The organism is Bradyrhizobium sp. Pa8 (assembly GCF_052588265.1).
Genome location: NZ_CP176767.1, coordinates 2,924,706 through 2,982,376 on the forward strand (window position 1 = coordinate 2,924,706; position 57,671 = coordinate 2,982,376).

General features: G+C 64.5%; 44 protein-coding genes (2 of these 44 cut by a window edge). 23 read left to right on the forward strand and 21 right to left on the reverse strand.

Features of this window, described 5'->3' with window-relative positions; all coding sequences use genetic code 11:
* On the reverse strand, nt 1–1,730 hold the 5' portion of the coding sequence (locus tag ACKWRH_RS13260) for a methyl-accepting chemotaxis protein (RefSeq protein WP_445220903.1). It extends 10 nt beyond the left edge of the window; only the first 1,730 of its 1,740 coding nucleotides appear in the window; it begins with the start codon at nt 1,728–1,730; its stop codon lies off the left edge, out of view.
* Between the two features lie 222 nt (nt 1,731–1,952).
* Here ACKWRH_RS13260 and ACKWRH_RS13265 point away from each other — a divergent pair, with 222 nt between their 5' ends.
* The 4 genes from ACKWRH_RS13265 to ACKWRH_RS13280 all read left to right on the forward strand — a co-directional run bounded on the left by ACKWRH_RS13265 (nt 1,953) and on the right by ACKWRH_RS13280 (nt 8,436).
* Entirely contained in the window at nt 1,953–3,335 is a 1,383-nt protein-coding gene (locus ACKWRH_RS13265; protein ID WP_445220904.1) for an ethanolamine ammonia-lyase subunit EutB, read from the forward strand.
* A gap of 150 nt (nt 3,336–3,485) precedes the next feature.
* The gene (locus ACKWRH_RS13270; protein ID WP_445220905.1) at nt 3,486–5,072 is read left to right on the forward strand and encodes a B12-binding domain-containing radical SAM protein; all 1,587 of its coding nucleotides are present in this window, start codon (nt 3,486–3,488) and stop codon (nt 5,070–5,072) included.
* Nucleotides 5,073–5,078: 6 nt separating this feature from the next.
* Nucleotides 5,079–5,861 carry an ethanolamine ammonia-lyase subunit EutC gene (gene eutC / locus ACKWRH_RS13275; RefSeq protein ID WP_445220906.1) on the forward strand — a complete coding sequence of 261 codons (783 nt, stop codon included), beginning with the start codon at nt 5,079–5,081 and terminating at the stop codon, nt 5,859–5,861.
* Nucleotides 5,862–6,069: 208 nt separating this feature from the next.
* On the forward strand, nt 6,070–8,436 hold the full coding sequence (locus ACKWRH_RS13280; RefSeq protein WP_445220907.1) for an efflux RND transporter permease subunit: 2,367 nt from the start codon (nt 6,070–6,072) through the stop codon (nt 8,434–8,436).
* Nucleotides 8,437–8,464: 28 nt separating this feature from the next.
* Here the strand turns inward: ACKWRH_RS13280 and ACKWRH_RS13285 are convergent, their stop codons facing one another.
* Together ACKWRH_RS13285 and ACKWRH_RS13290 are read right to left on the reverse strand one after the other, a co-directional pair.
* Nucleotides 8,465–9,298, reverse strand: a complete 834-nt coding sequence (locus ACKWRH_RS13285; protein ID WP_445220908.1) for a hypothetical protein — start codon at nt 9,296–9,298, stop codon at nt 8,465–8,467.
* A gap of 69 nt (nt 9,299–9,367) precedes the next feature.
* A complete protein-coding gene (locus tag ACKWRH_RS13290; protein WP_014496825.1) occupies nt 9,368–9,865 on the reverse strand; it encodes a hypothetical protein in 498 nt (165 codons plus the stop codon).
* Between the two features lie 458 nt (nt 9,866–10,323).
* Here ACKWRH_RS13290 and ACKWRH_RS13295 point away from each other — a divergent pair, with 458 nt between their 5' ends.
* From ACKWRH_RS13295 to ACKWRH_RS13320, 6 genes are all read left to right on the forward strand, one after another.
* Nucleotides 10,324–10,557 (forward strand): hypothetical protein, encoded by a 234-nt coding sequence (locus ACKWRH_RS13295; protein WP_028143219.1) that lies wholly within the window; start codon nt 10,324–10,326, stop codon nt 10,555–10,557.
* A 190-nt stretch (nt 10,558–10,747) separates the two neighbouring features.
* Entirely contained in the window at nt 10,748–11,632 is an 885-nt protein-coding gene (gene hpnC, locus ACKWRH_RS13300; RefSeq protein WP_445220909.1) for a squalene synthase HpnC, read from the forward strand.
* Nucleotides 11,622–12,461: a presqualene diphosphate synthase HpnD gene (gene hpnD / locus ACKWRH_RS13305; RefSeq protein ID WP_014496821.1), complete on the forward strand. Its 840-nt coding sequence runs from the start codon at nt 11,622–11,624 to the stop codon at nt 12,459–12,461. The genes hpnC and hpnD overlap by 11 nt, the downstream gene beginning before the upstream one ends.
* Nucleotides 12,461–13,717, forward strand: a complete 1,257-nt coding sequence (gene hpnE, locus ACKWRH_RS13310) for a hydroxysqualene dehydroxylase HpnE (RefSeq protein ID WP_445220910.1) — start codon at nt 12,461–12,463, stop codon at nt 13,715–13,717. Before hpnD ends, hpnE begins: the two co-directional genes overlap by 1 nt.
* Nucleotides 13,718–13,768: 51 nt before the next feature.
* A complete protein-coding gene (gene shc / locus ACKWRH_RS13315) occupies nt 13,769–15,751 on the forward strand; it encodes a squalene--hopene cyclase (protein WP_445220911.1) in 1,983 nt (660 codons plus the stop codon).
* Complete coding sequence (locus tag ACKWRH_RS13320) at nt 15,748–16,497, forward strand: phosphorylase (protein WP_445220912.1); 750 nt, start codon at nt 15,748–15,750, stop codon at nt 16,495–16,497. Before shc ends, ACKWRH_RS13320 begins: the two co-directional genes overlap by 4 nt.
* Nucleotides 16,498–16,567: 70 nt before the next feature.
* Here the strand turns inward: ACKWRH_RS13320 and ACKWRH_RS13325 are convergent, their stop codons facing one another.
* Nucleotides 16,568–17,836, reverse strand: a complete 1,269-nt coding sequence (locus tag ACKWRH_RS13325; protein WP_445220913.1) for an ROK family protein — start codon at nt 17,834–17,836, stop codon at nt 16,568–16,570.
* A 254-nt stretch (nt 17,837–18,090) separates the two neighbouring features.
* Between ACKWRH_RS13325 and ACKWRH_RS13330 the strand changes: the two genes are divergently transcribed.
* From ACKWRH_RS13330 to ACKWRH_RS13345, 4 genes are all read left to right on the forward strand, one after another.
* On the forward strand, nt 18,091–19,053 hold the full coding sequence (locus ACKWRH_RS13330) for a sugar-binding protein (protein WP_445220914.1): 963 nt from the start codon (nt 18,091–18,093) through the stop codon (nt 19,051–19,053).
* 58 nt (nt 19,054–19,111) lie between these two features.
* Nucleotides 19,112–20,638: a sugar ABC transporter ATP-binding protein gene (locus tag ACKWRH_RS13335; RefSeq protein ID WP_445220915.1), complete on the forward strand. Its 1,527-nt coding sequence runs from the start codon at nt 19,112–19,114 to the stop codon at nt 20,636–20,638.
* The gene (locus ACKWRH_RS13340; RefSeq protein WP_445220916.1) at nt 20,635–21,693 is read left to right on the forward strand and encodes an ABC transporter permease; all 1,059 of its coding nucleotides are present in this window, start codon (nt 20,635–20,637) and stop codon (nt 21,691–21,693) included. Before ACKWRH_RS13335 ends, ACKWRH_RS13340 begins: the two co-directional genes overlap by 4 nt.
* Nucleotides 21,694–21,845: 152 nt before the next feature.
* Nucleotides 21,846–23,195 (forward strand): carbohydrate porin, encoded by a 1,350-nt coding sequence (locus tag ACKWRH_RS13345; RefSeq protein WP_445220917.1) that lies wholly within the window; start codon nt 21,846–21,848, stop codon nt 23,193–23,195.
* Nucleotides 23,196–23,340: 145 nt separating this feature from the next.
* Here ACKWRH_RS13345 and hpnH read toward each other — a convergent pair whose 3' ends face one another.
* On the reverse strand, nt 23,341–24,501 hold the full coding sequence (gene hpnH / locus ACKWRH_RS13350) for an adenosyl-hopene transferase HpnH (protein WP_014496816.1): 1,161 nt from the start codon (nt 24,499–24,501) through the stop codon (nt 23,341–23,343).
* 35 nt (nt 24,502–24,536) lie between these two features.
* The gene (ispH, locus tag ACKWRH_RS13355; protein ID WP_445222388.1) at nt 24,537–25,463 is read right to left on the reverse strand and encodes a 4-hydroxy-3-methylbut-2-enyl diphosphate reductase; all 927 of its coding nucleotides are present in this window, start codon (nt 25,461–25,463) and stop codon (nt 24,537–24,539) included.
* A 463-nt stretch (nt 25,464–25,926) separates the two neighbouring features.
* On the opposite strand from ispH, the gene ACKWRH_RS13360 reads away from it, so the two are divergent.
* Nucleotides 25,927–28,515 carry an MMPL family transporter gene (locus tag ACKWRH_RS13360; protein WP_445220918.1) on the forward strand — a complete coding sequence of 863 codons (2,589 nt, stop codon included), beginning with the start codon at nt 25,927–25,929 and terminating at the stop codon, nt 28,513–28,515.
* Here the strand turns inward: ACKWRH_RS13360 and ACKWRH_RS13365 are convergent.
* Nucleotides 28,483–29,136: a DUF2147 domain-containing protein gene (locus ACKWRH_RS13365; RefSeq protein ID WP_445220919.1), complete on the reverse strand. Its 654-nt coding sequence runs from the start codon at nt 29,134–29,136 to the stop codon at nt 28,483–28,485. The two genes, ACKWRH_RS13360 and ACKWRH_RS13365, sit on opposite strands and share 33 nt — an antisense overlap.
* Nucleotides 29,137–29,277: 141 nt before the next feature.
* On the opposite strand from ACKWRH_RS13365, the gene hpnO reads away from it, so the two are divergent.
* The gene (gene hpnO / locus ACKWRH_RS13370) at nt 29,278–30,669 is read left to right on the forward strand and encodes an aminobacteriohopanetriol synthase HpnO (protein WP_014496812.1); all 1,392 of its coding nucleotides are present in this window, start codon (nt 29,278–29,280) and stop codon (nt 30,667–30,669) included.
* A 113-nt stretch (nt 30,670–30,782) separates the two neighbouring features.
* Here hpnO and ACKWRH_RS13375 read toward each other — a convergent pair whose 3' ends face one another.
* The 6 genes from ACKWRH_RS13375 to ACKWRH_RS13400 form a co-directional block, all read right to left on the reverse strand.
* Nucleotides 30,783–31,550: an anti-sigma factor family protein gene (locus ACKWRH_RS13375; RefSeq protein ID WP_445220920.1), complete on the reverse strand. Its 768-nt coding sequence runs from the start codon at nt 31,548–31,550 to the stop codon at nt 30,783–30,785.
* Nucleotides 31,547–32,095 carry a sigma-70 family RNA polymerase sigma factor gene (locus tag ACKWRH_RS13380; RefSeq protein ID WP_445220921.1) on the reverse strand — a complete coding sequence of 183 codons (549 nt, stop codon included), beginning with the start codon at nt 32,093–32,095 and terminating at the stop codon, nt 31,547–31,549. Before ACKWRH_RS13380 ends, ACKWRH_RS13375 begins: the two co-directional genes overlap by 4 nt.
* A 142-nt stretch (nt 32,096–32,237) precedes the next feature.
* On the reverse strand, nt 32,238–32,573 hold the full coding sequence (locus ACKWRH_RS13385; RefSeq protein ID WP_445220922.1) for a cupredoxin domain-containing protein: 336 nt from the start codon (nt 32,571–32,573) through the stop codon (nt 32,238–32,240).
* Nucleotides 32,574–32,597: 24 nt separating this feature from the next.
* Nucleotides 32,598–33,539, reverse strand: a complete 942-nt coding sequence (locus tag ACKWRH_RS13390; protein WP_445220923.1) for a metallophosphoesterase family protein — start codon at nt 33,537–33,539, stop codon at nt 32,598–32,600.
* A 239-nt stretch (nt 33,540–33,778) separates the two neighbouring features.
* Nucleotides 33,779–34,660, reverse strand: a complete 882-nt coding sequence (locus tag ACKWRH_RS13395; RefSeq protein ID WP_445220924.1) for an alpha/beta fold hydrolase — start codon at nt 34,658–34,660, stop codon at nt 33,779–33,781.
* Between the two features lie 10 nt (nt 34,661–34,670).
* Nucleotides 34,671–36,290, reverse strand: a complete 1,620-nt coding sequence (locus ACKWRH_RS13400) for a GMC family oxidoreductase (protein ID WP_445220925.1) — start codon at nt 36,288–36,290, stop codon at nt 34,671–34,673.
* Between the two features lie 211 nt (nt 36,291–36,501).
* Here ACKWRH_RS13400 and ACKWRH_RS13405 point away from each other — a divergent pair, with 211 nt between their 5' ends.
* Nucleotides 36,502–37,674, forward strand: coding sequence for a M20 aminoacylase family protein (locus tag ACKWRH_RS13405; protein WP_085403878.1), 1,173 nt, complete (start codon nt 36,502–36,504; stop codon nt 37,672–37,674).
* Nucleotides 37,675–37,780: 106 nt separating this feature from the next.
* Here the strand turns inward: ACKWRH_RS13405 and ACKWRH_RS13410 are convergent, their stop codons facing one another.
* From ACKWRH_RS13410 to ACKWRH_RS13420, 3 genes are all read right to left on the reverse strand, one after another.
* Nucleotides 37,781–39,409 carry an inorganic phosphate transporter gene (locus tag ACKWRH_RS13410; protein WP_445220926.1) on the reverse strand — a complete coding sequence of 543 codons (1,629 nt, stop codon included), beginning with the start codon at nt 39,407–39,409 and terminating at the stop codon, nt 37,781–37,783.
* Nucleotides 39,410–39,516: 107 nt separating this feature from the next.
* On the reverse strand, nt 39,517–40,959 hold the full coding sequence (locus tag ACKWRH_RS13415) for a UdgX family uracil-DNA binding protein (protein ID WP_445220927.1): 1,443 nt from the start codon (nt 40,957–40,959) through the stop codon (nt 39,517–39,519).
* A complete protein-coding gene (locus ACKWRH_RS13420) occupies nt 40,959–42,194 on the reverse strand; it encodes a putative DNA modification/repair radical SAM protein (RefSeq protein WP_445220928.1) in 1,236 nt (411 codons plus the stop codon). Before ACKWRH_RS13420 ends, ACKWRH_RS13415 begins: the two co-directional genes overlap by 1 nt.
* A gap of 163 nt (nt 42,195–42,357) precedes the next feature.
* Here ACKWRH_RS13420 and ACKWRH_RS13425 point away from each other — a divergent pair, with 163 nt between their 5' ends.
* The 3 genes from ACKWRH_RS13425 to ACKWRH_RS13435 are packed head-to-tail and all read left to right on the forward strand — an operon-like array spanning nt 42,358 to nt 48,078.
* Nucleotides 42,358–43,140 (forward strand): ImuA family protein, encoded by a 783-nt coding sequence (locus ACKWRH_RS13425; RefSeq protein ID WP_445220929.1) that lies wholly within the window; start codon nt 42,358–42,360, stop codon nt 43,138–43,140.
* Nucleotides 43,043–44,629 carry a Y-family DNA polymerase gene (locus ACKWRH_RS13430; RefSeq protein WP_445220930.1) on the forward strand — a complete coding sequence of 529 codons (1,587 nt, stop codon included), beginning with the start codon at nt 43,043–43,045 and terminating at the stop codon, nt 44,627–44,629. Before ACKWRH_RS13425 ends, ACKWRH_RS13430 begins: the two co-directional genes overlap by 98 nt.
* Entirely contained in the window at nt 44,626–48,078 is a 3,453-nt protein-coding gene (locus ACKWRH_RS13435) for an error-prone DNA polymerase (protein ID WP_445220931.1), read from the forward strand. The genes ACKWRH_RS13430 and ACKWRH_RS13435 overlap by 4 nt, the downstream gene beginning before the upstream one ends.
* A 256-nt stretch (nt 48,079–48,334) precedes the next feature.
* Here the strand turns inward: ACKWRH_RS13435 and ACKWRH_RS13440 are convergent, their stop codons facing one another.
* Together ACKWRH_RS13440 and ACKWRH_RS13445 are read right to left on the reverse strand one after the other, a co-directional pair.
* Nucleotides 48,335–49,105, reverse strand: coding sequence for an SDR family NAD(P)-dependent oxidoreductase (locus ACKWRH_RS13440; RefSeq protein ID WP_445220932.1), 771 nt, complete (start codon nt 49,103–49,105; stop codon nt 48,335–48,337).
* A gap of 177 nt (nt 49,106–49,282) precedes the next feature.
* Nucleotides 49,283–49,570 (reverse strand): hypothetical protein, encoded by a 288-nt coding sequence (locus ACKWRH_RS13445; RefSeq protein WP_212251384.1) that lies wholly within the window; start codon nt 49,568–49,570, stop codon nt 49,283–49,285.
* A gap of 114 nt (nt 49,571–49,684) precedes the next feature.
* On the opposite strand from ACKWRH_RS13445, the gene ACKWRH_RS13450 reads away from it, so the two are divergent.
* From ACKWRH_RS13450 to ACKWRH_RS13460, 3 genes are all read left to right on the forward strand, one after another.
* A complete protein-coding gene (locus ACKWRH_RS13450) occupies nt 49,685–51,097 on the forward strand; it encodes a CoA transferase (protein WP_445220933.1) in 1,413 nt (470 codons plus the stop codon).
* 145 nt (nt 51,098–51,242) lie between these two features.
* The gene (locus ACKWRH_RS13455) at nt 51,243–52,487 is read left to right on the forward strand and encodes an efflux RND transporter periplasmic adaptor subunit (protein ID WP_445220934.1); all 1,245 of its coding nucleotides are present in this window, start codon (nt 51,243–51,245) and stop codon (nt 52,485–52,487) included.
* 29 nt (nt 52,488–52,516) lie between these two features.
* Entirely contained in the window at nt 52,517–55,633 is a 3,117-nt protein-coding gene (locus ACKWRH_RS13460; protein ID WP_445220935.1) for an efflux RND transporter permease subunit, read from the forward strand.
* Between the two features lie 20 nt (nt 55,634–55,653).
* Here ACKWRH_RS13460 and ACKWRH_RS13465 read toward each other — a convergent pair whose 3' ends face one another.
* The 3 genes in view from ACKWRH_RS13465 to ACKWRH_RS13475 are tightly spaced (at most 45 nt apart) and all read right to left on the reverse strand, a layout consistent with a single transcriptional unit that may run on beyond the window.
* Nucleotides 55,654–56,616 (reverse strand): amidohydrolase family protein, encoded by a 963-nt coding sequence (locus ACKWRH_RS13465; RefSeq protein WP_445220936.1) that lies wholly within the window; start codon nt 56,614–56,616, stop codon nt 55,654–55,656.
* Between the two features lie 45 nt (nt 56,617–56,661).
* Nucleotides 56,662–57,225: a hypothetical protein gene (locus ACKWRH_RS13470; RefSeq protein ID WP_445222389.1), complete on the reverse strand. Its 564-nt coding sequence runs from the start codon at nt 57,223–57,225 to the stop codon at nt 56,662–56,664.
* 25 nt (nt 57,226–57,250) lie between these two features.
* On the reverse strand, nt 57,251–57,671 hold the 3' end of the coding sequence (locus ACKWRH_RS13475) for a TolC family outer membrane protein (protein WP_445220937.1). It continues 977 nt past the right edge of the window; 421 of the gene's 1,398 nt are visible here — the last part of the coding sequence; its start codon lies off the right edge, out of view — the gene reads right to left on this strand; its stop codon occupies nt 57,251–57,253.

The following is a 57,671-nucleotide window of genomic DNA, read 5'->3' on the forward strand; positions in this document are numbered from 1 at the left end:
TTGGCGATACGGTTGTCCGCCGCTCCCGAACGCAGGTTCTGGAAGAACTTTTCCACCTCCCGCGACAGCGTGTCCGCCGTCTCCGTCAGGCTGCTCGCCGCCGTCAGCACGGAGGTTGCCGCCGTGTCGGTCTCGCCGATGGCGTCGCGCAGCGAGGTGATGTTGGCGACCAGGGTCTCGTTGCCCTGCGCGGCGCTTTGCGCGTTCGACGAGATCTCGCGCGTGGCGGCGTCCTGCTGGCCGATGGCGCCGGCGATCGCCGAGGTGACATCGTTGATCTCGCGCACGGCGCCGCCGATCTCGCGCACGGCATCGACCGCATTGCGGGTGGACGCCTGGATCATCGAGATGTTCTCGCCGATCTCGGCGGTCGCCTTGGCGGTCTGACCCGCCAGCGCCTTCACTTCGTGCGCGACGACGGCAAAGCCGCGGCCGGCGTCACCGGCGCGCGCGGCTTCGATGGTGGCGTTGAGCGCGAGCAGATTGGTCTGCTCGGCGATGGCCTGGATGAGACTGAGCACGCCGTCGATGCGCTGGGTGGCGGCCGCGAGGCTTTCGATCTCGGAGATCGATTTCTCGGTGCGCTGGCCGGTCTGCTCGACCGCGCCTGCGGACTGCCGGACCTGGCGGCCGATCTCCACCACCGACGCGGACAGCTCCTCGGCAGCGCCTGCCACCGCCGTGACGTTGTGCGAGGCCTGTTCGGTAGCGTTCGCCGCGGTGCCGGCGCGGCTGCTGGCATCCGCCGTGACGCGGGTGATGGTCTGTGCCGTCTCGCGCATGACGGAGGCGTTGTCGCTGAGGCCGCGCATGATCGCGCCGATCGCCTCGCGAAACGCCTCGACGGATTGCTCGATGTGGCGGGCGCGCTGCTCGCGCGCCGCGGAGTCCTGCGAGACCTGCGAGGCGAGATTGCGGTTGCGGCCCATCGCGTCCTGAAAGATCTGGATGGCGCGTGCCAGCGCGCCGATCTCGTCGGCGCGGCCGGAGTGCGGCACCACGACATTCTCGGCGCCGTCCGCGACCTGCTCGATGGTCGCGGTGATGGCGGAGAGGGGACGTGCGATCGAGCGGGCGATGATGACGATGCCGATCACGACGAGGGCCAGCGCCACGCCGCCGAGGCAGGTCAGCACGAAGGAGAGGGTGCGATTGGTCTCGGTCTCGTGCGCGATTTGCCTGGCGCGCTCGGCATAGACCTTGGACAGCGCCTCGAGATCCTTGTTCAGCGCCGAGCGCACGGCGCGATTGGCGTCGTTGTCGCCCCATTCGCGGCCCGCGGCCGCATTGATCTCGACGCCGCGGCGCACCAGCTCCTTGCGGAACTCGACGAACTGCTCGATGCGCTTCTTGAACGTGGCGAACTGCTCGGCATCGTCGGCTTTGACGATGGTCTCCCAGCGCTTCACGACGTCGAGGATCTGGGCGTTGAACTTGAGCAGGCCTTCGCCGTATTTCTTCACGACGGCCGGCTCGGTCGACATGTAGACGCCGCGCGATTCCATCACGACCGCGTAGACCAGCGAGTTGACCCGCTCGACATTGAGTGCTGCGGCATTCGCCGTCTCGATCGCGCTCGTCAACTCGGCGCTGCGGCGGCTGTTGTAGTCGGACAGCATGGCGATCGCCGCCGTGAGCAGCGCGAACAGCGCGAAGATCGCATAGAGCTTGGTCGCAAGCGTGAAACGGCCTGCCAGCCCCGTGGCATTCCCAGAACGGTCGGTTGTCATGCTTTTCAGAGGCCCCAATGGCCGGCAGTGGCCGGAGAGCGCGGTCGTATAAAATTGATGCAAAACTATGCAGAATGAAGATGGACGCCGTCTTAACGCCGTGGCCCAACCCCTTCGTCCTTAGTCGAAAGAAAGGTAAGATATTTCAGCGTCTTGATCTGAGGGTATAGTCTTGGGATCGCGCTGGAGTCGGCCACTGGCCGATGAACCCCGGAGGGGCCTTTGGTCTACCGCCACACCATCGACGCCACGACCTATACATTCCCGGACCTGCGCGACCTGCTCGCCAAGGCGACGCCGCCGCGCTCCGGCGACCGGCTGGCCGGGATTGCCGCAGCCAGCGCCGAGCAGATGATCGCGGCGCGGATGGCGCTCGCCGACGTCCCGCTCGGGCAGTTCTTGCAGGAAGCGGTCATCCCGTACGAAGCCGACGAGGTCACCCGCCTCGTCATCGACGGCCACGATGCCAGCGCATTCGCGCCGGTGGCTTCGCTGACGGTCGGTGCCTTTCGCGACTGGCTGCTGTCGGACGTGGCGACATCAGAGGTTTTGCGCGGGCTGGCGGGCGGCATTACCCCGGAGATGGCGGCCGCGGTCTCAAAGCTGATGCGCAACCAGGACCTGATCCTGGCGGCGCGGAAATGCGAGGTCACCACCGCCTTTCGCAACACCATCGGCCTGAAGGGGCGGATGAGCACGCGGCTTCAGCCCAACCATCCCTTCGACGATGCCAGGGGCATCACCGCCTCGATCCTCGACGGCATCCTGTTGGGGGCCGGCGATGCCTGCATCGGCATCAATCCGGCCAGCGACGATCCCGCTGTCATCGCGCAATTGCTGCGGCTGCTGGACGAAATCATCGCCCGGCTGAAGATCCCGACGCAAGCTTGCGTGCTGACCCATGTCACGACGACTCTGTCGCTGATCGGGCAAGGCGTGCCGGTCGACCTCGTCTTCCAGTCGGTCGCCGGTACCGAGGCCGCCAACCGCAGCTTTGGCGTCGACCTCGCGCTCCTGAAGGAGGTGCAGCAGGCCGGCCTGTCGCAGAAGCGCGGCACGGTCGGCGAGAACGTGATGTATTTCGAGACCGGCCAGGGCTCGGCGCTGTCGGCGGGCGCCCATCACGGCGTCGACCAGCAGACCTGCGAGGCGCGGGCCTATGCGGTCGCCCGTGCCTTTGCGCCATTGCTGGTCAACAGCGTGGTCGGCTTCATCGGCCCGGAATATCTCTACGACGGCAAGGAAATCATCCGCGCCGGGCTGGAGGACCATTTTTGCGGCAAGCTGCTCGGCCTGCCGCTCGGGATCGACATCTGCTACACCAACCACGCCGAAGCGGACCAGGACGACATGGACAATCTGCTGACGCTGCTGGCGGCCGCCGGCGTCACCTTCATCATGGGTGTCCCCGGGGCCGACGACGTCATGCTGAACTACCAGTCGACGTCTTTTCACGACGCGCTCTATGTCCGCGACGTCTTCGGCCTGCGCCGCGCGCCGGAATTCGACGACTGGCTGGTGCAGTCGGGGATCGCGGGCGCCGATTTCCGTCTTGCCGGCGACGCAGGCCTGCTGCCCGATTTTGCCTCACGGCTGATCGCGTGACGTGGCGGGGGCGCCCGGCCGCTTGAGGAAACCATTGGTGCCTCTCGGAATTATGGTCCTGCCACAATATTGAGAAATTCCGGCGACAGCATTACGCTATGTGTCTGGCTGGCAATTTCCGCAGCTATGTCGAGTGGCGGGGGAGCTTTGATGCGAGCTGAAAGTAACGGTACGGCCCGGCGGATTCTGTGCGTGTTTCCGCGGTACACCTCGTCGTTCGGGACGTTCGAGCATTCCTATCCATTGACCGACGGCGTCTGCGCCTTCATGCCCCCGCAGGGGCTTTTGCTGCTCGCGGCCTATCTCCCCGAGGACTGGGAGGTTAAATTCGTCGACGAGAATCTCCGTCGCGCGACCGACGAAGAGTTCGCGTGGGCGGAGGCGGTCTTCGTCAGCGGCATGCACATCCAGCGCCAGCAGATGAACGACATCTGCCGCCGCGCCCATGAATTCGATCTTCCGGTCGCGCTCGGCGGTCCCTCCGTCAGCGCCTGCCCGGATTATTATCCCTCGTTCGACTATCTCCATGTCGGCGAGCTCGGCGACGCCACCAATCAGCTGCTCGAGATGTTGGCGCGCGACACGTCGCGTCCCGGCGAGCAGGTGGTGCTCACCACCAAGGACCGCGTGCCGATGACGGAGTTTCCGATCCCGGCCTACGAACTCGCCGACGTGAAGAAATACTTTCTCGGCAGCATCCAGTATTCCAGCGGCTGCCCCTATCAGTGCGAGTTCTGCGACATTCCCGGCCTCTACGGCCGCAATCCGCGCCTCAAGTCGCCCGAGCAGATCATCGCCGAGCTCGACCGCCTGCGCGAATGCGGCATGACCGACACGGTCTATTTCGTCGACGACAATTTCATCGGCAACCGCAAGGCGGCGATGGACCTGCTGCCGCACCTGATCGAATGGCAGAAGCGGACCGGCTATGTGGTGCGGCTCGCCTGCGAGGCGACGCTCAACATCGCCAAGCGGCCCGAGATCCTCGAAAAGATGCGCGAGGCCTATTTCATCACCATCTTCTGCGGCATCGAGACGCCCGATCCCGACGCGCTCAAGGCGATGCACAAGGACCACAACATGATGGTCCCGATCCTCGAGGGCGTGCAAACGATCAACTCCTACGGCATGGAGGTCGTGTCCGGCATCATCATGGGGCTCGACACCGACAAGCCGAACACCTCGGAGGCGTTGCTGGCCTTCGTCGAGGAGTCCCGGATTCCGCTGCTCACGATCAACCTGCTCCAGGCGCTGCCGAAGACGCCGCTGTGGGACCGTCTGGAGCGCGAGGGACGCCTGATCGAGGATGACGGCCGCGATTCCAACGTCGACTTCCTGTTGCCCTATGACGAGGTCGTCGCATCCTGGAAGCACGCCATGGGCGTCGCCTACGAGCCCGAGAAGGTCTACGCGCGCTTCCAGTATCAATGCGACAACGTTTATGTGCACCGCCTGAAGATGCCAACGCCGGACGAGATGAAGACCTGGCCCAACATCCGGCGCGGTCTCGTCATGCTGCGCAACATCTTCTGGAAGGTCGGTGTGCTCGGCGACTACAGGCGCGTGTTCTGGAAGTTTGCGCTCGGGCGCATCAAGCGCGGCGACCTCGAAGGGCTGATCGGCTGCACCTTGATCGCGCACCATCTGATTACGTTTGCGCGCGCGGCGTCCAGCGGCAGGCAAAACGCCTCGAACTATTCGATCCGGCTGCGCGAGGCCTCCGTACCCGCCGAATGATGCGACATGTCTGATCCGGCCGTCCCGCGCCGCCCGACCCTCGATCTGCGGTCGCTGACGCCTGCGCGCGTGGCGCTCGGCCGCAGCGGCGCGAGCGTGCCGACAAGGGCCTTGCTCGATTTCACGCTGGACCATGCCCGCGCCCGCGATGCCGTGCATGCAGTGTTCGACGCGCCGCGTCTGGTCGCCGATCTCCGCGCGCTTGGCCTCGTCGTCACCGAGGCGCGGAGCCAGGCGGTCAAGCGCAGGGACTATTTGCGGCGGCCGGATCTGGGGCGACAGCTCGAGACCGGCTCGGTCGAACTGTTGGCACGACATGCCTCGGAGCCGTGCCAGCTCGCGGTCGTGATCGGCGACGGCCTGTCGGCGGCGGCGGTCCATGCCCATGCGGTGGCGCTGGTGTCTCACCTGCTGCCGCTGCTCGCGGAAGGCGACGACGTCGCGATCGGACATGTCGTTGTCGCCTCAGGCGCGCGCGTCGCGCTCGGCGACGAGATCGGCGCGATTCTCGGCGCGCGCATGGTGGTGACGCTGATCGGCGAGCGGCCGGGCCTGTCCGCGCCCGACAGCCTCGGCGCCTATCTGACCTTCGCACCGAAGCCGGGCCGTACCGATGCCGAGCGCAATTGCGTCTCGAACATCCACAAGGCCGGGTTGAGCCATGACGAGGCGGCCTTCAAGATCGCCTGGCTGGTCCGTGAGGGGATGACCCGGAAGGTCACCGGCGTGGCGCTGAAGGACGAGAGCGGCGATCCTTCCGCTCGAATCGGGACGATCCGGCCGGAATGAGCGATATCAAGGGTCGAAATCGCCGCATGTTGATCCAATTTGTGCGCTTGCGCGCGCTTGCGAGAGGGCGTTTGGACCTGCTAAACCCCTCGCGGCGATTTTCCGCGCATTTTCAAAGGGCAAGCCTCCCATCTGTATGGCATTTTCAAGCCGTTCGCGGGGCGCAATAAGCTCACAGACCCGAGCCGATTTAGGAACTGGACAAGGCATGCTCGAAAAGCACCGCGAGAATGAGGTTCATGTCGACAAGGTCGAGCAGGGACCGACGTCCTCGATCGCCTTCGGGCTCGAGCGCATCGGGCTGATCGCCGTCCGGGCGCCGATCGTCTCCTGCATCGCTCTGCTCGCCCTGATCGTCGGTGCTGTGTTCGGCATTCACCGGATCAAGATCGACGATTCGCTATCGCAGCTGTTCCGGTCCAACACGCCGGAATTCCGCCAGTATGAAGCGGTGACAAAGAAGTTCCCGGCCGAGGAATTCGACGTCCTCGTCGTGGTCGAGGGCAAGACCCTGCTGGCACGGAATAACCTCGAGAAGCTGCGCGACTTCGTCACCGATATGCAACTGGTCGAAGGCACGCGTGGCCTAGTCTCGCTGTTCTCGGCGCGCCAAGCGCCGGCGCCGGGCAAGCTGCCGGCGGCGCTGTTCCCGCCCGAACTGCCCGAGGGCGCGGCCTATGACAAGTTCATCGAGACCGTCAAGAACAACGAGATCATCCGCGGCAAGCTGTTGTCGGAGGACGGAACGCTGGCGCTGATCGTGCTGTCGCTCGATCCGGAGGTGGTCGCCTCCAGCAAGCTGACCAAGACCGTCGGCGACATCCGTGCGCTGATGAAGGAAGACCTCGGCGATACCGGCCTCAACGTGCAGCTCTCCGGCGTGCCGGTGATGCAGCTCGAGATCCGCAACGCGGTCGAGCGTGACGGGCTGACCTATAACATCCTCGGCATCCTCGCCGGCTGCGTTATCGCCATCATCTTCTTCCGCAAGATCTCGTTCATGGTCGCGGCGGCGTTCCCGCCGATGATTGCGATCCTGCTGGCGCTCGGTGCGCTCGGCTGGGCCAATTTCAATCTCAACATGTTCCTGAACGTGATGACGCCGCTCATCATGGTGATCAGCTTCTCGGACTCGATGCAGTTGACGTTCGCTGCGCGCGACCGGCTGATCGCAGGCCAGGACAAGTTCACCGCGTTCAAGAACGCCGTGCTGGTCGTGGGCCCGGCCTGCGTGCTGACGCACGGCACCGCCGGCATTTCCTTCATCGCGCTCCAGTTCTCCGACTCCGACCTGATCCGCAAGTTCGGCGAGGCGGGCTTGGCCGCCACCATCATCGCGCTGGTCGCGGTGCTTTCGCTGGTGCCGGTATTCGGCGTGCTGCTGGTGCGCAACGAGAAAGTCTTTGCTTCCAAGTTCCAGAGCGCGGATGCCGGCGTGCAGGCGCTGCGCAATTTTTGCTACTGGATCGCGGTCCGCATGGTAGGTCGTCCCGGCCTGTTCAGCCTGATCGCGGTGTTGTTCGTCGCGGGCCTCGGCGTCATCTATGCCAATCTCGAGCCGCGCTACCGGCTCGCCGATCAGGTGCCGGACAAGCGCCAGGCGGTTGCCGCCAGCGACCGGCTCGATGCCAAGCTCACCGGCGCCAACCCCGTCAACGTGCTGGTCCAGTTCCCCAAGGGTGAAACGCTCTATTCGCCGGAGACGCTCCAGACCATCGCGGATGTGCATGCGACCGTCGAGAAAGCGGCCGGTGTCGGCAACGTCTGGTCGCTCGAGACCCTGCGCCGCTGGCTTGCGGAAAAGGCCGGCAGCGCCGACGTCGCGACGCTGAAGGAATATGTCAACGTCATCCCCGAGCATCTGGTCCGACGCTTCATCGATGCCGAGCAGGATGCCGTCGTAGTCGCAGGCCGCGTGCCGGACAAGGATTCCAGCCAGCTGCTACCGATCGTCGACAAGCTCGATTCCGAACTTGACGCCGTCCGCAAGAAGCATCCCGGCTACGAGATCGCCGTAACGGGTCTTGCCGCGATTGCCGCGCGCAATTCGGCCGGCATGATCGAGAAGCTCAACCGCGGCCTCACCGTCGAATTCGCGCTGGTCGCGATCTTCATCGGCCTGGCCTTCCGCTCCTGGGTCGTGATGTTCGCCTGCATCCTGCCGGGCATCTTCCCCGTGGTGATGTCGGGAACGGTGCTGTGGGCGATGGGCGAGGGCCTGCAATTCGCCAGCGTCGTGGCGCTCACCGTCTCGTTCGGCCTTGGCTTAAGCGCCACCATCCACTTCCTCAATCGCCTCAGGCTGGAGAGCAAGCCGGGCGTCGGCTCGGCGCTCGCGGTCGAGCGGGCGACCGTGCTGGTCGGCCCGGCGCTGATCCTGACCACGCTGGTGCTGGCCTGCGGCCTCGTCGTCACCGTGTTCTCCGATCTGCCGTCGCTGCGGCTGTTCGGCTGGCTCAGCGCCTTCTCGATGGTGATGGCGCTCGTCGCCGACCTCTTCATCCTGCGGCCGACGGCGATGTGGCTGATCAACCTGCACGCCAAGCTGCAGGGCCCGGACAAGCCGGCGATCTGAGCGGGCGGCGGCATACGCCGCCCTTTGATCACGCCTCGACGCGGATGACGCCGTACGGATTGAATTTGAAATCGTCCTCGGCGTAGTCCTGCTCCCGCGAGAGCGTAAGCTTGCGATCGCGTAGCGTCACTTCGATGCCGCGCTCGGCCATGGTGTTGGCAATCTCCTCCATGAGCATCACCGCCGTCCATTCGTTGCCGCGCGATTTCACGACATAGATCTCCGGCAAGCCGACGAGGTGATAGCCGACGGTCTCGTAATAGCGATCGCCGCCGAGCGGACGCTTGGCGAAAGCAAGACGACACGCCTTGGCGACGGCGAGGGTCATGCCAAGGCCCTGACTGGTCTTTGCGCCCTTGCGTGCCTGATCGCCGAGACTGCGCCATCGCTCGAGGCCGTGGGCAACGCCGGCGCTTTCACCCTTCACGGCGGTGGCACCGGCCTCGATCATCTCCTCGACGATGCGCAAGGCCGCCGCCGAAAAGGCGACTGCCTTCTGCTGCTCCAGCGGCGGGCTCAGCAAATAGAGCACAGCCTTGTGGTTGACCACGGCCGCTTCGTCCGCGGCAGACCAGGCTTTCGGGAAGACGCGATCCCAGCACACGCCGAACGACCGCTCCATGTGCGGATCGGGCTTGGCCTGCGAATAGGTGCGGTCGATCTCGAAGTTGAAATCCGCGATTGTCTTGGCCACCGCCTTCGGCGGATGCAGCAGGCTCTCGTCCTTGCCGAGGAAGCAGAGCACGTGACGCGGTTTCACCGACGAAGGTTGCATGCTCGTACCCTGCTGGTCATTGGCGAAGGCGCGACTGGCTACGAAGAGCCCGGCGGCCTTGAGCAGATGTCTGCGAATTGGGTCCATGTCCGTGTCAGCAAAAAGCCCCCGGCTCGCGAGAACCGGGGGCGTGTTCCTTATCCGCTGGGATGGGCGTCAGCCCTTCGTCATCGTGATGTTGACGCCGCGGATCTCGCCCTTCGAGCTGATCTGCACCGTCTGCTTGGTGCCGTTGGTGCGCAGCGACAGGTTGGCGGCGAAGCCGTTGGCCTCGACGAACACCTCGATCTGGCCGCCGCCGGCGGTGCCCTGGAGATTGCCGAAGATGTTGCGGTTGGTCTCGCTCCAGTTGCCGGAGATTCGCTCGCCCTGGCTCGTCACGTCGCTGGTGAGGTCGAACTTGTAGCTGTCGGACGCGCAGTGCAGGGCCTGCTTGAGGCTGAGACCGGTGCCTGCGACCTTGTAGTCGGCCTTGCAGCGGATGCGCTCGGTGCTGCCATCGGACAGCGACACCGTGCCGGTGCCGGTCCACGCACCGTCGAAACCTGCAAACGGTCCGGACGACTGAGCATGGCTTGCCGAGACTGAGAAGAGCAGCGCAGCCCCGATGCCGGCCGCCTTGATTGCCTGTCCAGATCGCCCAAAGAATTGCATTTTGAATATCCCGTTTTCGAACGACGTTCGCTTGGGATGAACGTCTCGCCACATCGAAAGTTTAGTGTTCCGAGCCTGTGTCTGGTTCAAAGCCGGACAGCCAGGGACGGCGGTTCACGACGCCCTCGCGCCAGGTCAGCCTGGGCGATTCTCTCTGTTTCGGTGTGTTTCTGGCGGGAAAAGCAGGGCGGAGAGATGCAGCTCTGCAACAGGTACGCATCAAAACGCGGTGTGCCAGAATTATGACGTAGTATCAATCTCTTACATCTGCCAATGAAGTGTGAGGGAAGACCTGATTTGGTGGATGTGGCGCCAATTTGGCCGCATTTGCCAGTGCTTGTGCCTTCTCCGAGGCCGCATGTTCCGCGGCGACTTGCCATCAGAACAATCCGTTCCGGTCGTCCGCCCTGTGCTGTCCGGGAATAGGTGCGGTTCTGCCGTCAGAATGAAGGAATACAATGCGTAAGCTTCTCGTCGCTCTCACCCTGTTGTCGGCCTCCCTTTCGACGGCGGCATTCGCCCAGGCAGGACGCGGCACGGACGCCGAACAGAAGGCCTGCACGCGCGATGTGCAGAAGTTCTGCCGCCCGGTCATCGACCAGGGCGATTTCACCATCCTGGCCTGCCTCAAGGAGAACCGGGCCAAGATCTCGCAGGCCTGCGACCAGGTCCTGAAGACCCACAACCAGTAAGCTCGGCCATTGGCCCACAAGGGCGGCCCCGGGGCCGCCTTTCGGGCCGGATCCGGAAGGGCAGCCATCGAGAGACAGGATTGGTTTTGCGGCCGTATTCCCCTATATGGGGGCCGCGGCGGCATCGCCGGCATGAGCCCGCGCGAGCGAAAAAGCCCTTCCTGTCCAAACGATTGTAAACCAGCCCTCGATGACCTCTGCGAGCGAATTGCGATCCGGCAAGGGTGACCGCGACGAGAATTTTCCCGTCGCGTCCTGGATCATTCATCCGCGCCATCGCGCACTGATCCTGGCGTACTACAATTTCGTCCGCACCGCCGACGACATCGCCGATCACGCGACGCTGCCGCCCGACCAGAAGCTCGCTTATCTCGACCTGCTCGAGGCGGAACTGCTCGGCGAGGGCGACACCCAGGCCGAAGCCGTCATTCTGCGGCGGGCGCTGGCCGAGCGAGGCATGGCACCACGCCACGCGCTCGACGTGCTCGTCGCGTTCCGCATGGACGTGACCAAGCTCCGCTACGAAAACTGGGACGAGGTCATCCACTATTGCCGCTACTCGGCGATGCCGGTCGGCCGTTTCATGCTCGACGTCCACGGCGAGAGCACGTCAACCTGGGCGGCCTCGGACGCGCTCTGCGCAGGCCTCCAGATCAACAACCACCTCCAGGATTGCGGCAAGGATTTTCGCGAGCTCAATCGCGTCTATCTGCCGCGCGACGCGCTGGCCGCGAGTGGCGCCTCGGTCGAGCAGCTCGGGTTGACTCAGTCGCCGCCGGCGATGCTGGCCTGCCTTCAGGCGCTCGCGGTGCGCAACGCAGCCCTGCTCGACGAGGGCAGGTCGCTGAGCGCGGAGATCCGCGATTTCCGCCTCGGCGTCGATGTCGCGGTGATCAAGGCTTATGCCGATCGCATCGTGCGCCTGTTGAAGGTGCGCGATCCCCTGCGCGAACGCGTGCATCTGAACAAGTTCGAGCTTCTCACTTTCAGCCTCGCCGGCATGATCGGCGAAGTCGGCCGCCGCGCGATCGGGCGCAAGGCCATTTCCAGACCGGGGACTGCACATGACGCTTGAGGCGACCTCGCCCAGCGCCAATTACGGCTCGACCGCATCGAACAGCTCCTTCTACGCTGCGATGCGCATCCTGCCGCATGACCAGCGCGAAGCGATGTTCCAGATCTACAGCTTCTGCCGACAGGTCGACGACATCGCCGATTCCGACGGCCCGCGCGACGAGCGGCTCGCCGCGCTTCAGGAGTGGCGCAACGACATCGACGCGCTCTATCAGGGCCATCCGCCGCCGCGGCTGAAGGACTACGTCGCCTCGGTGAAGACCTTCGGCCTCAAGCGCGAGGATTTCCTTGCGATCGTCGACGGCATGGAGATGGACGTGCCGCAGGACATCCGTGCGCCCGACATGGCGACGCTCGATCTCTACTGCGATCGCGTCGCCAGCGCCGTGGGACGGCTGTCGGTGCGGGTGTTCGGCCTGCCCGAGGAAGACGGCATTCAGCTCGCCTACCATCTCGGCCGCGCGCTCCAGCTCACCAACATCCTGCGCGACATCGACGAGGACGCTGGCCTCGGCCGGCTCTATCTGCCGCGCGAGGCGCTGCTGCACGCCGGCATCACCTCCAACGACCCGAACCGCGTGATCACCGAGCGCGCGCTGCCGAAGGTCTGCCAGCCGCTGACGCAGCGTGCGAAGGCGCATTTCGAGAAGTCTGACGAGATCATGAACCGCAACAAGCGCCGCGCCGTCCGCGCGCCGCGGATCATGTCGAAATACTACCATTCCATCCTGGACCTCCTGATCGCGCGCGGCTTCAACGCGCCGCGCGAGCCGGTGCGTGTGTCGAAGGTTACACGCATCCTGATCCTGCTCCGTTACGCTTTCATCTGATGCAAAAGACAGCTCACATCATCGGTGCTGGAATTTCCGGCCTCTCCGCCGCCGTGCGGCTCGCCAATGCCGGCTTCAAGGTCGCCGTGCACGAGGCGACGCACCAGGCCGGCGGCCGCTGCCGTTCCTATTTCGACGGCGCCACCAATCTCACCATCGACAACGGCAATCATCTGCTGCTGTCGGGCAACAGCCATGCGCGCGCCTATGCCCGCTCGATCGGCACCGAGGCGGGCCTCGTCGGCCCCGAACGCGCGCAGTTTCCGTTCGTCGACATCAAGACCGGGCAGCGCTGGCAGATCGATCTCGGCGATGGCCGGCTGCCGACCTGGGTGCTCGACGAGAGCCGCCGCGTTCCCGACACCGGGCTCAGCGATTATCTCAAGCTGGCGCCGCTGATCTGGGCGTCGGAGGAGACGCTGGTCGGCAAGTCCATTCCCTGCGAAGGCATCCTGTATCAACGGCTGGTGCAGCCGCTGCTGCTTGCGGCACTCAACGTCGATCCGCCCGAGGGCTCGGCCGGGCTTGCCGGCGCGATCGTGCGCGAGACGCTGCTTGCCGGCGGACAGGCGTGCCGGCCGCTGATCGCGCGCGACGGCCTGAGCGCCGTGCTGATCGAGCCTGCCGTCAAGTTCTTGCAGGAGCGCGGTCACACCGTTCAGCTCGGCCATGAGCTGCGTTCGTTTACGACCGGTGACGGCAAGGCCAGCGCGCTGAATTTCGGCGGCGAGGATGTGATCCAGCTCGGTGAGGGCGATGTCGTCGTGATGGCGGTGCCGCCGCGTGCCGCCGCGAGCCTGCTGCCCGGCCTGAAGACGCCGACCGAATTCCGCGCCATCGTGAACGCGCATTTCCGGTTCGAGCCGCCGCCGGGCTCGGCGCCGATCCTCGGCGTGATCGGCGGCGTCGTGGAATGGCTGTTCGCGTTCGCGAACCGGCTCTCCGTGACCATCAGCAATGGCGACCGCCTGGTCGACATGCCGCGCGAGGAACTCGCGCAGGCGATCTGGAACGACGTCTGCAAGGCGGGCGGGGTGTCCGGCGAGCTGCCCCCCTGGCAGATCGTTCGCGAGCGCCGTGCCACATTTGCGGCCACACCGGCCCAGAATGCCCTGCGTCCGGGGCCGGCGACTGCGCTGAAAAACCTGTTTCTTGCCGGCGACTGGACTGCTACGGGATTGCCTGCAACCATCGAGGGATCGGTACGGTCCGGTGATCGCGCCGCCGATCTGGTTTTGGCCGCAAAGCGGCCCTGACGGGCATTGTCCCGGTCAAATTTCAATCGACTATCGGAGCAATCGAGCGACATGGATGCCGTGAACGCGACCAGCCGCGAAGCCCAAGAATCCAGGGCCTTGGAATCGGGCGTCTTGGAATCGAGCATTGCGTCGGCGACGGAAGGCGTTCTCGGCTTCCAGCAATCCGACGGTCATTGGGTGTTCGAGCTCGAGGCCGACTGCACGATTCCGGCCGAATACGTCCTGCTGCGCCATTATCTCGCAGAGCCCGTGGACGCCGTGCTCGAGGCCAAGATCGGCAATTATCTCCGCCGCGTGCAGGGCGCCCATGGCGGCTGGCCGCTCGTGCATGACGGCGAGTTCGACATGAGCGCGAGCGTGAAGTCCTACTTCGCGCTCAAGATGATCGGCGATTCCGTCGACGCCCCGCACATGGTGCGTGCGCGCGAGGCGATCCATGCCCGCGGCGGCGCGATCAACAGCAACGTCTTCACGCGCTTCCTGCTTGCGATGTTCGGCGTGATGACCTGGCGCGCGGTGCCGGTGCTGCCGATCGAGATCGTGCTGCTGCCGTTCTGGTCGCCGTTCCACATCAACAAGATCTCCTACTGGGCGCGCACCACCATGGTGCCGCTGATGGTTCTTGCCGCGCTGAAGCCGCTGGCGAAGAATCCGAAGGGTGTTGGGATCGACGAGCTGTTTCTTCAGGATCCGCGCTCGATCGGCATGACCGCGAAGGCGCCGCACCAGAGCATGGCCTGGTTCGCGCTCTTCCGTGCGCTCGACGGCATTTTACGCGTCATCGAGCCGATGTTTCCGAAGAGCCTGCGGCAGCGCGCGATCGATGCGGCGCTCGCCTTCACCGAGGAGCGTCTCAACGGCGAGGACGGCATGGGCGCGATCTATCCGCCGATGGCCAACATCGTCATGATGTATGACGCGCTCGGCAAGGACGAGAATTATCCGCCGCGTGCGGTCACGCGCCGGGGCATCGACAAGCTGCTCGTGTTCAACGGCGACGAGGCCTATTGCCAGCCCTGCGTCTCCCCGGTGTGGGACACGACGCTGACCGCCCACGCGCTGCTGGAAGCCGGCGGTGACACGGCCGTGCCTGCGGCCAAGCAGGGGCTCGACTGGCTGATCCCGAAGCAGGAGCTCGAGGTGAAGGGCGACTGGGCGGTGAAGCGGCCCGACGTGCGCCCGGGCGGCTGGGCCTTCCAGTACAACAATGCCTATTATCCCGATCTCGACGACACCGCGGTGGTGGTGATGTCGATGGACCGCATGCGACGCGAGCACGGTGCGACCGGCTATGACACCGCGATCGACCGCGCCCGGGAGTGGATCGAGGGCATGCAGAGCGACGACGGCGGCTGGGCCGCCTTCGACGTGAACAACCTCGAATACTATCTGAACAACATCCCGTTCTCGGACCATGGCGCGCTGCTCGATCCGCCGACCGAGGACGTCACCGCGCGCTGCATCTCCATGCTGGCCCAGCTCGGCGAGACCGAGAAGACCAGCAAGCATGTGGCCGACGGGGTTGCCTACCTCAGGAAGACCCAGCACCCGGAAGGGTCCTGGTACGGCCGCTGGGGCATGAATTTCATCTACGGAACCTGGTCGGTGCTCTGTGCCCTCAACATGGCCGGCGTCCGCCATGACGACCCGATGATTCGGAAAGCCGCCGACTGGCTGGCCTCGATCCAGAACAAGGACGGCGGCTGGGGCGAGGACGCCGTCAGCTACCGCCTCGACTACAAGGGCTGGGAGGCCGCCCCCTCGACCGCCTCGCAAACGGCATGGGCCTTGCTTGCCCTGATGGCTGCTGGCGAGGTTGATCACCCGGCCGTCGCCCGCGGGGTGGAGTACCTGATTGCAACACAGAACAAAAAAGGACTGTGGGACGAGCAGCGGTACACCGCCACAGGCTTTCCTCGTGTATTCTATCTGCGTTATCACGGTTACCCGAAGTTCTTCCCGCTGTGGGCGTTGGCGCGGTATCGGAACTTGCGGAACACCAACAGCAGGGTGGTAGGGGTCGGGATGTGACTTTGGGGACGGGGGACTATCTTGCCGTGGGTAATGCCATCGACCCGCGGCCAATATTGATTGTGACTGGACTGGTTCAGGAGGCCCGTATCGCGGCTGGGCCCGGAATGGCGGTCATTTGCTCGTCGAGCAGCCCGACCCAGTTGCGGGCGCTGCTGACGGTGGTGGATCCTCAGACGATTCGCGGCGTGATCTCGTTCGGCGTGGCCGGCGGGCTCGACCCGACGCTGCGCTCCGGCGACGTCGTGCTGGCGACCGAGGTGCTCTCCGGCGATACCCGCTGGGCCGCGGGCCTGTCGCTCGGCGACGACCTGATCGACCGCCTGACGTCGGGCCGCCGCCGCGTGGTGCGCGGCAGCCTTGCCGGCGCCGAGGAGGTGGTCACGAAGCGGTCCTGCAAGGCGGCGCTGCATTCGGAAACCGGCGCCTCTGCCGTCGACATGGAGAGCCACATCGCGGCCGCCTACGCCGCCGAGGCCGGGCTGCCCTTTGCCGCGGTCCGCGTCATCAGCGATCCCGCCCATCGCGCGCTGCCGGCGCTCGCCCGCGCCGCCATCAAGCCGAACGGCCAGATCGATCTCGCCGCCGTGCTCCGTGGCATCGTGCGCAATCCGACCACGCTGCATGCGCTGGTCTCGACCGGCATCGACTTCAACCGCGCGCTGCGTTCGCTGCGCGGCTGCCGCGACTATCTGATCGGCACCGAGCTCGTCGACAGCGAGGCCCTGGTCTCCAAGGCGGCCTGACCTCCTGATGCGATAAAGCAAAGGGCCCGGTCGCCATTGGCGACCGGGCCCTTTGCGTTTTGGTGCCTGCTCACTCGGTCGCCTCCATGCGGTTTCGATCCACGACCCACAGTGTCCGTCGCATCATGCCCTCGACGATTGCCGCCGATTCGCTTGGACGCAGATAGATCGCCGTGGACTTGAGCAGCCATGGCAACACCGCTTGCTCGAGCCGCTCCTCATAGGCGCGGCGCATCATGTCGAATGCCTGCAGGCCGGGTCCCGCCAGGATCACATGGTGTGGGCGCAGCACGGATATCGTTGCCGCGACCGCCTCGGCAAGCGCACGACCTGCCTGCTGGAATACGTGCTCGAGACGGGGATCGCCGCCCCGCGCCCGCTCGCGCAGGAGGGCCATCTGCGCCTCGGAAGGCTGCTGCGACGCCGCCGGCGGCAAGTCGAGAAAGGTGCGGGCGTCGCGGTAGAGCGCGTAGTCGGCGAGATGGGCCTCGATGCAGCCGCGCTGGCCGCAGCGGCATTGCGGCCCGTTCGATCCCAATTTGATATGGCCAATCTCGCTGCCGGCGCCGGCGCCCCAGCGCGCTTCACCGTCGACAACGACGCCCATGCCGACGCCGTGGCCGACCATGATGGTGGCCGAAAGGCCCTGCGCCAGTGACGGCTCCGCGGCGGAGAGGGCGAGCGCGACCGCGACGGCATCATTCGCCATCACGACTTCGGCGTCGAAGGCCTCGCGCACCGGCTTCACCAGATCGATATCGGTGACGGACAGCGCCGGACTCCACAGATGCCGGCCGGTGTCCGCGTTCACGATGCCTTGGAGTGCAATCCCTATTCCCAACAGGCGATGGCGCGGCGTGGCCGTCGCCTCAAGCATTGCATCGATCTGCGCAATCACGAGATCGCACAGCGCGCTTGCATCGAGAGCCCGCGTCGCGATTTCGAGCCGCGATTGCGCCAGGCTGGAGCCGCTGAAATCCGCGATCAGCGTTTCAATCAGATTCATGCGCAGCGAGACCGCAATGATGCGGCCGAACTCCGGGTTCAGGGTCAGCAGCACGGCGGGCCGGCCTCGGCGGCGGCTGTTCAGCCCGTCCGCATCGTCTTCGTCCGGGTCGTCGGGCCAGGAGGTTGCCGGTGTCTCGGTCTCGCACAGCAACTCTTCCGCGATCAGTCGCGACGTCAGGCCGGAAACGGCGGGGAAGCTCAATCCCGTACTCCGGGCGAGCTCCACTCGCGGCAGCGGCCCCTGGCGTCGCAAGACTTCGACGAGACGGCCGCGGTTCGAGCCGCGGGCGATGCTTGAGATGCGTCTCGGAGGCACAGTTTGGTCAACCATGTTGTCTCTTTAATTTATTACGTGAAGTTAATGAATGGGCAGTAGGGTGATGTGATCGAAAAAGCACAGCCGAATGGCGTCGTCGCGGGCGATATTTACTATTATCATACCTCATGTACTATCTCCGCTTGAAGAAAGAGCCATTACATCCCGATTTCGATGTTTTGCTCTGCGACATTTCTTCGCTACGTAAATAAAATAAGGCGCAAAAGCGCCCTGAAGGCCCCATCCGGGGTGACCAAAGGGAGGTGAACATGAACGGATCGATGAAGAAATTGCTAGTGCCGCTGCTCGCGACCGCCGTGCTCGCGATGGCGACGGGGATGGCGCAGGCCCAGCAGAAAAAGACCATCGCGCTGGTCACCAATGTTGCGGCCGACTTCTGGACCATCGCCGGCCGCGGGCTCGAAAAGGCGCAGAAGGAACACCCGGAATACAAGATCGAATTGATCGTCACCAACGAAGGCACGGCGGCGGGCCAGCGGCGCGAGCTGGACGACCTGCTGGTGCGCGGCGTCGCCGGCATCTCCATCTCGGTCGACGATGCGCCGCACGCGACCGAACAGCTCAACAAGGTTGCGGCCAAGACCGTGTTGATCACGACGGACAGCGACGCGCCGCAGAGCAATCGTCTCGCCTATATCGGCACCGACAACGTCGCGGCCGGCAGGCAGGCAGGCGAAGAGATCAAGAAGGCGCTGCCGAACGGCGGCAAGATCGCACTGTTCGTCGGCACGATGGACGCGGATAATGCCCGCGAGCGGGTGCAGGGGATCAAGGACGCGATCGCCGGCACCAAGGTCGAGCTGGTCGACGTGTTCACCGACCAGGTGGACTTCGCCAAGGCGAAGGCGAACATGGAGAACGTGCTCGTCAAATATCCCGACATCGCGCTGTTGTCCGGCCTTTGGAGCTACGAGACACCGCTGATCTATGACGCGGTCAAGGCGGCGGGCAAGGCCGGCAAGGTGAAGATCGTTGGCTTCGACGAGGACCAGCGCACGCTGCGGGGAATATCCGACGGCACTATCGAATCCACTGTCGTGCAGCAGCCGTACGAATTTGGGTATCTCTCCGCCACCAACATCATCAAGACGCTGAACGGCGACAAGTCTTGGATTCCGGCTGACAGCAAGCTGATCGTGCCAACCCAAGTGATCAGCAAGTCGAACGTCGCGGAATTCACCGCAAATCTGAAGGGACTGCTGAAGAAGTGACTTTCAGCGCCTTTCGACGCCCGGCTGGCACAGTCGGGCGTCGTGCGGGAGGGAATGAATGGCGGAAATCCTGTTCGAACTCGCCGGGATCAGCAAGTCCTATCCCGGGGTCATGGCCCTCGACGACGTCAGCCTGCGTGTGTACCGCGGCGAGGTGTTGGGCCTGATCGGCGAGAACGGCGCCGGCAAATCGACGCTGATGCGCGTGCTGGGTGGCGTGATCGCGCCGAGCGAGGGCGTGATCCGCATCGGCGGCACCGACCATGCCCGTATGACGGTGAACGAGGCGACGCAGGCCGGCATCGCCTTCGTGCATCAGGAACTGAACCTTTTCGAAAATCTCGACGTCGCCGCGAACGTCTTCATTGGACGCGAGAGGCTTGTCGGCGGCCCGCTCAAGCTGGTGGACAACGCGGAGATGCGCGCCCGCGTGACGCCGCTGCTGGAGCGGCTGGGCGCCGATTTCACCCCGGACACGCTGGTCGACAATTTGTCGATCGCCGAGCGTCAGTTGGTGGAGATCGCCAAGGCGCTCTCGATCGATGCTCGCGTGATCATCATGGACGAGCCGACCTCCAGCCTGACGATTTCGGAGACCGAGCGGCTGCTGGAGGTGATTGCCGATCTGAAGGCGCACGGCATCTCGGTGATCTATATCTCTCACCGGCTCTGCGAGATCATGACCTGCGCCGACCGCGTCGTGGTGCTCCGCGACGGGCGCACGGTGGGAGAGCTGGCGCGTGACAGGCTGAGCCATGCCGCGATGATCCGGCTGATGATCGGTCGCGACCTGAAAGCGCTGCATACGCCGCCGAAGCGGCCGCCGCAGCCGGGCGGCTGCGACATCGTCGGCCTCGTGACATCGGCCTTTCCCGACCGGCCGATCGATCTTTCCGTGCGGCATGGCGAGATACTCGGACTGGCAGGGCTCGTGGGCGCCGGCCGCACCTCCTTGGCTCGCGCGGCTTTCGGCATTGACCCGCTGCTGGGCGGCGAGATCAGGATCGACAACGCGCCGGTCGATGTCGCATCGCCGCAGGACGCGATCAGGCAAGGCATCTATCTGATGCCGGAGGACCGCAAGAAATCCGGGCTCGTGCTGGAGCTGCCGATCCGGGAGAACGTGACGCTGGCCAGCCTGCTGAATTATGCGCGGATGTGGCTGGTCAGCGGCCCGGCCGAGCGCAAGGTCGCGAAAGAGCAGGTGAGGCGCCTCTCCATCAAGGTGCCGAGCATCGATATGGAGGCCGTGACGCTCTCCGGCGGCAACCAGCAAAAGGTCGTGCTGGGCAAGTGGCTCTCGATGCAGCCGCGCGTGATGTTCTTCGACGAGCCGACCCGTGGCGTCGATGTCGGTGCCAAGAGCGAGATCTACGCGCTGATGCGCGAGCTCGCCGACCAGGGCGTCGCGATCGTGATGATTTCTTCGGACATGGAGGAGGTCATTGGCGTCTCCGACCGAATCGCGGTGATGCATGAAGGGAGCGTCAGCGGCGTGCTGGAGCGCCCGCAGTTCAGCGAATACAACGTGTTGCAGCTTGCAATCGGCCAGACGGCGGAAACCGTGGAAGCGGCTGCGCCATGAACAAGAAAGAACTCGGCCTCGGTTTGCTGCTCGTGGTGATCTCCGCCGTCACGGGCGCGATCAATCCGGCCTTCCTGTCGCTGGTGAACCTGCTGAACATGGCCAATCTGATCGGCCTGTTCGGTGTGTTTGCGCTTGGCGAGGGGCTGGTGATCATCACCGGCGGCATCGACCTCTCGCTCGGCTCGATGTTCGCGCTGCTCGGCGTCGTGTTCATCGACCTTCTGACGACTTATCAGGTCCCCTGGCCCCTGGCGCTGCTGGCGGTGTTGCTCGGCGGGCTGGCGCTGGGAGCAATTCAGGGTTTCCTCGTCACCCGGCTGAAGATGCAGCCCTTCATCGTGACCCTGTGCGGGTTGCTGATCTATCGCGGCGCCGCCCGCTACTATACGAGCGACTCGACACGCGGCTTCGGCTACGGCGACGAGGCCGGGACGCTGAGCAGCATTGCCTCCGGCAATGTGGCGGGCATCCCGAACACCTTCATCCTTCTGATCATCCTTGCGCTCGTCCTCGGCGTGCTGCTGCACCGTTCGGTCTACGGGCGCTGGCTTTATGCCGTCGGCAAGAACGAGGAAGCGGCGCGCTTCTCGGGCATCAACACGAATATCGTGATCGCAACCGCCTATATCATCAGCGGTGGGCTCGCCGGAGTTTCGACAGTCTTGTTCGTGTTCTACACGAACTCGGTATCTCCGAGCTCCTTCGGCAATTTCTATGAGCTCTACGCGATCGCGGCTGCCGTCCTGGGCGGGTGCAGCCTGCGCGGCGGCGAAGGCTCCATTCTCGGCATTGTGCTGGGGACTGCGCTGCTGCAGGTGCTGCAGAACCTCGTGAATATCCTGGGCATCCCCAATTCCCTGAACTTTGCGGTGATGGGGACGGTGATTTTGATCGGCGTGTTGGCGGATCATCAGTTGCAGGCCCGACGGCGGCGCAAGATGGCGCTGGCTGGCCTCGCCCGCACCGCGCCGAGATCGACGTTTGAAGGACAGCACGGCGCAGCACCGCGCGGCGTGGACGCGCTGCCGATGAGAACGGGCGACCAGGCATGACGGATCCAGGCTCCAGTTGACACAAGGCAGCTTCGTGGGCGCGCGGCTGTGACGGTGTGTGTGCTGGGGAAGGAGCGCGTTCCAGGCTCGAAGGCTTGGCAGGAACGCGAGGCAAGAATGACAAAGCCTGAGACGGCGGGAGGACGATAAGAATGTTGCGCAGGTTTGTGAACACCGTACGCGCGTGCGGTGTGGGGATTGCTTTGTCATCGCTGTTGGGCGGTGCGGTACATGCGGCCGATTTTTCAACGAAAGCTGCGCCTTTGCCTTATGCGCAGGCCGACGACTTCTGGACGAGACCCTATCTGTTCGGCGATCTCGGCAGGACGCAGCTGAAGGAACGGGGCATCGAGCTGGGCCTGACGCTGGGTAACGAATCTGTCGGCAACGTCACGGGTGGAAGCAGGAACACCGCAGCCAACGCGGGTCAGCTGTGGTTCGGCGCGAAGCTCGATATGGGGAAGCTTGCCGGCATCCAGGGCGGCACCGTCGGCCTCACGTTGGTCGACCGCTTCGGCAAAAACCTGAATACCGAGGCGGACATTCCCGCCTTGCAGCTGACCAACGAAGTGTTCGGCCGCGGCAATATTCTGCGCCTGACACAACTCTACTACTCGCAGAAACTTTTCGATGATCGCCTCGAACTCAAGGGCGGCCGTCTTCCGGTCGGCTCCGACTTCTTCTTCGGTCTGTGCGAGTTCATCAACCTGACCTTCTGCGGCGGTCAGCCCGGCAACATCCAGGGTGGGTACATCTATAACTGGCCGGTGAGCCAGTGGGCCGGTGTCGTCCACTACAAGCTGGCCCCGGAATTCACGATTTCGGTCGGCGTCTACGACGCCAATCCGAATTATCTGACGACGTCGGACTCGACCGTCTACTTCTTGCCGGGGATCCCCGCCTCAACCCCCGCCAGCGGCGTGATGGTGCCGGTGGAGTTGGTCTGGGCGCCGAAGGGGCCCTTGAACGGGACCTGGAGATTCGGCGGCTGGTACGACAGCGCTTCGACGATTGATGGTGGCCTTCCCGGTGTCATCTCCACCATCCCCGGCATTGGAGGCGTCCCCGATCAAAATCTCGGGGATCAACGCGGCCGCTACGGCGTCTATGAGTCGATCCTGCAACGGTTGACCGTTGACGGACCCGACGCGCAGGGTTGGTACACCTTCCTCAATACGACCGTTGCCGATCACCGCACGTCGTACCAGGATTACCAGATCGCCCTGGGCTTCCGGCATACCGGAACGTTCAGCTGGCGTCCCCAGGACGAAGTCGGCTTCGCGGTGGGCACGACCCACGTGAACTCGGCGGCCCTCAGCCCCAACGCCGGCGGCAACGAAGTTCCGCTCGAAGTCTGGTACGGATGGCAGGCGACCGGCTGGCTGAACCTCAAGTTCGACGCGCAATATGTGATCAATCCCGGCGGGCGCGGCTATAACGCCGTGGGCGTGAAGACCGACAATGCCGTGGTTCTTGGCATGCGCACCGAGGTCCACTTCTGATGTGACGCCAACCCGACTGATGCATGAGGGCGGAGCGTAGTCCCGCGCATCGCTCCGCTCTTCCTCCTGGCGCGTGAGCTGAACAAAAGAAAAAGCCCGGTCGCGATGGCGACCGGGCCTTTTTCGTTCGTGCCGACGCGCGTGCTTACGCGGCGGTCGAAGCCTTGCGAGCGGCCTTCTCCTGCGCAGCGGCGGCCTCGTCCTTGCGGATCTCAGACAGGCGCTTCTGCACTTCCGCCGAGAAGATGTACTGCGCGGGACGCTGCTTGCTCATGTCGATTTCCGGCGCCATCGGACCGGAGGTCCTGATGCCGCGCAGCGACACCCACATCGCCTTCAGCGGGTTGTTGAGAGCTGCGGTCGCCGCCGTCGGCTCGTAGCCGCAATGCGCCATGCAGTCGGCGCACTTCTCGTACTTGCCGGTGCCGTAGGTCTCCCAGTCGGTGGTGTCCATCAGCTCCTTGAAGGTCTTGGCATAGCCTTCACCGAGCAGATAGCAGGGCTTCTGCCAGCCGAAGATGTTGCGCGCGGGCATGCCCCACGGCGTGCACTCGTATTCCTGGTTGCCGGCGAGGAAGTCCAGGAACAGGCCGGAATGCATGAAGTTCCACTTCTTGCCCTTGCCCATCGCAAAGACGTCGCGGAACAGCTTCTTGGTCTTGGTGCGGTTGAGGAAGTGCTCCTGGTCCGGCGCACGCTCATAGGCATAGCCCGGCGACATCGAGACGCCGACACCGAGCTCGACGGTGAGGTCGAGGAATTTTGCGATCTCCTCGGCCGGATGGCCGTCGAAGATGGTGGCGTTGACGTTGACGGTGAAGCCGCGCGCCTTGGCCGCCTTGATCGCGGAGACGGCGCGGTCGAACACGCCCTTCTGCGACACGGCCTTGTCGTGATGGTCCTTCAGGCCGTCGAGATGCACCGAGAAGAACAGGTACGGGGAGGGCGTGAACAGGTCGAGCTTCTTCTCGAGCAGCAGCGCGTTGGTGCAGAGCGAGACGAACTTCTTGCGTTCGACGAGGCCACGCACGATCTCGCCGATCTCCTTGTGGATCAGCGGCTCGCCGCCGGGAATCGCGACCATCGGCGCGCCGCACTCGTCGGCCGCATCCCAGCACTCCTGCGCGGTCATGCGGCGGTTGAGGATCGCATCCGGATAATCAATCTTGCCGCAGCCGACGCAGGCGAGGTTGCAGCGGAACAGCGGCTCCAGCATCAGCACGAGCGGATAGCGTTTGCGGCCAAGCAGTTTCTGCTTGAGCAAATAGCCGCCGATACGCATTTCCTTGAAGAAGGGGATAGCCATTACAAGTTTCTTTCTGGGCTTGGAATTCGGGTGGGTCAGCTCGCAGCCAGTTCGGCCGGAAGCCGGAATTCAATGTTTTCCTCGCGACCCGGCAGCACCGAGACCTTGACCGGTCCGATCCGCCGCATCGCTTCGATCACGTCATCCACAAGTACCTCAGGCGCCGAAGCGCCGGCCGTGACGCCGACGGTCTTGGCATCTTTCAACCACTCCGGATTGAGCGCGCTGCCGTCGGCAATCAAATAACTCGCGACGCCGGCCTCGGTGCCGATTTCGCGGAGGCGGTTCGAGTTCGAGCTATTGGCGGCGCCCACCACCAAGATCACGTCGACCAGCTTGCTCAAGTCCCTTACCGCAGATTGGCGGTTCTGTGTCGCATAGCAGATATCCCGGATATCCGGACCTTGAATATCTGTAAAGCGGGCCTGGAGGGCCGCAATAATGTCCTTGGTGTCGTCGACCGACAGGGTGGTCTGGGTGATGTAGGCCACTGGCGTATCCGCCTGCAGCGTCAAGGCCTTAACCTCTGCAACGCTTTGGACGAGCAGCACCGGGGCGGGAACCTGGCCCATCGTGCCCTCGACCTCGGGGTGGCCGGCATGGCCGATCAGCATCAGGGTGCGGCCCCTGGCGATGTAGCGCTTCCCCTGATTGTGAACTTTCGTGACCAGCGGGCAGGTGGCATTGAGCACCGGAAGGTCGCGCGCGGCGGCCTCTTCCTCGACGCTGCGGGCGACGCCATGGGCACTGAAAACGGTCACGGCTTTCGGCGGCACCTCGGACAGTTCCTCGACGAAGATCGCGCCCTTGTTCTTCAGGCTCTCGACCACATACTTGTTGTGCACGATCTCGTGGCGCACGTAGACGGGCGGGCCGTACTTCTCCAGCGCCCGTTCCACGATCTCGATCGCACGCACCACGCCGGCGCAAAAGCCGCGCGGCTGCGCTAGATAAACTTCCATCGGACGCCCATCACGCAAGTTGCACCAATCCGCTTCTCAAGTCCCCGGCGGCACCTCGGTACTGCCCAATGAGTTGCAATAACCGCACCATTGGTTTCGCGCACGCGGTAACCGCCCACCCTAGCTGGGCCCCCGGCGCATGGAGGCACAGCACTTTGTGTCAAAAAATCGGCAAAAAGGAAAGACCGGATGAAACCCTGGTACCGTGACCGTGCGCATGCAAGGTATTATAATAGGGCATTCGCACTGAGCAAGATGGCGACATTTGTGCTCATCTCTTCGCCACTTTCCCGCCTCAAGTCACCGGCTATACCGACGGCCCCGCACGAGTTTGCCACGGTCTGTCGCCGTTTACCTCGAACCTTCGCGCGGCGAGAACCACTCAAAACAGCAATAGGTTTCGCCGGGGAACTCCGATAAACAGCGGGCGTTTCCGGCAAGCTGTTAACCGCAGAAAGAAAAGATGCTGCAAAGCGTAGTCGTTGCCATCGTCAGGGCCTGCACCCGGTTTGCCTCCCTCGTCGTCGTTCTCGGGCTCCTGCTGGCAGTGGGGGCGGGCTATTACGCTGCGCGCCATTTCGCCATCAACACCGACATCAATTCGCTGATTTCTCAAAATCTCGACTGGCGCAAGCGTGACCAGCAATTCGACAAGGCGTTCGATCAAAACGAAACGATTCTCGCTGTGGTCGAGGCCCGGACGCCGGAGATGGCGAGCGCGGCGGCAGACGCGCTCTATGCCAGGCTAAAGGACGACAAGACCAACTTCCAGTCGATGCAGCAGCTCGGCACTGGCGAGTTCTTCGAGAAGAACGGCCTCTTGTTCCTGCCGACCGAAGAAGTCGCCAAGATCACCAGCCAGTTCGAATCCGCAGCGCCCCTGGTCGAGATCATGGCGGGCGACCCCTCGATCCGCGGCCTGACCGGCGCGCTGGAGACGGGACTTGCCGGCGTCAAGCGCGGCCAGGTCAAGCTCGACAGCACCGCGCGGCCCTTCAACCTGATCGCGCAGACCATCGAGACCGTGCTCAACAAGGGCAACGCCAGCTTCTCCTGGCGCGAGCTCGTTAGCGACGAGCCGTTGAAGGATTCGGACAAGCGCGCTTTCATCGAGTTCAAGCCAATCCTCGACTACAACGCGTTGGAGCCTGGTAAGGATGCCACCGACGCGATCCGCAAGGCCGCGGCCGATCTCGATTTTCCCACCAAATACCAGGCGCGGGTGCGGCTCACCGGCCCGATCCCGATCGCCAACGAGGAATACGCGACCGTTCAGGAAGGCGCCGTCGTCAACGGCATCGGCACTGTGCTGGTCGTGCTGCTCATCCTGTGGCTGGCGCTGCATTCGGCGAAGATCATCTTCGCCGTGTTCGTCAATCTCTTCGTCGGGCTAGCGCTCACGACCGCCGCCGGTCTGATGATGGTTGGCTCGTTCAATTTGCTGTCGATCGCGTTCGCGGTGCTGTTCGTCGGCCTCGGCGTCGATTTCGGCATCCAGTACAGCGTTCGCTACCGCTCGGAGCGCTACAAGCACAACGACCTTTCGGCTGCGCTGGTGCGGGCAGCGAAACGCTCGGCGGTGCCGCTCTCGCTCGCGGCGATGGCGACCGCGGCCGGCTTCCTCTGCTTCATGCCGACCGACTACAAGGGCATCGCGGAGCTCGGCCAGATCGCCGGTGTCGGCATGCTGGTCGCGTTCCTCTCCTCGATCACCATCCTGCCGGCAATGCTGAAGCTGCTGAACCCGCCCGGCGAGAAGGAGCCGGTCGGCTACGCCTTCCTGGCGCCGCTCGATCATTTCCTGGAGAAGCACCGTGTGCTGGTCGTAGGCGGCACGCTGCTGCTGGCGCTCGCAGGCCTGCCGCTGCTCTACTTCATGAAGTTCGATTTCAACCCGATGAACCTGCGCAACCCGCACGCGGAGTCGATCGCGACCTTCCTCGATTTGCGCAAGGATCCGAACACCGGCGCCAATGCCATCAACGTGATGACCACGTCCGAGGAGCAGGCGCGGCAGGTCGAGGCGAGGCTGGAGAAGGTGCCTGAGGTGCTGCGCGTGATGTCGCTCGACAGCTTCGTGCCGCAAGACCAGCCGCCGAAGCTGAAGCTGCTCGCGCAGGGCGCCAAGGTGCTGAATCCCGCGCTCAATCCCGACCAGGTCGACGCGGCGCCGACCGACAAGGAGAACGTCGATTCGCTGAAATCCTCGGTCGACAATCTGCGCCGGACCGCGGGTGACGCGAAGGGCCCGGGTGCGGTCGCCTCGCGCCGGCTTGCGGACGCGCTCGAGAAGCTCGCCAATGGCGACGAGGCCACGCGGAACAAGGCGCAGGACGTGTTCGTCACGCCGCTGAAGATCGCGTTCGACCAGCTCAGGAACGCGATGCAGGCCGGGCCGGTCACCCTGAACTCACTGCCGCCCGATCTCGTCAACGCCTGGAAGAGCAAGGACGGCATCATCCGCGTCGAGGCGTTGCCGAAAGGCGATCCCAATGACAACGAAACGCTGCGCAAATTTGCAGCGGCGGTGCTTGCGGCCGAGCCGACCGCGATCGGCGGGCCGGTCTCGATCCTGAAATCCGGTGACACCGTGGTGAAGGCGTTCATCCACGCCGGCATCTACGCGCTGCTGGTGATCGGCCTGTTGCTTTGGATCACGCTGCGGCGGTTCGTCGACGTGCTGATGACGCTGGTGCCGCTGCTGGTCGCCGGCGCGGTTACGCTCGAAATCTGCGTGTTGATCGGCCTGCCGCTCAACTTCGCCAACATCGTCGCGTTCCCGCTGCTGCTCGGCGTCGGCGTCGCCTTCAAGATCTATTATGTCGTGGCCTGGCGCTCTGGCAGGACAAACCTGCTCCAGACCAGCCTGACGCGCGCGATCTTTTTCAGCGCGCTGACGACGGCGACCGCATTCGGCAGCTTGTGGCTGTCGAGCCACCCCGGAACATCCAGCATGGGCAAGCTGCTCGCACTCTCGCTGGTGACGACGCTTGCCGCAGTGCTGCTGTTCCAGCCGGCCCTAATGGGCAAACCCCGCAATCTCAGGGAGTAGGCAGATGTCGCCGACCAGGTCGGCGGCGTTCTTCTGACCGGGCTTGGCGGTGGTGGCGGCGGTCTTCGGGGCCGCGGCGGGGGCAGGGGCCGGCGCTGTGGCGACGGTCGTGCCGCTTGTTGTGGTGCCCTGGGCTTTCGGCGCCGCGCTAGTGGGCTTCGGCGCGCCCTTGGCCATGGCGTTGGCGGTGCTCAAAGGAATCGGTGGGGCGACGCGGGTCCAGGTCTCGCCGCCGCAGAGGAAGCCCATCACGCAGCCCTTGATTTCGAGCTGGTCGGTGCCGACGGGCGTGATGGTTGCGCTGTAGAGCTGGCCGTCCTTGGCGTTGTAGACCTGCCCTTCCCACTGATCGACGCCGGGCTTCTTCTTCATGTCGATCAGGGTCGCCATGCCCAGCGTCGGCCTGGTCTTCTTCGATGCATCCGGATTGTATTCGTCGCGGCCGCCGGGCTGCTTTTCCCAGGAAACCGCGCCCCACATGCTGCCATTGCATTGGGCAACACGAATGTTGGCGACGGCGTCGGCAACCCGCCAGTCGCCGGTCGGATCGGCGGCGAGCGCCGGGGTCAGGCCGGTGAAGCCGCCAGCCAGTATTAGTCCGGTGTAAAGGGCTAAACGCATGATAGTTCCTTGGCAGTGCAACATGGTTTAAAGCTGTGCTTGCGAAGATGGTCCGAAAAAGGGCAAAAGGCCGCACAGACCGTTTTCAGTAACGGTCCCTTTTCAGTTGACGAGCCGGCCCTCAAGCGAAGTATGTAGCGGATGCACAGCCCAAATCCAGACATGTCTCAGCTATTCGCGGACCGTCAGGCCCAGCGCAGCACCCTGCATAATCGGCATCTGAACGAGCAGTTCGTTCGGGTTCTCAAGACCATCGGCTACGATGTCGGCTTCCAGAAGGGGCAGGGGCAGTACCTCTACGATCGCGAGGGGGCGCGCTATCTCGACCTGTTGTCCGGCTTTGGCGTGTTCGCGATCGGGCGCAATCACCCTGTCATGCGCGAGGCGCTCAAGAGCGTGCTCGATGCCGACCTGCCCAATCTCGTCCAGTTCGACGTCTCGGTGCTCGCCGGCGTGCTCGCCGAGCGGCTGCTGAAATACGTTCCCTATCTCGACAAGGCATTCTTCGCCAATTCCGGTGCCGAATGCGTCGAAGCGGCGATCAAATTCGCGCGCGGCGCCACCGGCCGTCCCGGCATCGTCTATTGCGCCCACGGCTATCATGGCCTGACCTACGGCGCGCTTTCGCTGACGGGTGATTCGAACTTCCGCACCGGCTTCGAGCCGCTGCTGCCCGGCTGCACCTCGATTCCGTTCAACGACCTCGCCGCGCTCGAAAAGGCGCTGGCCTCGCGCGAGGTCGCGGCCTTCGTCGTCGAGCCGATCCAGGGCAAGGGCGTCAACATGCCCACCGACGAGTTCCTGCCGGGCGCTGCCGCGCTCTGCAAGAAATACGGCACGCTGTTCGTCGCCGACGAGATCCAGACCGGCATGGGCCGCACCGGCCGCTTCCTGGCGGTCGAGCACTGGAACGTCGAGCCCGACATGGTGCTGCTGTCGAAGTCGCTGTCCGGCGGCCACGTGCCGGTCGGCGCCGTGCTGACGCGCAAGAGCATCTTCGACAAGATCTTCAACCAGATGGACCGCGCGGTGGTGCACGGCTCCACCTTCTCCAAGAACGATCTGGCGATGGCCGCGGGCATCGCGACGCTCGATGTCATGGAGTCCGAGAAGCTGATCGAGTCCGCCGCCAAGCGCGGCGCCGAGCTGCGCCTCGCGCTGACGCGCATGGTGCCCGGCTACGAGCTGATGAAGGAAGTGCGCGGCAAGGGCCTGATGATCGGCGTCGAGTTCGGCCCGCCGAAGTCGTTGCGGCTGCGGGCGTCCTGGAACGTGCTGGAAGCTGCCAACAAGGGCCTGTTCTGCCAGCTCATCACCGTGCCGCTGTTCAAGGACCACAAGATCCTCACGCAAGTCGCCGGTCACGGCAGCCACACCATCAAGCTGCTGCCGCCGCTCACCATCACCGAGGAAGATTGCGGTTGGATCGAGCGCGCCTTCGACGACGTCATCGCCGGCAGCCACAAGGTTCCCGGCGCGATCTGGTCGCTCGGCAAGACGCTGGTGGACAACGCGGTGCGGCGGTCGGCGTAAATTCGCCGATCTATCTCAGCAATCGTCATTGCGAGCAAAGCGAAGCAATCCAGTATCCCTCTGCGGATGCGGGCTGGATTGCTTCGATCCGCTCGCAATGACGGCGAAGACCGTTACCCCTCCACATTCGCCTTCATCGCCGCCTCGAACTTCTCGACGAACTCCGCGAGCTCGTCGGCGCCGATATCGCTGACGGCCCAGAAGTTCAGGCCGCGATTGCCCCAGCGGCGGCAGTTGAAGCCCTGCATGGTCTCGGTCTTCGGCGCGCGATATTCCGCGTTCGATGTCTGCGACACGAACAAATTGATCACGTGCTGCCGGCGCTTGTAGACGACGGCACCGATGGCGCGGGCGTCGATATAATCGAGCCGGCCGCCGACCAGCGTGAAGCCTTGCGCGGTGAGATCGATCACGGGCGGGGCGACGTCGAGCTTGCCGTTGAACCACGGCTTCACCGTGTGCTGGTCGGTGGAGACCACGTCGATGAGATGGCCGGCCTGCAGCGAGCGCAGATGCGCGGAGACGACCTCCGACAGGATGCGCTGCTGGTCGTCCTGGCGCAGCACCACGGCGACGACGCCGGAGGCGGCGAGCGCGGAGACGGCCGAGCCCATCGCAAAGCCGCGCAGCACGGAGCGGCGGGTCGGTTGCCGGCGCTGCGGCTGCGGCAGCGAGGCTTCGATCCGGGCGCGCAGGCTTGCCGGCGCGGTATAGCGCAAATCGGTGTCGGCGAGCACGCGCTGCATCTCGCGTTGTGCGGCAAACTCCGCGGCGCAGTCCGGGCAGCTGGCAATGTGGGCTTCGACCTCGCGCGCGTGGCCGGCATCGAGCTCGTTGTCGAGCAGCGCGTGAAGCAGGATCTTTGCTTCGTCGCAGGTCATCTCGAGTGCTCCTCTTCCGCCGTCCAGGCCGCGCGCAGCATGGCGCGGGCGCGGGCGAGGCGGGACATCACGGTGCCGACGGGGGCGCCGACGGCCTCGGCGATTTCACGATAGGACAGGTTGTTGATCTCCCGCAGCACGAATGTTTCCTTGAACGGCTCGGCGAGCGCGTCGATCAGCTTGCGGATGGCGCCGGCCTCACGGCTGCGCAGCACCTCGGTCTCGGGGCTCGCCTCGCTCTCCTGCCAGATCGGCGTCTGATCGGCGGCGCCGGGCGTGTCCTCGATCGCGCTGGGCCGGTGCGCGCGCCGCGCATATTCTGCGTTGCAGACGTTGCGCAGGATCGCGAACAGCCAAGGCTTCATCGCCGGCCCGCGATAGCTGTCAAAGTGCTTCAGCGCGCGCAGATAGCACTCCTGCACCGCATCCTCGGCGTCGGAGGCATCGCGCAGCAGATAGCGCGCGAGCGTGTAGACGTCGTCGAGATAGGGCAGCGCGGCTTCGCGGAAGCGCTGCGCCTTCTGCAAATCGTCGTTGGCGGGCATCGCTCCTCGCTTTGCCTCTTGTTCTGCGCGTCGCGTCGCTTCGTCCCTGTTCGTTTCGTCCCTGTGTGTGACCGAAGGCACACGAGCCCGGCCGGCGTGGGACCACCGGCCGGGCAAGACGTTGATGCCTTGGTTCGAGGCGTTACTCAACCTTGATCATCCCCGTCATGTGCGGGTGCAACGAACAAAAATATTTGTAGTCGCCCGCGTTGGTGAAGGTGAACGAGAACTTGTCGTCGGTGTCCAGGGTCTTGGACCTGAACTTGCCGGCCGACACCACGGTGTGGGGGATGTCGTCCCGGTTGGTCCAGGTCACGGTGGTGCCGAGCTTGATCTTCAGCTCGGCCGGCTGGAAAACGAAATTGTCGATATGCACTTCCATGTCGTCGGCACGGGCCGCCGTTGCGGGCAAGAGGATGGCCGCGACCAAAGCGAGACCGAAGTCGACACCGAAGTCGCGGCGATTGAGTGTTTTCATTGTCAGCTTCCGTTCAGCCCTGGATCAACCCTGCAGTGGCGTGTCGATGATCGCGAGCCGCTGCTCGTTCTGCTTGAAGTTGATGCTGGCGACACCGAGCATGCCGCGCAGCTTTGCGTCCTCGACCTTCATGGGGCCGGGCGAGGGCGCGGCCCCCGGCGCCGGCTGCGGGAACGCAGTCGAGCGCGCGGTATGGAAGGTGACGTTGCCCTCGACCTTCTGCATCACCTGATGGATATGGCCGTTCAGCACGGTGACGGAGCCGAAGCCTTTCACGTGTTCCAGCGCGCGGCCGCCGTCCTCGGTGCCCCAGCCCCATTCGGGATAGACCGTCCAGAGCGGGATGTGCGCGAACAGCACGATCGGCGTCGATTTCGACTTGCCGCGCAGATCGTCCTCGAGCCAGGCGAGTTGCTCGGCGCCGAGATTGCCGAGGCCGCCGGCCTTGAGGTCGACGACGTTGACGAGGCCGATGAAGTGCACGCCGCCGGCGTCGAACGAATACCAGCCTGCACCCTTGGTGCCGCGGCCGTAACGCTCGCGATAGAACTTCACCTCCTCGTCGAGGAAGTCATGCTCGCCCGGCACGTAGTGCACGTCGAGCTTGCTCTGCGAGATGATGCGGTCGGCATTGTCGAACTCGGCGGCCTTCGACAGATGCGTGATATCGCCGGTGTGGATCATGAAGGAGGGTTTTGCCGGCATTGCGTTGATCTTGTTGACGGCCTCCTCCAGCGTGCCGAGCGCGTTGGGGTTCGCCGGCTTGTCGAAGCCGACATGGCTGTCGCTGATCTGGAGGAAGGTCATGCCGGGCGCGGCTGCCGTGGCGGCCTGCGCGGAATCGATGATGCCGAGCGAGCGCGGCACGCCGCCCGTGATGGTCCAGAGCACCCCGGTGCCGGCCCAGGTCATGCATTCCAGCACCTTGCGGCGGCTGACGCCGTCCCCGTGATCGTGTCCGCTCATCGCACGTCTCCACTTCGCCCGGAATTGGGCTTCGGGGACGTGATTGGGGGAGGGTGAGACTTATTTCCCGGATGCGATGACGTTTTCGTGAGGTGGCGGATCTCGTGTCCCGGGCGCAACGCAGCGCGATAGCGCTGCTTCGCAGAGCCGGGACCCAGAAAGCCGCGCGGCACGCGGTGAGATGGGCCCCGGCTCTGCGGCGCATCACTGCGTACTGCGCAGCGTCCGGGGCACGATACCTATTTTGCGAACTCCCGCACGGCCTCCACCACGCGTTCCGGCACTTCCTGCGCCACGCAGTGCCCGGCGCCCTCAAAGACCAGCGTGCTGACGCGCGGAATCAGCGACACGGCGCGTGACGCCATCTCCTTGTAGATCGGTCCCGACTTCGCGGCGGTGGTGACGCGTACCGGGCAGTCGATCTCGGTGAGCGAGACAAACGGATTGCCGCGGGCATCGCCGACATAGACTTGCTCCATCGCCTCGTAGATCGGACGCAGGATTGCGAATTCGATCTCGGGCGTGCAGCAAAGCCGAACCCGGCCATTCTCCAGCGGCACGAAGCCGTGGCGCACATAGGCCCGCAGCGATGGTTCGGTCCAATCGGCAAACGCCGGCGCAGTGCGGTAGCGCTCGAACACGGTGTCGGCGCTGTCGAATTCGGCCCGCCGGCGCAGCGTGCCCTGCACGCGGGACAGGGAGTCTTCGCTCAATCCTCCGGGCCGCGCCGCGCGCGGATCCATCGCGGTCGGCTCCATCACGAACAGGCGCGTGAAGCGTCCGGGCCGAAGTTTCGTCGCGAGCAGGAGATCGGTCGCGCCGGCGCTGTGGCCGATGCCGTAGACGTCTCGCAGATCGAGCGCATCGATCACCCGGCAGACATCCTCGGCATAGTCAAGGAAATGATAGGCATCGGGCTTGTGGCTCGCGCCGTGGCCGCGGCGGTCGAGCGCGTAAACGGTGTAGGTCGATGCAAGCGCGCGCGCGACCTCGTCCCAGACGTCGGCGACGAAACCGGTGCCGTGCACGAGCAGCGCGGGCGGCCTCCCGCTCTCGCCCCATCGCAGCATGGCGATCTCTGTGTCGGCTGGGCCGATTGAAAAGCGATGCAGGCTGATCATGGTTGGGGCGCTACTTCGCATCCTCCAAAATCATCGTCGCACCTTTCTCGGCGATCATCGCGGTCGGCGTGTTGGTATTGCCGGAGGTGATGGTCGGCATGATCGACGCGTCGATAATGCGCAGACCGCTCAGGCCGTAGAAACGCAGCCGCTCGTCCACCACCGCCATCGGATCATTCGCCGCGCCCATCTTCGCGGTGCCGACAGGATGGAAGATGGTGGTGCCGATGTCGCCGGCGGCCTTGGCGAGCGAGGCATCGTCGTCGCCGACGGTGGGACCGGGCAGATATTCGCTCGGGCGATATTTCGCCAGCGCCTTCTGCTGCATCAGCCGCCGCGTGGCGCGGATCGCGTCGGCGCCGACCTGGCGGTCGTCGTCGGTCGACAGATAGTTCGGCGCGATGATCGGCTTCTCGTCCGGGCTCGCCGAGCGCAGCCGCACCGTGCCGCGCGATGTCGGCTGCAGATTGCAGGCGCTCACCGTGATCGCGGGGAAGCGGTGCAGGGGATCGCCGAACTTGTCGAGCGACAGCGGCTGCACGTGGAACTGGATGTTGGCGCGTGCGCGCGTCGCGTCGGAGCGCGTGAAGATACCGAGCTGCGACGGCGCCATGGTCAGCGGTCCGCGGCGGCGGAAGGCGTAGTCGAGCCCCATCAGGCCACGGCGGAACAAATTGTAGTAGGTCTCGTTCAGCGTGCGCACGCCCTCGACCTTGTAGATCGCGCGCTGCTGGAGATGGTCCTGAAGGTTGCGGCCGATTCCGGGCTTGTCCATCACGATGTCGATGCCGAGCGGCGACAGCCAGTCGGCGGGGCCGATGCCGGAGCGATGCAGCACCTGCACCGAGCCGATGGAGCCTGCCGAGAGGATTACTTCGCGTTTGGCACGCGCCTCGATGACCTCGCCATTCTGGATGAAGCGCACGCCGACGGCGCGGCCCTGCTCGATGATGAGACGATCAACCAGCACGTTCTTCTCGAGTCGCAGGTTGGGACGGTTCAGCGCCGGCTTGAGGAAGCCGCGCGCCGACGACCAGCGCCGGCCGCGCTTCTGGTTGACGTGGAAATAGCTGGTGCCTTCGTTGTCACCGGTGTTGAAATCCGGGATGCGCTTGATGCCCATCTCCTCGGCGGCATCGCCGACGGCGTCGAGAACGGCCCATGACAGCCGCGGCGCCTCGATGCGCCAGCCGCCGCCGGTGCCATGATGCTCGCTAGCACCGAGGAAGTGATCTTCGAGTTTCCTGAACAGCGGCAGCACGTCGTCATAGCCCCAGCCGGTCATGCCGAGCTGGCGCCAGTGGTCGTAATCGGCGGCCTGTCCGCGCATCGAGATCATGGCGTTGATCGCCGAAGAGCCGCCGATCACCTTGCCGCGGGGATAGGCCAGCGAGCGGCCGTTCAGGCCCGGCTCGGCCTCGGTCTTGAACATCCAGTCCGAGCGCGGATTGCCGATCGCGAAGAGATAGCCGACCGGAATGTGGAACCAGATCCAGTTGTCGTCGCCGCCGGCTTCGAGAATGAGGACGCGATTCCCTGATATGGCCGAGAGGCGGTTGGCGATGATACAGCCGGCCGTGCCGGCTCCGACGACAACGTAGTCAAACTCACCTTCGAGCCGCCTCGGCATTCTGCTTCCACCCAAACAGGCGTCATGCCCGGGCTTGTCCGGGGCATCCACGCGCTTTCCGTCCTAATAGTCAGACGTGGATGGCCAAGACAAGATGGTGGCAAGCCCGGCCATGACGAGAGCACAGGGGACCCTCGATCCGCGGGAGTTAGGTGGACTGGTGCTTGCATGGTAGACAGTCCTGTATTCCCATCAAGGCTTGAGACCCTCCATGCCCATCGTGAACCGCGTCGCCGACCTCCAACCCGATATTCAGGCCTGGCGCCGGGACATCCACCAGCATCCGGAGCTGCTGTACGACGTCCACCGCACCGCAGCATTCGTTGCGGACCGGCTGCGCGAGTTCGGCTGTGACGAGGTCGTGACCGGCCTCGGGCAGACCGGCGTGGTCGGCGTAATCAAGGGCAGCAAGCCGGCCGGCGACGGGCTTAAGGTGATCGGCATGCGTGCCGACATGGACGCGCTGCCCGTCGACGAGCAGACCAACCTGCCTTACGCCTCCAAGACTCCGGGCAAGATGCACGCCTGTGGCCATGACGGCCACACCGCGATGCTGCTCGGTGCGGCCCGCTACCTCGCCGAGACCCGCAACTTCGCCGGCGATGCTGTGGTGATCTTCCAGCCTGCCGAGGAGGGCGGCGCCGGCGGCGCGGCCATGGTCAAGGACGGCCTGATGGAGCGCTTCGGCATCGAGCAGGTCTATGGCATGCACAACGGCCCGGGCATTCCGATCGGTTCGTTCGCGATCCGGCCGGGCCCGATCATGGCGGCGACGGACGAGGTCGACATCATGATCGAGGGCCTCGGCGGCCACGCCGCGCGTCCGCACAAATGCGTCGATTCCGTGCTGGTCGGCGCGCAGGTGATCACCGCGCTGCAGTCGATCGTCGCCCGTAGCGTCGATCCCCTCGAATCGGCCGTGATCTCGATCTGCGAATTCCACGCCGGTAATGCCCGCAACGTCATTCCGCAAACTGCGACGTTGAGGGGCACCATCCGCACGTTGTCGCCGGAGGTGCGCAAGCTGGTCGAGAAGCGCGTGCACGAAGTGGTGGCGGGCGTGGCGCAGATCACCGGCGCCAAGATCGATCTGCACTACAAGCGCAACTACCCTGTCGTGAACAACCACGCCGCGGAGACCGAGGTGGCGCGGCGCATCGCCAGGAACGTTGCCGGCGAGGCCAATGTGCACGAGATGCCGCCGTTGATGGGCGGCGAGGATTTCGCCTACATGCTGGAAGCGCGGCCCGGCGCCTTCATCTTCTGCGGCAACGGCGACAGCGCCGGCCTGCATCACCCCGCCTACAATTTCAACGACGAGGCGATCGTGTTCGGCACGTCCTATTGGGTCAAGCTTGTCGAGGAATCGCTCGCGGCGTCGTAACGCCGAACCCCGAAGCGCAAACGAAAAGGGCCCGTGCATCGCACGGGCCCTTTGTCTTTGAGTGGTGATGTCTTTGAGTGGTGATGTCTTTGAGTGGTGATCGGCTTCAGAAGATGCGCGAGAAGATCACATACAGCGTGGCCGACAGCGCGATCGCGCAGGGCAGCGTCAGCACCCAGGCCATCAGCAGGTTGCGGATGGTCGCCATCTGCAGGCCCGAACCGTTCGCGGCCATGGTGCCGGCGACACCCGACGACAGCACGTGGGTGGTCGAGACCGGCAGGCCGAACACGTCGGCGGCACCGATCGTGGCGGCGGCGACGAGCTCGGCGGAGGCGCCCTGCGCATAGGTGAGATGGGTCTTGCCGATCTTCTCACCGACCGTGACGACGATGCGCTTCCAGCCGACCATGGTGCCGAGGCCGAGCGCGATGGCGACCGCGACCTTCACCCAGGTCGGGATGAACTTGGTGGCGCTATCGAGCCCGCCCTTGTAGGCGTTCAAGGTCGCGACCTCTTCCTTGTTGAGGTCGTTTTCCTTGTCCTTCATCAGGAAGCGGATCGCTTCCGAGGTCAGGTACATGTCGTTACGGGTGTTGCCGACCACTTCCGCCGGTACCTTGTTGAGCGAGCCGTACTTCGCGACCTGGTCGCCGACATCCTTCACCAGCACCGACAGCGAGGGGTAGGTGCCTTCGCTGATGTGGTGCGAGGTGATGTACTGCGTCACCGCAGGACGGGGATCGCCGATGATCGAGTGACCAGCACCCTTGGCCGCGATCACCTTGGAGGCAGCCTCCGAGAGCTTCTGGAACTGGGCGACCTGGCTCTCCGGCAGCGCGCGGTTGAGCGCGTAGGCGGTCGGCACGGTGCCGATCAGGATGAGCATGATCAGGCCCATGCCCTTCTGGCCGTCGTTCGAGCCGTGGGCGAAGCTGACGCCGGTGCAAGTCGCGATCAGCAGGCCGCGGATCCACAGCGGCGGCGCCTTGTTGCCTTCAGGCGCGGCATAGAGCGCCGGGTTGCGCACGATGAACTTGAGCAGCAGCAGCAGCACGGCGGCGCAGATGAAGCCGAACAGCGGCGACAGCAGGAGCGCGTAGCCGATCTCGGTGGCCTTGCTCCAGTCGACGCCCGAGGTGCCGTCGCGGCCGCGCATCACGGCGTTGGCAATGCCGACGCCGATGATCGAGCCGATCAGCGTGTGGGAGGAGGAGGCGGGCAGGCCGAAATACCAGGTGCCGAGATTCCAGATGATCGCGGCGATCAAGAGTGCGAACACCATGGCGAAGCCGGCGCTGGATCCGACCTGAAGGATCAGCTCGACCGGCAGCAGCGAGACGATGCCGAAGGCGACCGCGCCGGAGGAGAGCAGCACGCCGAGGAAGTTGAAGAAGCCCGACCACATCACCGCGAATTCGGCCGGCAGCGAATGGGTGTAGATCACGGTCGCCACCGCATTGGCGGTGTCGTGGAAGCCGTTGACGAACTCGAAGCCGAGCGCGATCAGCAGTGCGACGAACAGCAGGATGTAGGGCAGGAAGGTCGTCACCTTCGTGCCGGTCGCGTTGACGTCGACATAGATGCTGTAGGCGACGAACAGCAGGCCCGCGGCAAGGATGCCGAAGAACAGGATCATCGTGAGCGGGTTAAAACCCTTGTCGAGATTTGGCCTGGAAGCCGGCTGGACAGGCGTCGGATCGCCTACCGCACGGTCGAATGCAACATCTGTCATTTTTGGACGCCCCTTAACTAATTTGAAGGGCTATTGTCCGCGATGGATTTGAAGGCTGGATGACAACTGCGTCGTAAAGTCGCTTTCCCTCCAGTATTTGCCAGTATTTAGGCGGCGCGCGGGGCTTGCTTCTGCAAGGCGGCCGCAATCTTCAGGTCTTCGACAAAGCGCTGATATTCCAGCACTTTGGCTTCCGGATCGGGCAGCCGGAGCAGATAGGACGGGTGCACCGTCACCAGCGCCTTGCGTCCGTCGGGCAGGTTTATGAGCCGGCCACGGGTCTTGCCGATCGGGGTGATCTTGCCGAACACGCTCTGCGCGGCGGTGGCGCCCATTGCCACGATGAGCTCGGGCTGGATTGCCGAAACTTCCCGCTCGTACCATTGCCGGCACGCCCGGATCTCCGGCGTTGCCGGCTTCTGGTGCAGACGGATCTTTCCGCGCGGCACGAATTTGAAGTGCTTGACCGCGTTGGTGACATAGACCTTGTTGCGGTCGACGCCGGCTTCCTGAAGCGCACGGTCGAGCATCTGGCCGGCCGGGCCGACGAAGGGGTGGCCGGCGAGGTCTTCCTTGTCGCCTGGCTGTTCACCGACCAGCATGATGGTGGCGTCTTTCGGGCCCTCGCCGAACACGGTCTGCGTCGCGTCCTTGTAGAGCGGGCAGGCGCGGCAATGGGCGGCCTCCTCGCGGAGCGCTTCGAAATCGTCGGCAGCCAGCTTGCGTGACATCGGAGCCTCCGGCCGCTTCTGGGGCTTGTGCGGATCGGTTGCGGCATTGGCGATCATGGCGCCGGTCATGCGCTCGGCGTCCTCGATCAAGGGCTTAATGATCGACGCCTCGGGCAGGTTCCTCCAGTATTTCTTCGGCATCTCCGTCTGCATCGCCTTCACCTTGAGCCGGGCCGGATTGAAGATGCTGGCGTAGTAGCGCAGCCAGGTTTCCTCCAGCCGGTCTTCGCCGGGTGCCTCGCTCTTGCTCACGCCCGACGTGAACGAGAGCGCGTGGCCATCCCAATGCGCACACAGATCGGGTGTCAGGATCGACCAGGGCATGTCGGCGAAGCGCTTGGCGAAGAACGGCGCGGCGAGCTCGACGATGTGATGCTCCGGCTCGAACCAGGCGACGTAATGCGCTGCGCGCTCGCGTCCGATCTCGCGGAAGCGCACGAAGGCATGCATCTTGTGCTCGTCGCGATGGACTGCTCGTGCCATCGCCGTGACCTGCGCGACATCGGGATCGGTCGCGACCTCGATGAGATCGTGATTGTCCTTCAATCGCCAGAGCAGGCGATAGAGGATCGCAAAGCGCTCGCCGTCGCGATGCAGGATCGCGGCCTTGGCGAGATCGACGAATTTTGCCGACACATTGAAGGTGCCATCATTCACCTCAAGTATCGGAGACGGGGCGGGCGGCGCGAACAACTCGGCTTCGCCGCCTTGTACGGTCCAGGTGACATCGGTTGGCTGCACATGATGCAGCACGAGCGACCGCGCGGCTTTGCGCCAGCCGTCGAAGTCGGTTTCGGTGTCGAGGGTGATGTACTGCATCAGAAGCCAAACCCCAGTTGTGTTGCCTTCGGCTTGAACCGCTCGATCAGCCGCGCCTCGTCGAGGCGGTGCGGGGCGGGGCGGTGATCGCTGAGGACGATGAAAGGCAGCGCCTTGTTGCGGGGCACGTGCAGTCGCGCGAGATCGGAGAGGCGGATCGTGGTGGTGCGCCGTGTCGCGATGATGCGTTCGACCGCCTTGGTGCCGAAGCCGGGCACGCGCAACAGCTCCTCGCGGCTGGCGCGGTTGACGTCGAGCGGGAAGCGGTCGCGATGGCGCAGCGCCCAGGCGAGCTTCGGATCGATGTCGAGCGGCAGCATCGCGCTGTCGTCGACGATCTCGCCGACGTCAAAGCCATAAAAGCGCATCAGCCAGTCGGCCTGGTAGAGCCGGTGCTCGCGCAGCAAGGGCGGCGCGCGCAAGGGCAAAGCGCGGCTGGCATCGGGGATCGGGCTGAAGGCGGAGTAGTAGACGCGTCGCAGCCGGTAAGAGCCGTAGAGATTGGCGCTGGTGTGCAGGATGGTGTGATCGGAGGCCGCGTCGGCGCCGACGATCATCTGCGTGCTCTGACCGGCGGGCGCGAAGCGCTGCGGCCTCGCCTTCGTCTTTGTGCTGCGGTTTTCCTCGGCCTCATCGAGCTTCAGCCGCAGCCGGCCCATGGTGCGACGGATCGCACGCACATCCTTCTCCGGCGCGTATTGCTGCAGGCTCGTCTCCTCAGGCATTTCGATGTTGATGGAGAGGCGATCTGCATATTTGCCGGCTTCTGCGATCAGCGCGTCGTCGGCCTCGGGAATGGTCTTGAGATGGATGTAGCCGCGGAAGTGATGCTTCTCGCGCAGTTTGCGCGCGACGCTGACCACCTGCTCCATGGTGTAGTCGGGGCTGCGGATGATGCCGGAGGAGAGGAATAGTCCCTCGATGTAGTTGCGCCGGTAGAAGTCGAGCGTGAGCTTGACCACCTCGTCGATGGTGAAGCGGGCACGCGGCACGTTGGAAGAGGCGCGGTTGACGCAATAAAGGCAGTCGTAATTACAGGCGTTGGTCAGGAGCACTTTGAGCAGCGAGATACAGCGTCCGTCCGGCGCGTAGGAATGGCAGATGCCCATGCCCGGCGCGGTCGAGCCCATGCCCTTGCCATCGCTGGAATCCCGCTTCTCGGTACCGCTGGAGGCGCACGACGCGTCGTATTTGGCGGCATCGGCCAGAATCTCCAGCTTGCGTTGTACGTCCATCGTGGAATCCCTTTGATTCAGCTTACGAATCCGGATGAGCACCAATTCGATTGACTCCCCGGCCGCTGTTAGCTTTATATTAGAACATATCATGAACAAACGAGCCAGCCGCAGGTTCTTATTTTTGAGACCCTCGGCAATCACCTCTGAAGGAGCGGCGTATATGAGCGGCGCACGGATGAACGCGCTTGCGACCTTGCGCGGCCAGATCGAGCGCATCGAGACGGCGGAGGTCGTGCATCAGCACGATCGCGTCGCGCTCGGCCACGGCGAGGTCGACAGCGCGCTGAAGGGCGGGCTCGCGCGCGCGGTGATCCACGAGGTGTTTTGCGAGGGCCGGCAGGGAACCGCCGCGACGGGTTTTGTCATGGGGCTTGCGGGGCGTGTCTCGCGGCGCCGGCCGCTGCTGTGGGTGCGGCAGGATTTTTCGGAACTCGAGACCGGCGCGCTGTCGATGAGCGGGCTCGCCGAGATCGGTCTCGATCCGCGCCGCGTGGTGATGGTGCGCGCCGCCGATGTCGAGAGCGCGCTGCGGACCTCGGCCGATGCGCTCGCCTGCGACGCGCTTGGCGCCGTCGTGCTCGAACTCTGGGGTGAGACGCGGCAGTTCGATCTCGTGGCAAGCCGCAAGCTGACGCTGGCCGCGCAATCGTCCGGTGTCACCGGCCTGATGTTGCGGATGGCCGCGCAGCCGCTGCCCTCGACCGCGGAGACGCGATGGATGCTGCGCGCGGCGCATTCGCCGCCGGGCCCGGCATGGAGTGCCTGGGGCGCGCCGCGCTTCGATGTGGAGCTCTTGCGCAATCGTCATGGCCCGTGCGGCCGGTGGATCATGGAATGGAAATGTGATGAGTGCCAGTTCTCTGAACCGTCGACGTATCCTCAGCCTGTGGCTGCCACGCCTGCCCATCGATCGGATTCAGCGGTTCTTCGGCGCGCTGGGTAAGGCCAATGATCCGAGCATCGTTGTCATCAAGGACAACAATGCGCTGGTGATCCATGCGCTCAATGAAGCCGCCGAGCGCCTCGGCTTGCACATCGGCCAGCCCCTGGCCAATGCACGGGCGATGTGTCCGGACTTGAAAGTGTTCGACGCCGATGTCGTGGCCGATGCGAAAACGCTCAGCGACGTCGCCGACTGGTGCGACCGCTTCACACCGCTGGTGGCGCTCGATCCGCCGCACGGGCTGTTTCTGGACATCACCGGCTGCGCGCATCTGTTCGGTGGAGAAGCTGCGTTGTTGCAGACGCTGGTCCGTGCATTGGCGCGGCAGGGCTTTGCCGTCAGCGCGGCGATCGCCGGCACCTCGGTCTGCGCGCGCACGCTGACGCGGCAGGCTTCCGGCACCATCGTCGCCGATGGCGGGGAGGCGGCGGCGATCAGCCGGCTGCCGGTGTCCGCGCTCGGTGCGGGCGAGGCCATCACCACTGGTCTGCGCCGCGCCGGCCTGAAAACCATCGGCGATGTCGCCTCGCGCGCGCCGCATGAGATCACGGCGCGGTTCGGCGCGCGGTTCTCCACGCTGCTCGCGCATGCGCAGGGGCATGGCGATGCCCCGATCAATCCGCGTAAACCGCTGCCGGATTACATCGTGGAGAAGCGCTTTGCCGAACCGATCGCCACCGACACCATGATCGCGATGACGCTGTCGCGGCTCGCCGATACGTTGATCGCGTCGATGGAAAAGCAGGGCAAGGGTGCACGCCGGCTGGAAGCTGCGTTTTTCCGCACCGACGGCGTGGTGCGCGCGATCATGGTCGAGGCCGGGCGGCCGGTCACGCAAAGCAAAGTCATCGATCGCCTGTTCCGCGAACGCCTCGATGCGCTCGCCGATCCGCTGGATCCCGGCTTCGGCTTCGACATGGTGCGGCTGTCGGCAAGCCGCACCGAGATCGTGGTGCAGGAGCAGCGCGATCTCGACGCCCATGTCCACGACAATGACGAACTCGCCGCGCTGATCGACCGCATCGCCGCGCGCATCGGCGGAAAGCGCGTCGTCGTGCATTTGCCTGAGGATACCCATATCCCGGAATGTGCGGTGCTGGCCGCGCCTGCCCAGCACCATCTCGCCGTGGCCATGCAGGCCGAATGGCCAGCGCGCGCCGAAAGCGAGCCGCCGCTGCGCCCCCTGCGGCTGTTCGACAGACCGGAGCCGATCAAGGTGCCGTTCGCGACCGTGCCCGACGGCCCGCCGCATCAATTCACCTGGCGGCGTGCGCTGCATGCGGTGGTGCGGGTGGAAGGGCCCGAACGTATCGCGATGGAATGGTGGCGGCAGGACGGCAAACAATTGACGCGGGATTATTTCCGTATCGAGGATGCCGAAGGCCTGCGCTTCTGGATCTTTCGCGACGGTCTTTACGAAGGAGAGGTGTTCGACGACGAAGGCAAACCCATTCCCCCCAACTGGTATGTGCACGGCCTCTTCGCATGAATACGCCCGCTTATGCCGAGATCGGCATCACCACCAACTTCTCCTTCCTGCGCGGCGGCTCGGATCCGCGCGCCTATGTGCATCAGGCGAGCATCCTCGGCATTCCCGTGATCGGCATTGCCGACCACAACACGCTCGCCGGCGTGGTGCGCGCCTACAAGGAGCTCGACAATGACAAGGTGCTGCACAAGCCGAAATTGCTGATCGGCGCGCGCATCGTCTTCATCGACGGCACGCCCGACATTTTTGTCTATCCGCGCGACCGCGCCGCCTATGGCCGGCTGTGCCAGCTCCTCACCAGGGGCAAGCGCGGCGACGACATCACGCGGATCGAGAAGGGCGAATGCCGTCTCACTTTTGCCGACCTTCTCGAGTTTTCCGAGGGCCAGCTCCTGGTCCTGACGCTGCCGCATCGCTTCGAGCCCGAGCAGGCGCTGGATGTTCTCGCCAAGCTCAGGGCGAGCCGCCCCGAGGGCGTGTGGCTGGCCGCGAGCCTGGTCTATCGCGGCGACGATCGCCGCCGCCTGGCGCGGCTCGATGATCTCGCCGCCAAAGCAAACGTGCCGCTGCTCGCGACCAACGAGGTGCTCTATCACGATCCCGGCAGCCGTCCGCTCCAGGACGTGCTGACCTGCATCCGGGAAAAAACCACGATCGAGGCGGTCGGACGGAAGCTCGAAGCCAATGCCGAGCGCTTCCTGAAGACGCCACGTGAAATGTCGCGGCTGTTCCGCGATTTTCCCGAGGCGATCGCGGAGACCATGCGCTTTGCGGACAAGATCAATTTCACGCTCGATCAGCTCAAATACCAGTATCCGGACGAGCCGGTGCCGCGAGGCAAGACCGCGCAAGGGCATCTGGAGGATCTGACCTGGGCGGGCGTGCAGACATATTTCGGCGGCAAGATCGATGACAAGCTGCGCGCGACCCTGATGAAAGAGCTCGCGCTGATCGCCGAGTTGAAATACGCGCACTACTTCCTCACCGTGCACGACATCGTGCACTACGCACGCAGCCAGAACATCCTGTGCCAGGGGCGGGGATCGGCGGCGAACTCGGCCGTCTGCTACGTGCTCGGCATCACCTCGGTCAATCCGACCAGCGTCGATCTCCTGTTCGAGCGCTTCATCTCCAAGGAACGGCTGGAGCCGCCTGATATCGACGTCGATTTCGAGCATTCGCGGCGCGAGGAGGTGATGCAATATGTCTATCGCCGCTACGGCCGCCACCGCGCCGCGATCATCGCCACCGTGATCCATTACCGTCCACGCAGCGCGATCCGCGACGTCGGCAAGGCGCTGGGCCTGACCGAGGACGTCACCGCCGCGCTCGCCGACACCGTCTGGGGAAGCTGGGGCAAGGGCCTCAACGACATGCAGGTCAGGCAGGCCGGGCTCGATCCCAACAATCCCATGATCAACCTCGCGGTCGAGCTTGCGACCGAGCTGATCGAATTCCCGCGCCATCTCTCCCAGCATGTCGGCGGCTATGTGCTCACCCAGGACCGGCTCGACACCTATGTGCCGATCGGCAACGCCGCGATGGACGACCGCACCTTCATCGAGTGGGACAAGGACGACGTCGACGCGCTCAATATGATGAAGGTCGACGTGCTCGCGCTGGGCATGCTGACCTGCATCAGGAAATGCTTTGATTTGATCGACGAGCACAAGGGCAAGCGTTGGGTTTTGGCGAGCGTCCCGCAGGACGATCCCAAGGTCTACGACATGCTGTGTGACGGGGAGTCGCTAGGCGTATTCCAGGTCGAAAGCCGCGCCCAGATGAACATGCTGCCGCGCCTGAAGCCGCGGACCTTCTACGATCTCGTTATCGAAGTCGCGATCGTACGCCCGGGCCCGATCCAGGGCGACATGGTACATCCATATTTGCGGCGGCGGAACGGCCAGGAGAAGGTGAGTTATCCCTCGCCATCACCCGAGCACGGTCCCGCGGACGAGCTCTACAAGGTGCTGCACAAGACGAAAGGCGTGCCCTTGTTCCAGGAGCAAGCCATGCGCATCGCGATCGAGGCGGCAAAATTCACCTCCGAAGAGGCTAACGGCCTGCGCCGCTCGATGGCGACCTTCCGCAATGTCGGCACCATCGGCCAATACGAGGAGAAGCTGATCGGCAACATGGTCGCGCGCGGCTATGATCCCAATTTCGCCAGAAGCTGCTTTGACCAGATCAAGGGCTTTGGTTCCTACGGTTTTCCGGAGAGCCATGCCGCCAGCTTCGCGCAGCTCGTCTACATCTCGTCATGGCTGAAATATCATCACCCCGACGCCTTCTGCTGCGGCCTGCTGAACTCGCAGCCCATGGGCTTTTACGCGCCGGCGCAGATCGTCGGCGACGCCCGCAAGAACGGCGTCAAGGTGCGCGACATCGACGTATCCTACAGCTTTGCGCAGAACACGCTGGAGAACACCGACGACGAGTATTGTGCTGTCCGCTTAGGCTTCCGCCAGATCGACGGTTTTCATTGGTTGGATGAAGATGAGGAGAGGTTGAAAGAAGTTCAGTTGTCATTCCGGGGCGCGCGCAGCGCGAGCCCGGAATCCATTTCTCCGCGTGCATGCGGCTCGATGGATTCCGGGCTCGACGCTGACGCGTCGCCCCGGAATGACAAGAGAGAAGACTGGGCCGACCTGATCATCGCCGCCCGCAACAGCGGTCCCTTCACCTCGCTCGAAGACTTCGCCCGCGACACCGGTCTGCCCAAGCGTGCGCTGATCCTGCTCGCGGATGCCGACGCCTTCCGCTCGCTCGGCCTCGACCGCCGCGAGGCGCTGTGGCAGGTGCGGCGGCTGCCCGACGACGTGCCGCTGCCGCTGTTCGAGGCCGCGACCGCGCGCGAGCAGCCGGACGAGCATGCAAAACCATTGCCGGAGATGCCGCTGGCCGAGCAGGTGGTCGCGGACTACCAGACCATCCGGCTATCGCTGAAGGGCCATCCGATGGAGTTTTTGCGCGAGATGTTTTCGCGCGAGCGTGTGGTGGCCTGCAGGGACATCAGCCATGAGAACGAGCGGCGCCGCGTCCGCTGCGCCGGCGTGGTGCTGGTCCGGCAGCGGCCGGGCAGCGCCAGCGGCGTCGTGTTCATGACGCTGGAGGACGAGACCGGCATCGCCAATGTCGTGGTGTGGCCCAAGATCATGGAGCAGTACCGCAAGGAGGTGATGGGCGCGCGCCTCATCCTGGTCGAGGGCTATATCCAGAGCAGCCCCGAAAAGGTGACGCATCTCATCGCCCAGCGCATGGTCGACCGCTCGCACGATCTGGTCGGTCTCGCCAACGACGCGCTGAGCCGCAAGCATCCGGTGCCGGCAGGCGCCGATCTGATCGAGCCCCTCAACGACGATCCCCGCGCCCACGCGGATATGCCGGCGCAAAAAATCCGCCACCCCCGCAACGTCCGCATCCTGCCGCCATCGCGGGATTTTCATTGAAGATGTGACGCAGAATGCCGCCACACCGTCATTGCGAGCGCAGCGAAGCAATCCAGACTGCCGCCCGTGGAAAGACTCTGGATTGCTTCGCTGCGCTCGCAATGACGAGCTTGTTGAGCCGGGCCGTGTCACACTCTCGGTGTCATACCCCGCGAAAGCGGGGTATCCAGTACGCTGCGCCCCCTTCGGCTCTAGCCGAGCCGTCTCTGGAATACTGGGTCGCCCGGTCAAGCCGGGCGACGACAGTGTGCTCGTCTCAAAAATTCACCCGGTTCGAGATCGCGCCGTCCACGACGAGATTGGAGCCCGTGGTGAACCCCGACACCGGGCTTGCCAGGAACACCGCCGCGCTTGCGATCTCCTGCGGCGTTGCCATGCGGCCCGTCGGATTGCGCTTCATCGCGTCATTGTAGCGCTCCGGCATGTTCTGCTCGATCATGTTCCAGACGCCGCCCTTGAAATAGACCGTGCCGGGCGACACCACGTTGACGCGGATATTCTTCTTTGCGTATTGCCGCGCCAATCCCTTGGCCATGTGGATCAGCGCCGCCTTGATCGGGCCGTAGGAGCTGGCGAGATCGGCCTGCGCCGCCGAGATCGAGGAGATGATGACGAAGGCGGCGTCGCCGCTCTTTTCGCCGCTCGCCTCGAGGAACGGCCGCGCGGCGTCGAACGCATGCACGGCGCCGAGCACGTCGAGCCGGAAGTTCTGCTCCCAGGACGCCGCATCGTGGCCCTGCGCCATCGCGCCGGCATTGGCGAACAGCAGGTCGACGCCGCCGAGCTCCTTTGCAGCAGTCTCGATCCAGGATTTCAGCGCCGCGCCGTCGGTGACGTCGACCGGACCGCCGCTGGCGCGGATCCCGCTTGCCTTGAGTTCAGTGACGATCGCCGCAACCTGATCCGCATTGCGCGCGCACACCGCGACATTGGCGCCTTCGCCGGCCAGCGTCGTTGCAATCGCCCGTCCGATGCCGCGTGTGCCGCCGAGGACGATGGCGTTCTTGCCTTTGAGACCGAGATCCATTGTTTGGTTTTCCTTTTTGTTGGTGCAGGGAGTGTAGCCGTTTCGAGAGACATGCTGAACTCTCCAATTCGTCATTGCGAGCGTAGCGAAGCAATCCAGAAATGCATCCGCGGAAACAGTCTGGATTGCTTCGTCGCAAGGGCTCCTCGCAATGACGTGGAGAGATGCGCCCGCCCTCTACTCCGGTGCTGCCCCCACCGGCGGGCCGCCGGGCGGGCGGTGCAGGAAGGTCAGCGAGGCGTAGGCGCCGGCCCAGGAGCCGATCGCCGCGAAAGCGACATAGAACGGGTTTTCGGTGTAGCTGATCACGGCGTAGGAGGAGAGCATGTACCAGACCGCGCTCCAGTTCGCCGCCGACATGCGCTTGCGCGCGATCACGGCCGAGGTGAACATGACATAGACCGCGTCTGTGGCCGCCGTTGCGATGAACACGGCGCCTGCGGTAAGGGGATCGATGGCGGCCATTGCATTCCTTTCTGCGATCATGACATGGTCGCGAAAACTACAGCATGATCCGGAAAAATGCGCAGCGGATTTCCGAAAAGATCATGCTCAAATGTGAGAGGGAGAGAAGCGGTCATGCAAAGCCCCGCCGATATTCTCAAGGATCTCTGGACCTCCGCCGGTGGCGATAAGGCCGCGCTCGAACGCGTGCGGCTGACCGGCGAGGAGCCGCAAATTCCGTCCTCGTTTCGCGTCGCCGTCGCCGGGCAGACGACGATCGCCGCCGCCGGGCTTGCCGCCGCCGAAATCTGGAGACTGCGCAGCGGTGAGACGCAGGACGTCTCCGTCGACATGCGCCACGCCGTCGCCGAATGCCGTTCGGAGCGTTATTTGCGCCTCGACGACAAGCCGCCGCCGCCGGCCTGGGACGCCATTGCCGGCGTCTACAAGACCGGCGACAACCGCTTCGTCCGCTGCCACACCAATTTCCCGCATCATCGCGACGCCGTCTGCAACGTGCTCGGTTGCGAGCCCGAGCGCGACAAGGTTCAGGCCGCGTTGATGCAATGGAAGGGCGAGGATTTTGAAACTGCGGCCTATGCCGCGGGCGGCGTCGTCGCCCTGATGCGCTCCTACGACGAATGGTCCGCGCTGCCGCAGGCGCGCGCACTCGCCGAACTGCCGCTGGTCTCGATCGAGAAGATCGGCGAGGCCCCGCCCAAGCCATGGCCGCAGGGATTGTCGAACGGTGATCGTCCGCTTTCCGGCCTGCGCGTGCTCGATCTCTCGCGCGTCATCGCAGGCCCCGTCGCCGGTCGCACGCTCGCTGCCCACGGCGCGGATGTGCTGCTCGTCTCGGGGCCGGAGCTGCCGGCCATTCCCTGGCTCACCATCGACACCGGCCGCGGCAAGCTCACCACGTTGGTCGAGCTGAAGAGCGAGGCGGGCAGGGCGCAGCTGCGCGAGCTGTTGAAGGGCGCCGACATCTTCTCGCAAGGCTATCGTCCGCGCGCGCTTGCAGCCCTCGGGTTCGCGCCGGAGGATGCAGCGAGCATCAATCCGGGCATCGTCTATGTCACGCTGTCGGCCTATGGCCATGCCGGCCCCTGGGCGGAGCGGCGCGGTTTCGATTCACTGGTGCAGACCACGACGGGCTTCAACCACGCCGAGGGGCAGGCCGCGGGCATCGACGGTCCCAAGGAATTGCCGGCGCAAATGCTCGATCATGCCACCGGCTATCTGATGGCGTTCGGCGCGATGATGGCCAAGGCACGCCAGGCCCGCGAAGGCGGGACCTGGCACGTGCGCGTGTCGCTGGCGCAGACCGGACGCTGGCTGTGGAATCTCGGCCGGCTCGATGGCGGCCTGGACACCCCGGATCTTACGGGCGAGGCCGTACATGCTGCATTCATCGAGCCCATGCCATCTGGCTTCGGCACGTTGAAGGCGGTGCGCCATTCCGCGCTGCTGTCGACCACGCCGGCGCGATGGAGCCGCCCGGCGATGCCGCTCGGCAGTCATCCGTCACAATGGCCGGTACGAAACTGACGTGAAGCTGACGCGATGCAAAATTTTAACGCAAACGGAAAGGTGGCTGGCGTTTTTTAGGTTGTTTGAAATCCCAATTCAGCACTATTAGCGCGACCGATAAGGCAGTCGTCTGCCGAGATCGTCGCAGACTTGACCGGGCCCCATGGTAGTTGAAAATACCAAGCGATTGCAGGTGTTTACAAAACAACGGGTGATCACATCCGTAGTTTTACTGGCACTCGCCTGCGCCGGTGCCTATGGCTTCCTGCGTGCGGGGGCCAAGGAGAAGAGCCACTCCGAGGTCTCCAGCCAGTCGCGCAGGAATGCGCAGAATTTCACGCCGACGCCGTCCGAGTGGGCGACGCTGACGATCGAGCCGGTCAAGGCCAAGACCTTCCGGGCCGAATATGTCACCGAGGGTAAGGTCGCGGTCGATGAGGATCGCTCGACGCCGGTGTTCTCGCCCTATGCGGGCAGGGTGACCAAGCTGCTCGCCAAGCCGGGCGAGATGCTGAAGCAAGGCCAACCGCTGTTCACGATCGAGGCCGCCGACACCGTGCAGGCCCAGAACGATTTCATCGCTGCGATGACCTCGCAGAACAAGGCGAAGTCTGCGATCGATCTTGCCGACATCCAGTTCAAGCGCGCCAAGGACCTCTATGAGGGCCACGCCATCCCGCTGAAGGACTATCAGCAGGCCGAAGCGAACCAGGTCCAGGCGCAGAACGACATGCGCTCCTCGGCGACGGCGCTGGAGGCCGCGCGCAACAAGCTGCGCATCCTCGGCTTCACCGACGAGACCATCAAGGCATTCCAGGAGAAGGGCGTCATCGATCGGGAGATCACGATCCATTCGCCGATCTCCGGCACCGTCGTGCAGCGCAAGATCGGTCCGGGCCAGTACGTCAATTCCGGCGCCAGCGATCCGGTGTTCGTGATCGGCGACCTCTCCACGGTCTGGCTCACCGCCTTCGTGCGCGAGAGCGATGCGGCCGCCGTGTGCATCGGCCAGGACATCAGCGTCAACGTGATGGCGCTGCCGGGCCACCCCCTGACCGCCAAGATCAACTACGTCGCCGCCGCCATCGATCCCAACACCCGCCGCCTGCTGGTTCGCGCGACCATCGACAACAAGGACGGCCTGCTCAAGCCGGAAATGTTCGCCAACGTCACGATCTATTCGGCCGGCGACCGTGCCGCGCCGGCGGTGCCGAAGCAGGCGCTGATCTACGAGGCCGACAAGGTCCGCATCTGGGTCGCGCGCGAGGACAAGTCGGTCGAGCTGCGCCAGATCAAGATCGGCCTCATCAATGGCAATCTCGTCGAGGTTACCAGCAATCTGAAGCCAGGCGAGCAGATCGTCACCAAGGGCAGCCTGTTCATCGACCGCGCGGCGTCCGGTAGCTGATCGACGACCCAAGAAAATTGAAGACCTGAATGGATCGTCTCGTCGCCCTTGCCGTCAACCGGCGCTTCCTGATGGTCGGGATGTTCGTCGCCGTGCTGATCGGCGGCGTGATCGCGTTCAACCAGCTCAACATCGAGGCCTATCCCGATCCGACGCCGCCGATGGTCGACATCGTGACGCAGAGTCCGGGCCTGTCGGCGGAAGAGATCGAGCGCTACATCACGATTCCGATCGAGACCCAGGTCGCGGGTCTGAAGAACCTCACGACGATCCGCACCATCTCGCTCTACGGCCTCTCCGACATCAAACTCCAGTTCTCCTTCGCCTACACCTATGACGAGGCGCAGCAGCAGGTCTTGAACCGCCTGGCGCAGCTCGCGCCGCTGCCGGGCAATGTGCAGCCGCAGATCTCGCCGCTCAGCCCGATCGGCGAAATCTTCCGCTACCGCCTCGTCGGTCCTCCGAACTACAGCGTGCTCGACCTCAAGACCATCCAGGACTGGATCCTGCAGCGCCGCTTCCGCGCCGTGCCTGGCGTCATCGACGTCACCGGCTGGGGCGGCAAGAGCAAGACCTACGAGCTCCAGGTCGACTTCAACAAGCTCGTCGCCAACGGCCTGACGCTGCCGCAATTGCTCCAGGCGGTCAGCAACTCCAACGTCAATGTCGGCGGCAACACCGTCAATATCGGCCAGCAATCGGCCGTGGTGCGCGGCGTCGGCCTGATCCGTTCCATCGACGATCTTGCCAACACCATGGTTTCGCAGACCAACGGCAATCCGGTGCTGGTCAAGGACGTCGCCACCGTTACCGTCGGCCAAAAACCGCGTCTCGGCATTGCCGGTCTCGACGATTCCGACGACATCGTGCAGGGCATCGTCCTGATGCGCCGCGGCGAGCAGAGCTCGCCGACCATCAAGCGCGTCCACCAGCTCGTTCAAACCATCAACAACTCCAGCATCCTGCCGCCCGGCGTGCGCATCGAACGCATCTACGACCGCGGGGACCTGATCGAGCTCACCACCCACACCGTGCTGCACAATATGGTGGTCGGCATTTTGCTGATCGTACTGTTGCAGTGGATATTCCTCGGGGATCTGCGCAGCGCGCTGATCGTCGGCGCCACCATTCCGTTCGCGCTGTTCTTCGCCGTGATCATCCTGGTGCTGCGCGGGGAATCGGCGAATCTGCTGTCGGTCGGCGCGATCGATTTCGGCCTGATCGTCGACGCCACCGTCATCATGGTGGAAGCCATCTTCCGCCGCCTGACACAGACCACGCCGCTCACCGAATTCGAGCACGTCTCGCCCGAGACGCTGTTCGGCATGAAGAGCCATGCCATCCTCAGCGCCGCAGCCGACGTGTCGCGCTCGATCTTCTTTGCCGCTGCGATCATCATCGCGGCCTTCATACCGCTGTTCACACTCTCGGGCGTCGAGGGCAACATCTTCGGGCCGATGGCGCGCACCTATGCCTATGCGCTCGCCGGTGGGCTTCTTGCGACGTTCACGGTGACTCCTGCGCTGTCCGCGATCATCCTGCCCGCGCATGTCGAGGAGACCGAGACGAGGGTCATGCGGATCCTGCACCGGATCTACATGCCGGTGCTGAATTGGGCCGTCGCCAACCGCGGCATCATGCTTGGCGGCGCCGTCGGCCTCGTGCTGATGACGGTAGCCCTCAGCCGGCTGCTCGGTCTCGAATTCCTGCCCAAGCTCGAGGAGGGCAATCTCTGGATCCGTGCCACGTTGCCGCCGACCATCTCGCTCCAGGAAGGCAACACCTACGTCAACGAGATGCGCAAGCTGATCCGCGCTCGGCCCGAGGTAGAGTCCGTAGTTTCGCAGCACGGCCGTCCGGATGACGGCACCGACGCCGCCGGTTTCTTCAACGCAGAGTTCTTCGCGCCACTGAAGCCCGCCAGCCAATGGCCCGGCACCCACGACAAGGAAGAGCTGACCGCGCAGCTGTTGAAGCAGCTCGACGACCGCTTCCCAGGCGTCGAATTCAACTTCTCGCAATATCTCCAGGACAACGTCTCCGAAGCCGTCTCGGGCGTGAAGGGCGAGAACTCGATCAAGCTGTTCGGCAGCGATCTCCAGGCGCTCACCGATACCGCCAACAAGATCAAGTCGGTGCTGGCGACGGTGCAGGGCGTCACCGACCTTGCGGTGTTCACCTCGCTCGGACAGCCGACCATCCAGATCGACATCGACCGCGCCAAGGCCGCACGCTATGGGCTTGCGCCCGGCGACATCAACGCCACCATCAAGGTCGCCATCGGCGGCGACACCGCGGGCGATATCTACGAGCCCGGAAGCGACCGCCACTTCCCGATCATCGTCCGTCTCGCGCCGGAATATCGCAGGAGCGCGGAGGCGATCCAGAATTTGCGCATCGGCGCGCCCGGCCCCAACGGCACCGTCACGCAGATTCCCCTGAGCGAGGTCGCCACCATCAGCCTCGTCTCCGGCGCCGCCTACATCTATCGCGAGCAGCAGGAACGCTATCTGCCGATCAAGTTCTCGGTGCGTGAGCGCGACCTCGGCAGCGCGATCCGCGAGGCGCAGCAGAAGATCGCCGAGCAGGTGCAGCTGCCGCCCGGCGCGCATATGGACTGGGTCGGCGAGTTCGGCAATCTCCAGGACGCGATCCGCCGGCTGTCGATCGTGGTGCCGATCTCGCTGGCGCTGATCGGCGTGCTGCTCTGGTTCAATTTCGGCTCGATGACCGATACGCTGCTTGCCATGAGCGTGATCCCGATGGCGATCTTCGGCGGCGTGCTCGGGCTATTGATCACCGGCACCGCATTCAGCGTCTCGGCTGCGATCGGCTTCATCGCGCTGTTCGGCATCGCCGTGATGGACGGCATCATCATCCTGTCGCAGTTCAATCAGCTCATCGAAGAAGGCATGGACCGCATGAGCGCGGTGATACGTACCGGCGAGTTGCAGCTCCGGCCGGTGCTGATGACCTGCGTCGTCGCCGGCGTCGGCCTGCTGCCGGCGGCGCTGTCGGAAGGCATCGGCTCGCAGGTGCAGAAGCCGCTCGCCGTCGTCGTCGTCACCGGCATGATGCTCGCGCCGGTCGTGATTCTGGTGACCTTGCCGGTCCTGATTTCCTTCTTCTCCCGCCGCGCGCGCTGACCGCGCGCGGCCGCCGCGCCTCAGAATCCGTAGAGACGCGCGGGATTGTCGACCAGGATCTTCTTGCGCACCTCCGCATCCGGCGCCCACACCGGAAGCTGGTTGAGCAGCCGGCCGTCGTCGATCTGATAGAGGGGCGCGATGTCGGTGGGCTTGCGTCCCTCGACGCGACTGGAATCCGGATGCGGCCAGTCGGTGCCCCAGACGATGCGGTCCGGGTTCGCCGCGATCAGCGCGCGGGCGTACGGCACCATGTCCTGATAGTCGGGCGCGAGGTTCGACGAGCGATAGGCTCCCGAAATCTTCACATAGGCCTTGCCGGATTTGACGAGCGCGACCAGGTCGGAAAATCCCGGCTGCTCCAGTCCGAGCGATGCCTCGAGGCCGCCGAAATGGTCGAACACGGCCGGCACGGGCGAAGCCAGCACGAGCTCCTTGATCGCCGAGATCATCGGCAGCGTGGTGTAGAGCTGCACGTGCCAGCCGCGTGCCTTCATGCGCTCGACGGCGGCCGTGAAGCGCGCGCGGCCGACATTCGGATCGCTGACGCCGCCGGTGGCGAGATTGATGCGACTGCCGCGAAAACCGTCCGCCTGCATCGCGTCGAGCTGTGCTTCCGTGGTCTTATCGTCGATCACGGCCACTCCGCGTGCGGTCGCGCCGCGCGCCTTCATGCCGAACAAGGTGGAGGAATTGTCGGTGCCGTAGACGCTCGGCGTCACGATCACGACGCGCTCGACATGCAGCGCCTTGTGCAGCGCCGCCATTTCCTCGGGGCTTGCCGGTTCCGGCGTATAGACGCGCCCCGCGAAGAACGGAAACTTTTCGACGTCACCATGGATGTGCGTGTGGCAGTCGCAGGCATGGGCCGGAACGTCGAAATCGACCGGCGTCGCGGGCTGCGCCGCACGGGCGTGAGCTTTGTTGGTCATGGCTACTCCGGCGGCAAGGGAGGCAAGCAGGACGCTGCGTCGGTTGAGCATGGTTCTCTCCCTGCTTCGTTATTTGGAGGTGGGACAGGAATAGTATCACATCAGCCCGGTAACCCGCTCCGCTTCACTGCATAGCTGCTCGACAAGATCCGCAATCGGGCGTGAGCCGTCGACGCGCACGACCGGGCAGGGCAGGCCCGCGAGCCAGGCTTCATCTTTTGTGAGACTGCGGCCCTCGCGATCACCGGCTTCGTAGTGCGAGGCCCATTCGACGAACGACTCCGCCTCCTCGTGACGCCAGCCACCCTGTGCGACGGCATCAGCTCCGAAATGCGTAGCCTCGCGGCCACGCAGGCGCTGCAAGCGAAGCTGGCGCGGCGTCGTCACAAAGACGACAAGATCGAAGAACGGGACGAGTTCGTCGCCCCAGCCGGTGACGGTTCCGCTCAGCACCCAATCGAGACGCGGCAGAAACATCTCGCGCATCAGGCGCAGGCGCTCCGCGGCAGGGCGCGTCGTCTGGTAGGGCGGCACGGTCGGCAGCCAGAAATAATCGTCGCTGTCGTGATGCGGCAACGCAAGCCGGTCGGCGAGCGCGCCACCGATCGTCGTTACGCCGGAGCCTGAAGCTCCCATCAGATGGATGCGGCGGCTCTTCATCGGCATCAGGCCAGACGATTTGAAACTACTGTCCCGATGGCGTGCGTAGGCCGTGCCAGGCGTCGCGGACCTGCTGGTAATGCACCTCGGGCAGATAGTCCGGCGTGTTGAGGCTAAGCGTCTTGACGTCGAGATGGCCGACGGCGCTGAGCAGCGTGTAGGAGGCGATCACGCGGTCGCGCAGTGCGCCGATCAGGCGGGCCTTGGCCTGGATCAAATCGGCCTGCGAGTTCAGCACGTCGACCGTCGTGCGCTGCCCGCCGGCGGCCTCGCGCTGCACGCCCTGGAGCGCGACGGTCGCCGCCTTCACCTCCGACTCGGAGGCGGAGACCGTGATCTTGGCGCCCTCATTGGCGACCCAGGCGCTGGTCGCCGCCGTGCGCGCCTGGTTGCGGACCTGGTCGAGCACGAGCCGGCTCTGCGCCGTGATCTCCTTGGCCTGCCGG

Bases quoted from the DNA above. Each gene is read 5' to 3' on its own strand.
- ACKWRH_RS13270 (WP_445220905.1), top strand. From the start codon at position 3,486: ATGCGAGCTGAAAGTAACGGTACGGCCCGGCGGATTCTGTGCGTGTTT.
- eutC (WP_445220906.1), top strand. From the start codon at position 5,079: ATGTCTGATCCGGCCGTCCCGCGCCGCCCGACCCTCGATCTGCGGTCG.
- ACKWRH_RS13280 (WP_445220907.1), top strand. From the start codon at position 6,070: ATGCTCGAAAAGCACCGCGAGAATGAGGTTCATGTCGACAAGGTCGAG.
- ACKWRH_RS13285 (WP_445220908.1), bottom strand. From the start codon at position 9,298: ATGGACCCAATTCGCAGACATCTGCTCAAGGCCGCCGGGCTCTTCGTA.
- ACKWRH_RS13290 (WP_014496825.1), bottom strand. From the start codon at position 9,865: ATGCAATTCTTTGGGCGATCTGGACAGGCAATCAAGGCGGCCGGCATC.
- ACKWRH_RS13295 (WP_028143219.1), top strand. From the start codon at position 10,324: ATGCGTAAGCTTCTCGTCGCTCTCACCCTGTTGTCGGCCTCCCTTTCG.
- hpnC (WP_445220909.1), top strand. From the start codon at position 10,748: ATGACCTCTGCGAGCGAATTGCGATCCGGCAAGGGTGACCGCGACGAG.
- hpnD (WP_014496821.1), top strand. From the start codon at position 11,622: ATGACGCTTGAGGCGACCTCGCCCAGCGCCAATTACGGCTCGACCGCA.
- hpnE (WP_445220910.1), top strand. From the start codon at position 12,461: ATGCAAAAGACAGCTCACATCATCGGTGCTGGAATTTCCGGCCTCTCC.
- shc (WP_445220911.1), top strand. From the start codon at position 13,769: ATGGATGCCGTGAACGCGACCAGCCGCGAAGCCCAAGAATCCAGGGCC.
- ACKWRH_RS13325 (WP_445220913.1), bottom strand. From the start codon at position 17,836: ATGGTTGACCAAACTGTGCCTCCGAGACGCATCTCAAGCATCGCCCGC.
- ACKWRH_RS13330 (WP_445220914.1), top strand. From the start codon at position 18,091: ATGAACGGATCGATGAAGAAATTGCTAGTGCCGCTGCTCGCGACCGCC.
- ACKWRH_RS13335 (WP_445220915.1), top strand. From the start codon at position 19,112: ATGGCGGAAATCCTGTTCGAACTCGCCGGGATCAGCAAGTCCTATCCC.
- ACKWRH_RS13340 (WP_445220916.1), top strand. From the start codon at position 20,635: ATGAACAAGAAAGAACTCGGCCTCGGTTTGCTGCTCGTGGTGATCTCC.
- ACKWRH_RS13345 (WP_445220917.1), top strand. From the start codon at position 21,846: ATGTTGCGCAGGTTTGTGAACACCGTACGCGCGTGCGGTGTGGGGATT.
- hpnH (WP_014496816.1), bottom strand. From the start codon at position 24,501: ATGGCTATCCCCTTCTTCAAGGAAATGCGTATCGGCGGCTATTTGCTC.
- ispH (WP_445222388.1), bottom strand. From the start codon at position 25,463: ATGGAAGTTTATCTAGCGCAGCCGCGCGGCTTTTGCGCCGGCGTGGTG.
- ACKWRH_RS13360 (WP_445220918.1), top strand. From the start codon at position 25,927: ATGCTGCAAAGCGTAGTCGTTGCCATCGTCAGGGCCTGCACCCGGTTT.
- ACKWRH_RS13365 (WP_445220919.1), bottom strand. From the start codon at position 29,136: ATGCGTTTAGCCCTTTACACCGGACTAATACTGGCTGGCGGCTTCACC.
- hpnO (WP_014496812.1), top strand. From the start codon at position 29,278: ATGCACAGCCCAAATCCAGACATGTCTCAGCTATTCGCGGACCGTCAG.
- ACKWRH_RS13375 (WP_445220920.1), bottom strand. From the start codon at position 31,550: ATGACCTGCGACGAAGCAAAGATCCTGCTTCACGCGCTGCTCGACAAC.
- ACKWRH_RS13380 (WP_445220921.1), bottom strand. From the start codon at position 32,095: ATGCCCGCCAACGACGATTTGCAGAAGGCGCAGCGCTTCCGCGAAGCC.
- ACKWRH_RS13385 (WP_445220922.1), bottom strand. From the start codon at position 32,573: ATGAAAACACTCAATCGCCGCGACTTCGGTGTCGACTTCGGTCTCGCT.
- ACKWRH_RS13390 (WP_445220923.1), bottom strand. From the start codon at position 33,539: ATGAGCGGACACGATCACGGGGACGGCGTCAGCCGCCGCAAGGTGCTG.
- ACKWRH_RS13395 (WP_445220924.1), bottom strand. From the start codon at position 34,660: ATGATCAGCCTGCATCGCTTTTCAATCGGCCCAGCCGACACAGAGATC.
- ACKWRH_RS13400 (WP_445220925.1), bottom strand. From the start codon at position 36,290: ATGCCGAGGCGGCTCGAAGGTGAGTTTGACTACGTTGTCGTCGGAGCC.
- ACKWRH_RS13405 (WP_085403878.1), top strand. From the start codon at position 36,502: ATGCCCATCGTGAACCGCGTCGCCGACCTCCAACCCGATATTCAGGCC.
- ACKWRH_RS13410 (WP_445220926.1), bottom strand. From the start codon at position 39,409: ATGACAGATGTTGCATTCGACCGTGCGGTAGGCGATCCGACGCCTGTC.
- ACKWRH_RS13415 (WP_445220927.1), bottom strand. From the start codon at position 40,959: ATGCAGTACATCACCCTCGACACCGAAACCGACTTCGACGGCTGGCGC.
- ACKWRH_RS13420 (WP_445220928.1), bottom strand. From the start codon at position 42,194: ATGGACGTACAACGCAAGCTGGAGATTCTGGCCGATGCCGCCAAATAC.
- ACKWRH_RS13425 (WP_445220929.1), top strand. From the start codon at position 42,358: ATGAGCGGCGCACGGATGAACGCGCTTGCGACCTTGCGCGGCCAGATC.
- ACKWRH_RS13430 (WP_445220930.1), top strand. From the start codon at position 43,043: ATGAGTGCCAGTTCTCTGAACCGTCGACGTATCCTCAGCCTGTGGCTG.
- ACKWRH_RS13435 (WP_445220931.1), top strand. From the start codon at position 44,626: ATGAATACGCCCGCTTATGCCGAGATCGGCATCACCACCAACTTCTCC.
- ACKWRH_RS13440 (WP_445220932.1), bottom strand. From the start codon at position 49,105: ATGGATCTCGGTCTCAAAGGCAAGAACGCCATCGTCCTCGGCGGCACA.
- ACKWRH_RS13445 (WP_212251384.1), bottom strand. From the start codon at position 49,570: ATGGCCGCCATCGATCCCCTTACCGCAGGCGCCGTGTTCATCGCAACG.
- ACKWRH_RS13450 (WP_445220933.1), top strand. From the start codon at position 49,685: ATGCAAAGCCCCGCCGATATTCTCAAGGATCTCTGGACCTCCGCCGGT.
- ACKWRH_RS13455 (WP_445220934.1), top strand. From the start codon at position 51,243: ATGGTAGTTGAAAATACCAAGCGATTGCAGGTGTTTACAAAACAACGG.
- ACKWRH_RS13460 (WP_445220935.1), top strand. From the start codon at position 52,517: ATGGATCGTCTCGTCGCCCTTGCCGTCAACCGGCGCTTCCTGATGGTC.
- ACKWRH_RS13465 (WP_445220936.1), bottom strand. From the start codon at position 56,616: ATGCTCAACCGACGCAGCGTCCTGCTTGCCTCCCTTGCCGCCGGAGTA.
- ACKWRH_RS13470 (WP_445222389.1), bottom strand. From the start codon at position 57,225: ATGAAGAGCCGCCGCATCCATCTGATGGGAGCTTCAGGCTCCGGCGTA.